Here is a 55,494-nt window from a genome sequence, read left to right as displayed (position 1 = left end):
TCACCGTCGCCCTGGGTGTGGGTGAGCGTGGAGCGCAGCACGGTGGCGCTGCGCACGCCGACGCTGCGCAGCAGTTCGGCGGTCTGCCCGTGATCGGCACGCGGCGACATCCACACGCCGTCGTACACGGCGGCGTAGCCGAGGAAGCGCAGGCGCCGGCGGATGACGTGGCGCAGGTCGCGCTGTTCGTCGGGGACGGAGAAGATCACGGTGGTCCACAGCCCGTCCCAGGGCCGGCCGGGGGTGCCGAACTCCATCATGCGCAACTGCGTCTGCTCCAGGACGCGGGCCGTGTCCTGCGTCATCCGGTAGTACGTGCGGCGCCCCCGCTTCTCCGCCTCCAGAACACCCCGCCGGGCGAGCCGCCCGATGGCCGCGCGGGCGCTGACCGGCGTGCTGCCGAAGTCGGAGAGCAGGGCCACCAGGGCGGCGGACGGCAGGGGTTCACGGGTGGCGGACCAGTGGTCGGTGAACAGGCCGAGGACGAGGTGCTGCGGGTTGGCACCGGTCTGGGACCTCGGCAGGTCGACGTCGGCGAGAATCTGCGCATTCATCGGCGTGAGCGTACGTGGCCTCACACCGCGGGTTCGACGAGGGTGTCGAAGAACGCGGCGCCGGCGTCGGGGATGCTCGGCTGCTCGAAGACGTTGACCGCGTACGAGACGAGGATCATCGAGAACAGCAGCCTCAACAGCCGCAGTTCGGGCTCCGGAAGCGCGTCGAGGTCGAGGGTGTCGAGATGGGCGATGGCGGCCTCGGCGCGCGGCGCTATGGCGTCGTAGAACACACCGAGTTCCGTCATGTCCTTGCTCAGGCGCATGTCGTAGCGCTCCTGCCGGGTGGGCAGCGCCCAGTCGACGACGTACGGCTCGAGCTCACGGAAGCCCTCGGGCAGGAGCGGCTGGGTCGCGGCGGTCATCGGGAGACCTCCTGGTGGGCGGCGACGGTGTCGCGGACGGTCTTGTGGAAGTGCCGGATGAGCAGTTCCTGGTCGCTGAGGTGGAACTCGCGGTTGGCGCGGGACTTGAGGCCGGAGTGGGTGGCCTCGATGGTGTTCACGTCCTGCATGGCGAACTCGATGGTGCTGTCGACGACGATTTCCTGCGCGAGCCGCTGCTGGGCGTTCTCGGGCGGCACGAAGTAGAGGTCGATGTCGTAGATGTGCGAGTCGACGCTCTCGGGCCAGTACGTGTACGTGATGTAGAAGCCGCGGGCCCAGATCTGCACGGAGAGGTTGGGGAAGAGCCAGAACTGGTCGTTGCCCCAGGAGCGGATGTCCCCCTTGTTCAGGAACTCGGGGAGCGGCCCGAGCTCGGGCACGTCGTCGGGGCCGAAAAGGCCGGCGCGGAAGAGGCGGTAGACCCACTTCTGGTCGTTCCGGGCCGGGCCGAGCGCGCCCGGCGCACGCGGCGGCAGCGGCGGCGGTCCCGGCACCGAGGTGAGCATGTGCGGGGTGAACAGGTCGTAGTGGTAGGAGTCGACGGGCGGCACCATCTTCTCGGCCTTGGCGACGTCCTTGTCGATGAACCGGGCGTGCACGTACGGCGGGTGGTACCACTCGCACACCGAGTCGACGGCGAGCTTCCAGTTGCCCTTGATGTGCGCGCGGAACCCGTAGCGCTGGGTCATCTTCTCGAAGGGATACTGCTCCAGCTCGAGAAGCCGGTCGCCGAGGTAGCTGCGCAGCGGCACCGGATCCTCGGCGAGATTGACGAACACGAACCCGGCGAACTCCTCGCAGTGCACCGGCGGCATCCGCAGCCGCTTCTTGTCGAGGTCGAAGAACTCCTGCTCGTTCGTGACATGGCTGACCTGCCCGTCGAGCCCGTAGCGCCAGCCGTGGTACTTGCAGTGGAACTGCCGGCACATCCCGGCGCTCTCCTCCTGCGGATGCTCCTGCCACACGACCTTGTTGCCCCGATGCGCGCAGACGTTGTGGAAGGCGTGCACCTGGCCGCCGGCGCCGCGGGTCACCACGATCGAGGCGAGGTTGCCCGGCAGCTCGCGGGTGAAGTAGGAGCCTCGGCGCGCCAGTTGCTCAGAGCGGCCGACGTAGAGCCAGGACCGCTGGAAGATCGCGGCGCGCTCAGCCTCGAAGAACTCGGGCGAGACGCAGTCCTCGTAGGAGACGGGTCCGGTGCCCAGCTCCGGGTAGTTCGGAGTGAACTTGCCCTTGCCGGTGGCCAGTCGTTCCTGAAGTTCCGTCATGGAGCGGTTCCTCTCGGTCACTTGTGCCGAACGCTCGTCATCACACCCTCATACTAGACAGTTAAATACACCAGGCGCCATACAACTGTCACCTATCGGCGGGAAGATAGCCGTAGGCGGCGTTGTCCACGTCCGCATCGACCTTGGCAAGGAAGACGAAGCTGACGACGAACGCGATCACCATGAGGCCCGCCAGGTCGATCGCGAGCCAGAGGAGGATGCCGGCCCACCGCCGATGGCTCCCCGCCCCATGGGAGCGGAATGCTCTTCCTCCGGATAACCGGTCGCGATAGGGAAGATTGCGTATTGATCCGCTGCAAGTGCCGTAGCTGCCGACCGATTGGCCGCAGTAGCCTTTTGTCCCCCGTTGACGGTTGATGCGACACGAGATATACCCCATGTCATTCCAACCGGACCAGCACAATGATCGGCTTCCCACCGAGCCATTGAGCCTCGGCGGGATTCCGAAGGAGACAGGTGTACTAACCCTGCAATCCAGTACCGCAAACAACGGGGGACGGATACATGCTGCGCATCACCGCCGACATCTTCTCGGGCCGTACCAATCCGGTCGCCGACGTCACCGACGAGACTGAAGTACGCGCGCTGCTCCGCGAGGTGGACGACAACCGAAGCCTGTTCATCAGTGACACGCCCGCCACGGGTGAGCTCGGGGTCCGAGGATTCTCGATCGAACCGCTCAATGACGAGATCGGAAGCGATTTCGGCGCCGAACCGAGGCTGTATCTGCCCGTCGGCCCACAGGCACGCGGTGGCCGTGCGGCCGAAATCGGCGAGCGACTCGTCACGTTGATGGAGCGTGGGCAGGCCGCCGCGTCTCGTGAGCCCGCACAGCCGCTGGACTCGGCCGTGCGCGACTACCTGATTCCGCAGCTGTCGTCCGCCACCCGGCTCAGCGTCGCGGACGGGAGCTCAGCGGCGGAGGCGGAGACTGAAGCGGAACACGAGCCGGAAGAGGTAACTCCGGCAGCCACCTGCACCATTGAGCTCGGAGCGTTCAACCCGGGATTCTGGAACAACGACTCGACCGTCCGGCTGAACAACAATTGCTACAACTACGCGAGCAACTGGCGAACCAATACGTTCGCTCAGCCGGGCCGTGGCTGCGGCAGCATGTACAAGGCCATCACAACTGCCGAAATGACGCGTGCGGCGTTGTGTGACGGAATGCACCGTAGGTACGACTGCTTCCCGGACTCCGAAAAGCCGCGCTATCTGGTCGCGTTGGTCATCGCACCCGGCGTCGACTTCCACTGGTACCGCAAGCAGAAGGAAGGGTTCTGGGGGCACAAGCCCGGGGGCACGGCCGCCCGGAACACGGACAACAGCAACAACGTCATATTCAACCCGGAGACCGCCAACCGTGGCCCGTACACGGTATTTTGCGGCTACTTCTACGGCTGCAATTCACAACGGCAAAGGATCAGGTAGCGGGTGAACGTCGAGATCGATCTGTACAGCGGGCGGCGGAATCCGGTGTTCGGCCTTCCTCCGGAAGCCGGCGAAGCGCTGGTGGCCCGGATCGCCGCCCTGCCACCGGCGCCTCCCGGGGCCGCTCCCCTCCAGGACCTCGGCTATCGAGGACTGCGCATCACTGGGGGCCCGGCGGCCGACTTCACCGAGATCGTCGTGTCCGGTGGAGTGGTCGTCGTCCGGGACCGCGGCGGCGCGGAGCGGCTGCTCCACGACGAGGGTCGCTCGGTGGAACGCGCGCTGGCCGATCTCGCCGCCGCCCGTGTGCACCCGGACGACATGACGCTGCTGCGCCGGGACCTGAACAGTTGAACGACTGAACGACTGAATGGCTGAACGGAGGACTTGACGCCATGTCATCACAGAGCGGAGACCCGACGACCGGGTCGGCCGACTTCTTCTCGCCTCTGGCCGATGCTCCCTCGACACAGGAGTGGGCGAGCGGCCAGGAGCAGGAGGAGGCCGCGGAACAGGCCGCCACCGAGCCCACCATGACCAGCGGCGCCGAACAGCAGCCGACGGAGGAAGCGGCGGCCGCCGTCCGGTTCCGCCCGGTGAGTGGCCGGTACCGCAGCAGCGGCGGCGGCTTCCAGCTCGAACTGCGCGTCGACGTCGACAGCACACGCAGCGGGTCCAAGGTCCTGCGCAGGGTCAGCGGGGACTTCTTCACCACCAGCGGTGGGACGACCGCGTACTTCGGGTCGTTCACCGTGCACAGCGCGACCGTCACGTGGTCCGCCACCAAGGTCGTCGTCAAGGGGCTCGGCAGCTACACCTGGCAGGCCGGGGCCCCGGTCGTGCAGGTCACCGTCCCGCGGCGTGCGGTCGGGCAGCCGCCGGCCGCCGCCACCGTTCAGTTCTTCACGGTGTCCGGTCAGGCCGGCGCGAGCTATCTGTGCCCGTACGTCTCCCCGTACTTCCGCGCCCTCACGTGGGAACAGGATTCGGTGACCGGAAAGATACCGTTCCTCTCCTACAACACCGGTTCGCTGCCGCAGCCACCGGGCAGTCCCGCCCGCGTGCTGAGTGTTCCCGGGGCGTACGCCGAGGCCGGTATCCAGCTCCTGGTGTCCGGTGCCGCGAATGTCGTCGCCGACAGCCCCATGGGGTGGAACGACTCCGAGCTGCACGGCGCCATGCAGACCAACTTCAGCCAGTGGCAGAACATCCCGCAGTGGAAGGTGTGGCTCTTCGTGGCCAGCGCCTACGAGGGCCTGGCGGGCGTGCGCGGCATCATGTTCGACGCCGCCGACTCCTTCCAGCGGCAGGGCTGCGCGGTCTTCTACGACCTGATCAAGGGCGCTGACGCCGCGTCGCAGCGCGCCCAGCTCCGCACCTACGTGCACGAGCTGGGGCACTCCTTCAACCTGCTGCACTCCTGGCAGAAGAACCTGGCCCGGCCGCCGGCCCCGCTCGGCCCCAAGGGCGGTTTCGGTGACCTGTCGTGGATGAACTATCCGCAGAACTACCAGTCGCCGTCCGGCCCGACCGGGACCGCCGCGTACTGGAGTGATTTCCCCTTCCAGTTCACCGACAACGAGCTGATCCATCTGCGGCACGGCTTCTACCGCAACGTCATCATGGGCGCCAACGCGTTCGGGATCGGCGCCGCCGACATCGAGCCCGAGCTCTTCGACGAGCCGCTCGCCGACGAGTCGGGGCTCCGCCTCGGTCTGCGGGGCGCCAAGAGTGGCTTCGCCTTCGGTGAACCGGTCGTCGTGGAACTGAAGTTGGAGACCACCGACCTGCGCGGACGCTCCACCCACGGGCATCTCCACCCGGACGACGAGCTCGTCAACATCGCCATCCGGCAGCCCTCCGGCCGCACCGTCCTGTACCGACCGCTGCGGCTGCGGTGCGTCGACCAGGACGAGACCGTGCGCCTGGACACCGACCGTCCGGCGATCTACGCCAGCGCCTACATCGGCTACGGCCGCGACGGGCACTACTTCCAGCAGCCGGGCACCTACCAGCTGCGCGCCTCCTACCAGGCCTCCGACGGGTCCCGGATCGTCTCGCCGGTGCTGCGCGTCACCGTCCGGCACCCCGTCACGGCCACCGACTCGGAGCTCGCCGAGCTGATGATGGGTGAGGAGCAGGGCAAACTGCTGGTGCTGCGTGGCTCCGACTCGCCGTCGCTGCGCTCCGGCAACGAGGCTCTGCAAGAGGTCATCGAGAGGCACGCCAACCACCCCTTCGCGGTGTACGCGCGCCTCGCGAAGGGACTCAACGCCGAGCACGAGTTCAAGAGCCTGAAGCCCAACAGGGCCGGGTTGACCGTGCGCGCCCCGGACACCAAGTCCGCGATCGAGCAGCTCACTCCGGTCGTGAAGGCCTCCCAGCAGGGCAAGGGTGTCGACAACCTCACCCTGAACCTGGCCACCCGCAGGCTCGCGCGTGCGTATGCCCGCCAGGGCGATCTGGAAGAGGCCGGCACCGTCCTCGACCACATGGTGCGGCACTTCGACACCTCGGCGTTCAACCCGCATGTCGTGGAGGCCGTGCGCGCGCAGGCGGACTCCACCAAGGCCAAGCTCATGGCCGACTTCGGTCCTGCCTGAGCCGTCGGCGCGGGCTGCTCACGGTTGTCGTCCGTTCGTGGGCCGCCCGCGCACACGCCTGTGGGACATGACGGAAGGAATCCGTCGTGCTCGATCTCGTACTGTCCGGCCCTGAGGGCCCGCAGCCCGTCGGCCGTTCCGCCCCGATCCGGATCCAGGTCCGGAACGTGGGCGCACAGGAAGTGTGGATCGCGGGGGTGCTCGACGGATCCGAGGACGGCCTGCGCTATCCGCACTACCTTCCGTCCGTCACCCTCGCCGACAGCGGGCGGACGGTCGCCGGGCCGGAGCAGGCCGAGGATCCGCTCGTCTGGCCCCTACGGGCGCAGGACCTCCAGCGCCTTGCACCAGGTGAGTCCTTCGACCCCACGGCAGGAGCGGGCTGTCTGCCCCTGCTGACGTTCACGAACTTCGCCCCACAGGCCCCTGGCCGCTACGGCTACGCGCTGACGCTCTCCACCGAGGCCCCGCGTGGCGAGGAGTGGCTGGGCGCCTTCGGGCTGCCGTCCGGCACGGAACGGAAGGTGCTCCTCGACCTGGTCGCGCAGGTGCCACGGGTCACCGTACGGGCACCTTTGCTGGTGGTGGAGTTCAGGCGCACCTGGGCGTAGCTGCGGAACGACTGCCGCATGTCCTCGGTCGCCTCACGTCCACGGCTCGTCGTCGTACGCCCGGTCCAGGGGCGCCATGCCGCCGCCGAACGGGAAGAACTCCTGCTGCGCGTACGTCTCACGACCGAGACCATGACCCAGTTCGTCGAGGAAGGCGCGTTTGAGGTTCTGGGTGAACAGCTGCCGGGTGTAGCGCAGGACCAGATACGGGCGCTTCGCGAGTTCGCGCGCCAACTCCCAGGCGCGGTCCAGGACCGCGTCCTTGGGGTGCACCTCGGCGACGGCGCCCCACTCCTTGGCCTCCTGTGCGCCGAGCTGCTTTCCGGTGAGCAGCAGGTAGCGGGCGCGGTTGTGGCCCACGAGGAAGGGCCAGATGACGTGCTGTCCGTCGCCGGGTACCTGGCCGCGCGGGAAGTGCGACACATCCTGGAAGTACGCGTCCTGCGAGGCCAGCACGATGTCACCCATGAGCGGAACCTCGGAGTGGATGTTGCAGGGCCCGTTGACCACACTGATCATCGGCACGTCCACGTCGAGCACGTTCCACATGAGGTTGCGGTTGTACCAGGCCTTCTCATCGAGCTTGCGCAGCCCGCGCACTCCCGGCATCGCGTCGTACATGGGTGTCTCGGGGAGTTCGCCGTTCGGGAGCCTCCCCCAGTCGGCGTTGTAGTTGGCGCCCGAACCGGTGTGGATGAGGACCTTGATCTCGCGGTCGCCGGCCACGTCGGCGAAGGCATCGGCCATGTCGTCGTGCGCCTTCCAGTCCCACACCAGGCTGTCGCCGTCGGTGTGGCACTGCATGAGCAGGATGCCTTCCTCGCTCAGCTCGAAGCGGTAGTTGCGGTAGCGGTCCTTGTACTCGGCGAAGCGTGCGCGCTTGACCACAGACCCTGCCCTCCCGTTCCCGTTCCCGTTCGTCGCGGTCGGGGCATGGCGCCCCAACTGCTGGACAGTTATCGTGAGTTGCGTGACAAGTGTGCAGCCATTCAGGTTCGCCGTCCAGGCGACGAAGGCAACATCCGCGAAGGAGTGGCGCGACACCGCGCGCTCCGTACAGGACCTCGGCTACAGCACCCTGTTCCTCGCCGACCACTACCTCGGACCAGGTCCGGCCCAGCGCGAAGCCCGTTACCCCGCCCAGCACTTGGCGCCGCTGACGGCACTGGCCACGGCCGCCGCCGTGACCGACACACTGCGCGTCGGCTGCCGGGTGTTCTGCGTCGACTATCACGTGCCGGGCGTCCTCGCGAAGGAGGCCGCGACGCTCGATCTGCTCTCCGACGGGCGCCTGGAGTTCGGCATCGGAGCCGGGTGGAGCGAGCCCGAATACCGGGCCATGGGACTGGAGTTCGCACCCGCGGGGCGGCGCGTGGACAAGCTCGTCGAGGTGGTCGCGCTGGTGAAGGCGCAGTGGAGCGGTGAGCCGCTGGAGCTGCGGGGCGAGCACGTGACCGCAGTCGACCACGCGGGGCTGCCGCTGCCGGCGCAGCGCCCGCATCCGCCTCTCATGATCGGGGGATCCCGGCGCCGCGTGCTGTCGTTCGCGGCACGCGAGGCGGACATCGTGAGTCTCGCGAACGTGCCGTTCGACGAACGCAACGAGGCGGGCCGAACACCCACCGAGGAGGCGGCACACCGCTACGGGACGGTCAGGGAAGCGGCGGGCGAACGCATCTCCCGTCTGGAGGTGGAGAGTTCACCGTTCTTCGCCCGGATCACCGATGATCCCGCGTCCGCGGCGGACCGGGTGGCACGGACGCTGGGGGTTCCCTCCGACGGGCTGCCCGACCACCCGAACGTACTCATCGGCACGCTCGACGAGGTGGTCGACCGTCTCCAGGAGCGACGCGAGCGCTTCGGGGCCAACTACATCACCGTGCAGCAGGGCGAGGCGGAGCGTTTCGCGCCCGTGGTCGCGCGGCTCACCGGGACCTGAGGAGGCACCGTGCCACACGGCCCGCTGCACGGCCTGCGCGTCATAGAGATCGCCACTCTCGCCGCGGGCCCCACCGTGGCGACGACGCTCGGTGAGTTCGGCGCGGAAGTCATCAAGGTCGAACAGCCCTGCTCCGGCGACCCCATGCGCACCTGGGGCGATCGCCGCGACGGCATCGGCCTGTTGTGGAAGAGCATCGCCCGGAACAAGCGGTTCACCACGCTCGACCTGCGTACGGGTGCGGGGCAGAGCCTCCTGCACCAGCTCCTGGAGGTGAGCGACGTCCTGGTGGCGGGCAACAGGCCTGGGGCGCTGGCCCGTTGGGGCTTGGACTACGACTCCGTCCACACGGCTCACCCACACCTCGTGATGGCCCACATCACCGGCTACGGGAGCGGCGGGCCGAAGAGCGACCGCCCCGGCTACGGCACCCTCGCCGAGGCCATGAGCGGATTCGCCCACCAGACCGGTCAGCCGGAGGGGCCTCCCACGCTGCCGCCGTTCATGCTCGCGGACGGGGTGGCCGGGCTTGCGGCGACGTACGCGGTGATGATGGCCCTCTACCACCGCGACGTACACGGGGCAGGAGGCCAGCTCGTCGACGTCAGCCTCATCGAACCGCTCACCCGCCTCCTGGAGACGGGAACCCTCGCCTACGACCAACTCGGCCTGGTGAAGGGCCGATCGGGCAACATGCTGCCGGCCAGCGCGCCGCGCAACACCTACCGCACCGCCGACGGGCGATGGCTGGCCGTCTCCAGCGCCTCGCCCAGCATCGCCGCGCGGGTGTTCCGCGCCATCGGGCGCGACGACATGGCACGCGACCCGGAACTCATCGACCCGGTGCGGCGCCAGGAGCGGGCGGTGGAGGTGGACGAGGCGGTCGCCGACTGGGTGGGGCGCCACACCCTCGACGAGGCCATGACCGTCTTCGAGGCGGCCGAGGCGGCGGCGACCGCCGTGTACGACGCGCCGGCGCTCCTTGCCGACGAACACCTGCGGGCCCGTGGGACCTTCGTGGGTGTCCCCGACCCGGACTTCGGCGAGGTCACGGTGCAGGCACCGGTGGCACGCCTGAGTGAGACACCGGGGCATGTCACCCACCTCGGCCGCGACCTGGGAGCGGACAATGAAGCCGTCTTCGGCGCACTGCTCGGTCTCTCCCCCGCCAAGCTCGACGAACTGCGCGCGGAAGGAATCATCTGATGGTCGCGTCCGCACACCGGCCCCGACGCAGCGAACTCGCCACCCCCGCGAGCAGCGAGCGGATGTGCGCCAAGGCCCCGGCATCGGGCGCCGACCTGGTCTTCCTTGACCTGGAAGACGCCTGCGCCCCGTCCGCCAAGGAGTCCGCGCGGTCCATCGCCGTGGCGGCACTCACCGGTCAGGACTGGGGCAGCACACTGCGCGCGGTCCGTATCAACGGCCTGGACACACCGTGGTGCCACGACGACCTGATCGAGGTCGTCACGGGCGCTCGGGGCGCGCTCGACGTCGTCATCGTTCCCAAGGTGCGCACCGCGCGCGACGTGTGGTGGGTCGACGTCCTCCTCACCCAACTCGAACGGAAGCTGGGCCTGGGCAGGCGGATCGCCCTTGAGGTGCTGATCGAGGAGGCGGAGGGCCTGGCGAACGCCCTGCCGATCGCCCGAGCCAGCACACGCCTGGAAGGCCTCATCTTCGGCGCGGGCGACCTGTCGGTGTCGTTGCGGGCCCGCGTGGACGGCAACTTCGACCCGCTCTCCCCCTACCCCGGCGACTTCTGGCACTACGCGCGCTCCCAGGTTCTCACCGCCGCCCGGGCCGCCGGCATCGCCGCGATCGACGCGCCGTTCCCGGCGTACGGCGAGCCGGACGCGTACCGCGAGTCCGCCCGGCAGGCGGCACTTCTCGGGTTCGACGGGAAGTGGGCGATCCACCCCTCTCAAGTGCCGTTGGCCAACGAGGAGTTCACCCCGTCCAAGGCTGAGGTCGCGTCAGCCGAGGACGTCATCGCACGCTACCGCGCCGCCGAGTCCGAGGGCACGGGAGCGATCGGCCACGACGGCCGCCTCATCGACGCGGCCCACGTCCTGCTGGCCACCAACGTGCTGGACAGAGCCGCCCAACAACCAACGGAGTCCTGATGCGCATAGCCAACGACCAGGTGGCCGTCATCACCGGCGGAGCCAGCGGCATCGGCTTTGGCCTCGCGGAGGCCCTCGCCGGGCGCGGGGTCCGTCTCGTCATCTCCGACGTACGTGAGGAGGGCCTGGCGAAGGCCGGGGCCGCGCTGGCGGAGGCCGGGGCCGAGGTGACAGCGGTGGTGGCGGACGTCAGCGACGAGGCGTCCGTGCGCGCGCTCGCCGACCGGACGAAGTCCGCGTACGGGCGGGTGGACCTGGTGTGCAACAACGCCGGGGTCGTGTCCCCCGCGGCGCCCCTGTGGGAACAGACCGCCCACACCTGGGAGTTGATGATCGGCGTGAAGGTGCTCGGCGTCGTCCACGGCGTCCGCGCGTTCGCTCCCCTGTTCATCGAGCACGGCACCGGCCATTTCATCAACACCGCGTCCTCCGGCGGCCTTGCCCCACTGCCCGACCGCACGCCGTACACCACGACCATGCACGCGGTGGTCGGCCTGACCGAGACACTCGACGCGGAACTGAAGCGGATCTCCCCCGCACTCGGCGCCACGGTCCTCTGCCCCGGCCTGGTCGACACACCCCTTGGCCAGAACTCCGAGACCCTGGGCGCAATCCGCCTGCCACCCGGCACCCCCAGCTCGATGCGCGCCGCCGCATCGGGCCGCGGCGGCATCCTGTCCCCGCGCGAGGTCGCGGAGTCGGCACTCGCGGCCGTGGAGGCAGGGCGGGTACATGTGGCACCGGGCGGGGGTGTGGTGGAGCGGGCGCGGGCTCGGGTGGCGGCACTGCTTACGGACATCGAGGAGGGTGGGCGGTGAGCCCGGTTCAGGGGTTGCGGACCGTGAGGCGCAACGTCGATCCGCGTGCGCCCACAGCCACCGTCACCCGCCCCGCCGGCACATCGGAGTCGATCTCCGGGTAGTCGTCGCTGGAGACGCGGAGCGCCAGCCGGTGACCAGCCGCGATCCGGTAGTGGGTCGGCCAGATGTGCACCGACAGGTCGTAGTGCGTGCCCGGTGTCACCGGGGCGAGTTCGGTGTGCCCGTGGCGGTGGCTCGCCTTGAGCCAACCGGCGGTGATCCTGGTGCGGGTGCCGTCGGGCGACACGTCGTACAGCACGGCGGCGATGTTGCCGTCCGAGGCGCTGAACGCGACCCGGACCGACAGGGTCGCGTCCCCGGCGAGCACCACGTCCCGCTTCAACTCGGCTGTACTGAAGAGCAATTGCTGACCGTCGCTCGGCGCACCGGTTCCCGTGTTGACCTCGAAGGCGGCGTCGCCAGTCGAGCCGTGAGCGGTCGCCAGCGAACCGTCCCGGCGAAGCGCCAGCGTCAGGGAGTGCCCGTCGTGCGGCGGCCACTGGTCGAATTGGTGCCAGCCGGTGCCCGCACCCGGGCCGGGGATCTCGTACGAGGTGATGCGCGCGGCCGGAAGGGGTGCGTGCCGGTCGCCGCCGAGCCAGCGGTCCCACCAGGCCAGGTACGCGCCGGGGCCGATGCCCGCGTACTGGGTCGCCGGGTCGCCGTGGTCCCAGGGGCCGGAGACGAGCCACACGTGCTCGGGCCGGGCGAGGAAGTTCTTGACCATGCCGTCGCGGTACCGGTCGTACCAGCCGTTGATTTCGAGAGTGGGGACGGTGAGCCGGTCCCAGCGGGTCATGACGCTGCGGCCGCGCCAGAAGTCGTCGTAGAGCGGGTGTGCGGCGTAGGTCTGGAGGGTGGCGGGGGCGGTGGACCATTGCCAGTCACGGATGCGCGGGGAGTAGATGCCGCCGCGGTAGATGGTGTTCTCGTACCAGTCGTGCAGGGCGTTGGTCGGGATGATCGCCTTGAGGTGCGGGGGCCGGTTCACCGCGACGAGGAGGCTGGTGTGTCCGCCGTAGCTGACGCCCATCTGACCGATGTCTGCTGTGCAGCCGGGGTGCCGGGCGAGCCATTCGATGGCGTCGTAGTTGTCGCGCTGTTCCTGCGGGCTGAAGGGGTCGACCGTGCCTGGTGACGCCCCGGATCCGCGGGCCTGGCAGACGAGCGCGTTGTAGCCGCGGCGGACGAAGTAGCCGGCCGCGTCGCCGAAGCCTTCGAGGTTGGCGGCGTAGGCGGTGAATTCGTAGACGATGCCGGGGAAACGGCCGGTCGCGGGCTTTCCGTCCGCGTCTGCGGGTCGGTACAGCTGGGCGGCGAGGTGGCTGCCGTCGCGCAGCGGCACCTTGACGTCCTCGCGTACGACGCCGTATCTCGCCGGTCTGTCGTACGAGAAGAAGGGGTCGGTGAGCGGGGCGGGGTTCGCCGCAGCGGCGTGTCCGGCCGGGCCGAGCGCCGCGGTCACGGCGCCGGCACCGGCGAGGGCAAGCAGCGTGCGGCGGCTCGGGGTGATCACCGTGGTCTCCATCGTCTCTATCGCCTTCATGGGCGGGGCTCCTTGCCGTGGGCTGTCAGGCGGATCGGACGGGCGGGGCGGGCAGAGGGAGTTGGGTGGAGAGGGTCACAGGGAGATCGCTCCCGTGACGAGCGCCGCCGCCGTCATCACCAGCGTCGTGCCGAACGCCCAGCGGAAGATGAAGCGCTGGTGTTCGCCGAGTTGGACGCCGCTCATGCTGACGAGGATGAAGGTGGAGGCGGTGAGCGGGCTGAGGGGGAAGCCGGTGGTCATCTGGCCGAGGATGGCGGCGCGGGCTATCTCCGCCTGGTCCGCGCCGAACCCGGACGCCGTGTGGGAGAGGACGGGCAGCACCCCGAAGTAGTAGGCGTCCGGGGTGAAGGCCAGGCTCAGCGGCATGCCGGTGACGGCGACGATCGGCGCGAGATGGCCGCCGAGGGAGTCGGGCACGACGGAGACGAGTGCCTCGGCCATCTCGGAGATCATCTTGGTGCCGGTGAGGACGCCGGTGAAGACACCCGCCGCGAAGATCATCGTGGTGACCAGGACCACGCTCTTGGCGTGCTTCTCCAGGAGCGCCTGCTGCTGTTCCCAGCGCGGGTGGTTGACCACGAGGGCGAGGGCGAAGGCGACCGCGAACAGCACGGGTAGCGGCATCACCTGTAGGACCAGGGCCACGATCAGGACGACGGTCAGCAGGGCGTTGAACACGGTGAGCGGAAGGGGCGGGCGGGTCACCGCGGGCATCAGCGGGGTGCCGGGTCCGTCACCGACGACGTGGGCTCCGGTCTCCTCCCGGTCCTCGCGCTGAGCGGGCACCGTGCCGAGGCGGCGGCGCTCCCGGCGCCCGATCCAGTACGCGGCGAGCAGCACCCACACGATCCCGCAGGCCATCGCGGGCAGCACCGGTGTGAAGACCTCCGAGCTGTCCAGCTTCAGCGCCGCCATGGCCCGCACCGTAGGCCCGCCCCACGGCACCATGTTCATCACGCCCGCGCCCAGACACACCACACCGGACAGCACGAGCGGGCTCATGCCCAGGCGCTTGTAGACGGGCAGCAGCGCGGAGACGGTGATGAGGAACGTCGACGCGCCGTCGCCGTCGAGTGACACGCACATGGTGAGGACGGCCGTGCCGACCGCGATCCGTGCCGGGTCGTTGCGGGCGAGGCGCAGGATGCCGTTGATGAGCGGGTCGAAGAGTCCGGCGTCGACCATCAACGTGAAGTACAGGACCGCGAAGGCGATCATGATGCCGGTGGGTGCCACCGTGTTGAGGCCTTCGAGGATCATGTCGCCCATGTCCCCGGCGAATCCGCCGACGAGGGCCGCGAGCACCGGTAGCAGCACCAGCGCCACCAGGACGGAGACCCGTTTGGTCATGGTGAGCACAAGGAACAGGCCGATCGTGGTAAATCCCAGCGCTGCCAGCATGGTTCTCGCTCACCTTCTCGATCGGCGTGTTCTCGCCGATGAGTGTCGGAGCGGCGGCGTATCGGCGTCCAGCATCAAACCGAGATCTATCCATGCGGTTACCGCATCAGTTTCCGTATCCATGGCGCCGACGGGCACGTAGGGTCCCTGGCCATGGACAGCACCCTGCGTCAACTCACGGCCTACGCCGCCGTGGCCCGCGCGGCCAGTTTCACGGCGGCCGCGACACACCTGCATGTCTCCCAGTCCTCGCTCAGCCGCGCGGTGGCCGATCTGGAGCGGCAGTTGGGGGCCCGGCTCCTGGAACGCGACACCCGCAACGTGGAGTTGACCGCGGCGGGCACCGAGGCGCTGCGCATAGCCGAGCAGATCGTGAACGCCCACCGCTCCGGCATGAAGGAGCTGGAGCGCTTCCTGCTCGGCGAGTCGGGCACGGTCGCCGTCGCCACCCTGCCGTCCGTCGCCGCGGTGCTGCTGCCGCAGGTGATCCTCGACTTCCGGCGGCAGCGGCCGCAGGTGGCGGTGCAGCTCATGGACGGTCTTGAGCAGTCCGTGCTGAGCCGGGTGCTGTCCGGGGACGCCGACTTCGCCATCACCACCGGGGAACCGTCCGGGCAGCTGGAGCACCGGCCGCTGGTGCGCGACCGGTTCGTGGCGGTGCTGCCGCAGGAGCATCCGCTGGCCGAGCGCGCCGAGGTCACGTGGGACGAGCTGGCCCGCGAGCCGTTCCTCGCGGTCGGCCCCGCCTCCAGCGTCCGCCGCCTCACCGATGCCGCGTTCGCCCAGATCGGCGCGGGCTCCGCGCCGGCCGCCGAGGCGGGCAATGTCGCCACTGTCGGCGGGCTCGTCGCGGCGGGTCTCGGGGTCACCGCGATGCCCGCGCTGGTCCTGCCGCTCCTGGGCACGGGTCCGTTCGTGCACCGGCCGCTGGTCGAGCCGACGGTCCATCGCCGCCTCGACATCGCCGTACGCGCCCGACGCCCGCTCCCCCTGGCGGCCGACCGGTTCCTGGAGACCTTGCAGGAGTTCCGCGCCCGGCGGCACGAACTGCCGCCCGGGGTCACGTGGGCCTGAGCCGGAGCCATTCCGGCTCGGGAGAGCAAGGGAACAGTGGTCGGCGTTACCGGCTGTTCCCGCCGACCACCCGCTATACGGCCGCGTGTTGGGCGTCGGTGGGGGCCTGGGTGTCGATGCCGTGCTGCTCGTCGTCGGGGCGTCCCTGTTTGGGCAGCAGGAAGGTGATCGCGAGGAATGCCACCAGCAGACATGCCTGGACGATCAGCGCGCGGTGAAATCCGCCGGTGAAGTCACCGGTCTTGGCCTGGGCGAAGAACACTGACCCGAAGATCGCGACCCCGATGGAGCCACCGACCGCCTGCACGGCCGACAGCACGCCGGAGGCGGAGCCGATCTCGTCGTCGCCGACCGCGGCGAGGATGAAGCTGAACAGGGCAGCGATCACCATGCCCGCTCCGATACCCGCCACCGTGATGCCGGGGGCGATGTCCCAGATCGAGAACGAGGCGGCGTCGAGGCCGTCCAGTTCGAACCACAGCACGGCCGCTCCGGCCAGCTGGACCAGCGGGCCGATCTGCAGCACCTTGCGGCCGATCTTGTCGGCGAGGAACGCACCGCTGACGGCGCCGCCGATCGCGGTGCCGACGGCGAGCGGCAGGTTGCCGAGACCCGCGTCTCCGGCGGTGAAGTGCCGGCCGATCTGGAGGAAGAGAGTGAGCACGAGCTGTGTGCCGATCAGGCCGCCGAAGAAGAGGGCGATGCCGCCGAGTCCGACAGTGTAGGCGGGTTTGCGCAGCAGGCCGGGGGTGATCAGTGGTTCCCGGTCCGCTGCGGCAGTGCGGCGCTGCTGCACGGCGAACAGGGCGAACCCGACCGCGGATGCGGCCATGCACAGCCAGGTCCACAGCGGCCAGCCGTCCTCCTGCCCCTGGTTGAGCGGCAGCACCAGCAGGGCACAGGAGACCGCGATCAGGGCCGCACCGGCCATGTCGACGCGCACCGTGCGGTCGCCCGGCTTCCTGGGCACGAACTTCGCGGCGACGATCAGTGCCGCGATGCCGATGGGCAGGTTGACCAGGAACACGGACCGCCAGCCCAGGCCGAAGAAGTCGCCCTCGATGAGGAACCCTCCGAGGACCGGGCCGATGATGCCGCCCAGGCCGAGGACGGGGCCGAAGATCGCGAAGACCTTGGTGAGTTCGGGCCCGGAGAAGTTCTCGCGCAGCAGGCCGAGGCCCTGAGGCAGCAGCATCGCGGCGGCGGTGCCCTGCAGCAGCCTGAAGACGATCAGTGCCGCGATGTTCGGCGCGACCGCGCAGAGCAGCGAGGTGGCGGTGAAGGCGGTCAGGCCGAGGAGGAACATGCGGCGGCGCCCGTAGCGGTCGCCGAGCCGGCCGCCGAGCACGAGCCCGGCTCCCATGGTGAGGGCGTAGCCGCCGATCACCCACTGCAGGCCGACGGAACTGGCACCGAGGGACTCCTCCAGGGCCGGTCCGGCGACGTTGACGATCGAGGCGTCCAGGAGATCCATGATCTCCGCGACGATCATCACGACCAGGATCAGCCACCGCCACCGGTGGGGCTCGATGATCTCGCCGGTGGTCGGGGACGGGTCACGCATGCTCAGTACCTCCATAGTGGAATAATTTCATGATGAAGGTAAAGTGGGGCCGGTAGGTTGTCAAAACCGCCACCGACGCGGAGCGCACGGCAGGCGAGAAGGGTGAAGGGCCTCCATGGACGAAGCGATGCCCGACGACGTCGCGGCGCAGCGCGAGCGGCTGATGGAAGGGCTGAGGGTCTACGGCAGCCACTACGCCGAGCTCAGCCGACGCTTCGCCGCCTGGCTGGGCCTCTACTCCACCGACGCGACCGCGGTCCTGGAGATCGCCGCCGCCGAGGAGCGCGGCACGCTGCTCTCACCGGCACGGCTGAGCGAGCGCATCTCCCTGTCCACGGGCGCCACCACCGCACTCCTGAACCGTCTCGAAGCGGCGGGGCACATCACCCGCACCCGCGAGCACTCCGACCGGCGCGTCGTCTCCCTGCGCAGCGGTGCGCACATCCAGGAACGGGCGGACGAATTCTTCGGCCCGCTCGCCCACCGCCTCGACGCCACGATGTCGCACTACCCGCCCGACCTCCTGGCACAGTTCGAGTCCTTCATGGCCGATCTGAACACCACCATGGACACCCACCTCGCGGAGCGGGTCACGCCCAAGCCGCAACTCATGCACAAAACGCAATGATTGATCGCCCTTTCATGCTGGACGCTCATGCCGACCGCTCGGCAGGCTGAGAGGTGCCGCAAACAAGCGCGTGAACCGGGGAGTTGGGGAGAACAGTGGTGACGTCGGTGTCGAACGAGGATCAGGGCCCTGGCCGCGGCGAGGGCCAGGGCCAGCTCAAGGGCCTCAAGGTGGTGGAGTTCGCGCACGTGGTGGCGGGTCCGCTTGCCGGTTCCATGCTCGCCGACCAGGGCGCCGACGTCGTACACGTGGAGCCGCCGGGGGCCGGTGACGCGGCGCGGGCGATGGGGCCGAAGAAGGACGGGCAGCCGCTCTGGTTCAAGGTCGCCGGGCGCAACAAGCGATCCGTGACGCTCGACCTCCACCAGGAGTCGGGGCGCGAGCTCGCCCAGCGCCTCGTCGCCTGGGCGGACGTCGTCATCGTCACACTGCGAAACGGCCGACTCCGCTCCTGGGGCCTGGACTGGGAGTCCGTGCACCGCGTCAACCCGAAGGCCGTACTGCTCCAGATCTCCGGTTTCGGCGCCACGTCGTCGCGCGCCGACGAACCGGGCTTCGGCAAGGTCGGCGAGGCCCGCAGCGGCGTCGTGCACCTGACCGGCTTCGCCGACACACCACCCGTGCACACCGGCTTCTCCCACGGTGACGCCGTGACCGGACTGATGGGCGCCTACGCCGTGCTGGCCGCCCTGCACCGCCGCGACAACGACCCGGACTTCGACGGCGAGTGGATCGACCTCGCCCTATTCGAGCCGCTGTTCCGCCTGGTCGAGTGGCAGGTGATCGTGCACGACCAGCTCGGTACGGTGCCGGAGCGCACCGGGAACCAGCTCGCGGTCGCACCGGCCGCCGTCATCAACACCTACCAGTCGCGGGACGACGAATGGATCACGGTGACATCGGCGACCCTGCGCTCGGTCCGCAACGTGGCCGTGCTGCTCGGCCACGACGAGGCCGACTTCGCCACCACGGAGCAGCAGTTCGCCGGGAGGGCCCAGCTCGACGAGGGCCTGCGGGCGTGGGTGGCCGAGCGCACGGCGGCCGAGTGCCTGGAGGCCTTCGCGCGCGCCGAGGTCGTCGCGTCACGGGTGTTCAGCGCCGCCGACATCGCCACGGATCCCGTGTACGCCGAGCGCGAGGACATCGTCACGGTCGACGACGCGGATCTCGGTCCCGTACGGATGCAGTCGGTCATCCCGCACTTCCGGCAGCGGCCGGGAGCGGTGTGGCGGACCGGGCCCGCACTCGGTCAGGACAACGCACTCGTCTACCGGGAGTGGCTCGGCCTGGGCGAGGAAGAACTCACGGATCTGGAGAAGCACGGTGTCGTCTGAGGTGTCGTCCGAGTTGTCGTCCGCCTCCTCTGCGCATGTGCACCGGCCCCCGCTGCGCTCCCTGCTGTTCGTGCCCGGCAACAAGACGACGGACTGGCTGCCCAAGGCCCACGCGGCCGGCGCCGATGCCGTCGTCCTCGACCTGGAGGACGCCGTGCCCGAGGCGGACCGGGCAGCGGCCGTGCGCCAGGTGACCGAGGCCCTCGCGGGGCGGGCCACCGACGCCTCCGGCCCGGCGCTGTTCGTCCGCGTCAGGCCGCTGGACGGCTGGACGGCGGCCGAGGAACTGCGCACGGTGTGCGGGGCGGGTCTCAGCGGGATCGTGCTGCCCAAGGTGTCGGGGCCCGACGATGTCCGGCTCGCCGACCGAATTCTCGCATGGTCCGAAGCCGAACACGGCCTGCCGCGCAGCCAGTTGGCCCTGGTGCCGCTCCTGGAGACGGCTGCCGCGCTCCGGGGCGCGTACGGCTGCGCCACTGCCGCCACCGGCCGTGTCGCGTACCTCGGCGCGATCACGGGAGCGGGCGGCGACGTCGAGCGTGCCGTGGGCTACCGCTGGAGTCCCGATGGACACGAGACGCACGCCCTGCGTGCCCGTGTGCTGCTCGACGTACGGGCGGCGGGAGCCCCGCACCCGGTGGCCGGGCTGTGGACGCGGATCGGCGACCTCGACGGCCTGCGCGCCTTCGCCGAGCAGAATCGCGCGCTCGGCTACACGGGCATGATGGCGATCCACCCGTCCCATGTCCCGGTCATCAACGAGGTGTTCGCCCCGACCTCCGGCGAACTCGCCCGCGCTGCACGGCTCATCGCCGCCATGGAGGAGGCCCAGGCGCACGGCGTGGGCGCGGTGACGTTCGAGGGCGAGATGGTCGACGAGGCGATGGCGGCGACGGCGCGGGCGCTGCTGGTCCGGCACGCCTGAGAACCCGCTCCCTTACGTCACCGCATCCCGCGCGCCAGGCTACGTAGCCATCCCCGCGTCCCACCGTCGACCTCATGGTCGTCCTGGATCGCGGACATACTCACGTAGTCGTCCGCGATCGCCTTGATGTCGCTCCCCGCGTCGGCGGACGTGTCGACGGCCCCGTAGCCCATCGTGTAGGTGCCGGGGCCGGCCGCCTCGCCGTTGTCCGGGGTGAAATCCGGGACGAGGAAGGCGCCGCCCTGGATGGTGGCGGGCCTCGTGCCCTGCGGGGTGGCAAGACGGGGGTCGCCCGTCGTCGGGTCCGTGGGGCCCTCGGCGAGCGGGTAGTTGATGTTGAGGCCTACGCCTCGGGGCATCAGACGGCCGTCGTGCCGTGCCCGTACCTCCAGTAGCTCGATCAAGTCAACGACGTACGAGGCCGCTGGGCGCGCCGCGAGCCGAGTGCCCTCCGGCCAGTCCGGCTGGGTCTCCAGGCTCATGGCGAGGGCGGGGACACCGAATTCGACGCCGGTCAGAGCCGCGTTCACGGTTCCGGAGTGGTTGACCAGGGCGCCGAAGTTAAAGCCGGGGTTGATGCCGGAGACGACCAGGTCGGGCTTGCCGTTCGGGAAGAGCTCGTCCATGCCGAAGTACACACTGTCGGAGGGTGAGCCGGGCGTCACGGTCCACACGTTCGCCTCGGGCTCGGCCACCTGGAGCTTCTGGCCCCGGTTCGACACGCGACCGCCCTGACCGCTCTGGTCGGTACCCGGGGCGGCCACGACCACGTGGTGTCCGGCGGCGCGCAGCGTGTCGCGCAGGGCGACGATGTACGGCGTGTTCGCGCCGCCCGCCCCGCGCCAGCCGTCGTCGTTGGTGAGCAGGATATTCAGGGGTCTTGATGCCTCGGCGCCGGGTTCGGGCGCCGCCCCCGCCGGGCCCATGACGAACACCGTGGCGGCGACCACGGCGGCACACACAGCCGCACGTACGGCACGTACGGAACGCTTCATCATCCGCGAGATCCCTTCATCAGGCCGGAGAGGATATGGGACAGTCGATGAGAATCCCATTTACGCACAGCGGTAAGGTGATTGACACCCACTCGGCGTACCCATAGCGTGATTCGGCGCGCAGGCCGCAGCCGAGCCGAGGAGGTTCCATGGGTTTCACGGGCGATGAGACATCCCCCGTACTGACCGTGACCGCCGAGAAGGACGTTCGCGTCGTCACGCTCAACCGACCCGATCAACTCAACGGCGTGTCCGCCGAGTTGCACCGCCGGCTCGCCGAAGTCTGGGACGAGATCGCCGCGGACGGTGACGCGCGAGCCGTGGTGCTCACTGGTGCCGGGCGGGCGTTCAGTGCCGGTGGGGACTTCGGGCATCTGCTGCGCCACACGAGCGACGCCGAGCTGCGTGAGCGTTCCATCCGACTCGACCGCGCGATCCAGACGGCGATGATCCGCTTCCCGCTTCCGGTGGTCGCCGCCGTCAACGGGCCTGCTGTGGGGCTCGGTTGCTCGCTCGCCCTCGGGTGCGATCTCGTACTGATGGCGGATGACGCGTATCTCGCCGACCCGCATGTGTCCGTCGGGCTCGTCGCCGGGGACGGCGGGGTCACGCTGTGGCCGCTGCTGACCAGCCTGTTGCGAGCCAAGGAGTATCTGTTCACCGGGGATCGCATTCCGGCCGAGAAAGCGGTCGAGTTCGGGCTCGCCAGCCGGGTCGTACCGGCCGCCGAACTCACCGACCAGGCCATGGCATTGGCGCACCGGCTGGCCGCCCAGCCTGCACAGGCGCTGCGCGCGACGAAGGCCGCGCTCGCCGTGGTGGTGGAGCAGATGACGCGCGGCGGCATGGAAGCCGCGCTGATGGCCGAGCAGGCCACCATGACCAGCCCCGACTATCTGCGCATCGTCAGCGCGCTCGCCGAGCGCGGCACAGAGGGTGCCGGGCGCGGCTCGTCCGGCGACCGGACGGAGTGAGCGGTGCAAGCGGAGGAGTTCCGGATGGTCCGCGAGGCGCTGGGCGCCTTCGTCGCCGACCATCGGTGCACGTCGGCCGAGCCGACGACGGCGCAGCGGGCCGCCGCACAGAAGGCGCTCGACGGGCTCGGGCTTGTCGAACTGCGGCGCAGCACACGGCCGTTGGCGACGGCCCAGGAGTGTGCGCTGCTCGCCGAGGACTTCGGCCGGCAGCCGATGACGGCCTCACTTCTGGGAACGGTACTGCTGGCGCCTGAAGTGCTGCGGCTCGTCGAGGCGGGCGGCGGGGACGTGTCGTACGAGGGCGCGCCCACCATCGCGCTCGGCCGCGATCTGCGGTTCGGCGGCGGCAGCGCCGGGGACTACCGCGCCTGGGACACCGAGGGGGCCGACAGCGCGCTGTACGTTGCCGCCGATGGGACCGTACGTTCCCTGGCACTCGGCGATGCGGCGCCCACCACCGACCTGCTGCGTCCCGTCCGCGTGGCCACCACAACGGCGCCACAGGTCGTCGGCCGGCTGGGCCGCGAGCACGTGTGTGCATGGCAGGCCTGGGCGCTGGTCATGGTCAGCAGTGAACTCGTGGGCGCGGCCGCCTCGTTCGTCGAGCAAGCTGCCTCCTATGCGCGCGACCGCGTGCAGTACGGGCGGCCCATCGGCTCCTACCAGGCGGTGCAGCACCTGCTCGCCGATGCCACGGTCGCCGTCGAGGCGTGTGCCAGCGCCACCCGGTACGCCGCCTGGTGTCTCGACCGCGCCGGTCCTGACGCGGCGCTGACCGCCGCCCGCGTCGCCAAGGCCGAGGTGGACGTGTCGGCCCTGGAGGCGGTGTACGCGGGGATGCAGGTGTTCGGTGGGGTCGCGCAGACGTGGGAGCACATCGCGCATCTGTATCTGCGCCGGGTGCGCGTCGGCGCCACGATGCTGACCGGTACGGCCGAGCTGCTGTCCGCGCTCGCCGTGCCGCACTCCCCTGATGCCACCGATCCCACGGAGGCGACGTGATCCACCAGGACCTGCCCCTGGACTTCGGCGACCCGTCGGACCTCACCCGGCTGCGCCGCGAACTGCGTGCCTGGCTCGCCGAGCACCCGCTGCCCGCGCGCCGCCCCGACGAGGAACCGGCCCGCTTCCTGCACCGCTGGCACCGCATGCTGCACTCCGGCGGCTGGGTCGGCCTCGACGTACCCGAGGAGTACGGCGGCCGTGGCCTGACCGCGCTGCACCAGGTTGCGGTGAGCGACGAACTGGGCGCCTCCCGGGCGCCCGGCGTGCCGCGTATCGGCTACCTCGCCCACGCGCTCCTGGAGTTCGCCTCGCACGAGCAGCGGGTCCGACTGCTTCCGCGCATGCTCGCCGGTGACGACGTGTGGTGCCAGGGCTTCAGCGAGCCAGGCGCAGGCTCCGACCTGGCAGGCATGGCGACGTACGCGCGCAGGAGCGAGGATGCGGACCACGATCGCGACCACTACACAGTCAACGGACAGAAGCTGTGGACCAGTTACGCCCAGCACTCCGACTACTGCCTCCTCCTCGCCCGCACCGACCGTGACGCCCCCACCCACAGCTCCATCACCGCGTTCGCGCTGCCGCTCGACCGGGCCGGGGTGACCGTGCGCCCCCTCAAGGCAGCGAACGGGGACGACGAGTTCTGCGAGCTGTTCCTCGACGACGTACGCATCGAGGCCGCCGAGCGGATCGGCGCGGAGGGCGACGGCTGGCGGCTCGCGATGACGACGGTGAACTACGAGCGCAATGCCCTCGACACCGGCCATCTCTCCAAGTACGGGCTGCTGTTGGCGCGACTGCGTCGCGAACTGCACGAGCGTGCGGGCGGAGTTCCCGACGGGCTCGTGTCCTCGGTGGGGCGGTGCGTCGTCGACTACCAAGTGCTCGTCGCGCACGCCCGGCGGCGCACCGCCGAACGCCTCGCGGGCGGCGCGGCCGGGCCCGAGTCGTCGATCGACAAGCTGCTGATGACGCGCGCCGAGCAGCGCCTGTACGAGACCGCTCTGCAGGCCCTGCCCGGTCAACTCACGGACGTGAACGGGGCGGTGTACGGCGAGTACCTGTACTCGCGCGCCGCATCCGTGTACGGCGGTACCTCCCAGATCCAGCGGAACATCATCGCCAAACGGCTGCTGCGGCTGCCATCGGCGTCGGATACTTCGTGAACGGAGCACACGATGCGCTACGACCTGGAGTATCTGAGCATCCCGAACGTCGTCCGCCGGGCCGCCGAAACGTACGGCGATGCGCTCGCGCTCGTCGACGGGGACATCCGGTGGAGCTTCCGCGAGTTGGAACAACAGATGGTCCAGGGCGTGCGTGCCGCGCTCGCCCTCGGCGTCTCCACCGGCGACCGGGTCGGCATCTGCGCCCCGAACCGCGCGGAGTGGATCGTGGCCGCACTTGCCGTGCAGGGCGCGGGCGGCATCGTCGTCCCCCTCAACACCCGCTTCAAGGCCGCCGAACTCGCTTTCATCCTGCGCAAGTCAGGAACGAAGGCACTGTTCGCGGCGCCGTTCCTCGACATCGACTACGTGGCGGAACTGCGACAGCACGAGCCCGAGTTGGACGCCCTGCGCACCACCGTTTCCCTGGCCGCCGAACGCGGAGACGCGGACTACTCATGGAACGAGTTCCTCGCCAAAGGAAAAGGCAAAGGCGAAGACTCCGCGCACGCATCCATCGACCGGATCACACCCGACACCGTCTCCGACATCATGTTCACCTCCGGCACCACCGGCCACCCCAAGGGCGTCGTCCTCACCCACGGGCAGTCCCTGCGTGCCTACGGGTGGATGGCGGAGCAGTACACCTTCCACACCGGCGACGTGTACCTCGTCGTGCCGCCGTTCTTCCACTGCTTCGGCTACAAGGCCGGCTGGCTCGCCTCATTCCTGCACGGCGTGACCGTCGCCCCGATGGCGATGTTCGACGCGGGGCGGGCCCTGGAAATCGTCGAGCAGGAGCGGGTGTCCATCATGCTGGGGCCTCCGACGATCTTCCAGGATCTGCTGGCCGCCCCGGACCGCGCCCGCCGCGACACCTCGTCCCTGCGGATCTCCATGACGGGCGGCACCACCATCCCCGAGCAGCTGATCCACGCGATGAAGGACGAGCTGTCGTTCGACATCGTGATGAGCGCGTACGGGCTCACCGAGGCCTCCGCCCTCGTCACCACCACCCGCCTCGGGGACAGCCCGGCGACCGTGGCCAGCGGCAACGGCCGGCGGATCCCCGACGTGGACGTACGGATCGCCGACGACGCCGGCAAGCCGGTCCCGGCCGGCGGGACGGGCGAGATCCAGGTCCGCGGGTACACCGTCACGAGCGGCTACTGGGACGAACCGGAGGCCACGTCTGCCGCGATCGGCGACGACGGATGGCTGCGCACCGGTGACATCGGCAGCCTGGACGACGAGGGCAATCTGGCGGTCGTCGACCGCAAGAAGGACATGTTCATCGTCGGGGGCTTCAACGCTTACCCGGCCGAAATCGAACGCCTGCTGCTCGACTACGGCCCGGTCGCCGAGGCCGCCGTCATCGGTGTGCCCGACGACCGCCTCGGTGAGGTCGGCTGCGCCTACCTGGTGCTCCGCCCCGGCGAGACGGCCACGGCCGCGGACGTCATCACCTGGTCACGCGCCAACATGGCCAACTTCAAGGTTCCGCGCGACGTCCGCTTCGTCGACCACCTGCCACGCAACGCCAGCCGCAAGGTCCTCAAGCACGAGCTGCGTGACATCTACGACGCGGGCGACGCATGACGGGCCCACTGACCGGTGTCACCGTCGTGTCGGTCGAGCAGGCGGTGTCGGCGCCGCTGTGCACGCGGGCCCTCGGCGACCTGGGCGCCCGCGTCATCAAGGTGGAGGCACCTGGCGGCGACTTCACCCGGTACTACGACGACGTGGTGCACGGCCTCGCCGCCCACTTCGTGTGGGTCAACCGGGGCAAGGAGTCCCTGACGCTCGACCTGAAGTCGGCCCACGGCGCACACGTCCTGCACCGGCTCCTCGACCGGGCCGACGTCTTCGTGTCGAACCTCGCGCCGGGCGCCGCTGCCAAACTGGGCATCTCCGCAAGCGATCTGACGGGGCGCCACCCCGATCTCATCACCATGGAGATCGACGGATACGGTCCCGGTGGCCCGCTCTCCCACAAGCGCGCGTACGACCTTCTCGTGCAGGCCGAGGCGGGGGCCTGCGCGATCACCGGGTTGCCCGGGCAACCGGCGAAGCCGGGGCCCCCGATGGCCGACGTGTGCACCGGCCTCTACGCGGCGCTGTCCATCACGGCGTTGCTCGCCGAGCGTGGACGCGGCGTCGGCTCTGGCTCCCCACCGGGGCCCACCTCCGTCTCGGTCAGCATGTTCGACACCATGACCGAGTTGATGGGCTACGCCCTGACGTACACCCGCCACACCGGCATCGACCAAGAGCCCGTGGGTATGGGCTCCCCCGCCGTCGCCCCCTACGGCGCGTACGACACCGCCGACGGCCACACCGTGGTCCTCGGCACGACCAACGACCGCGAGTGGCAGCGTTACGCCCGCGACCTCCTGGGGCGTCCGGACCTCGCCGACGATCCCGGTCTCGCCACCACCGCCGACCGGGTCGACGCCCGCGAACACCTCGACGCGGAGATCATCCGCTGGTGTGCCGCGCGGACTCTCCACCACATCCAGGCGGCGGCCGACGCAGCGGGTATCGGCAACGCCAAGCTCAACACGCCCCGCGAGGTCCTCGCCCACCCGCAACATGCCGCACGCGACCGCTGGCGCGAGATCGTCACACCGGGCGGACCGACGCTGGCACCGCTGCCGCCACCCGTGTTCGAGGGGCGCGGCGAGGCGCCCATGGGGGGCGTGCCGGCGCCGGGCGAACACACGGACGCGATCCTGCGCGAACTCGGCATCACTGGCGATGAGTTGACCTCCACCATGAAGGAGCGCGAACAGTGACACCCGACCGTCGTGAGGCCGTCATCGTGGAGGCCGTCCGCACCCCCGTCGGCAAGCGGAACGGCTCGCTCGCCGGCATCCACCCCACCGACCTGTCCGCGCACATCCTGACCGAGCTCGTCGCCCGCACCGGCATCGACCCCGCCGACGTCGAGGACGTGATCTGGGGCTGCGTAGGGCAGATCGGCGACCAGTCCGGGAACATCGGGCGCTACGCGGTGCTCGCCGCGGGCTGGCCGGAGACGGTTCCGGCGACGACGGTGAACCGGGCCTGCGGCTCCAGTCAGCAGGCCCTCGACTTCGCCGCGCAGGCCGTGCTGTCCGGCCAGTACGACATGGTGGTGGCGGGCGGAGTCGAGGCGATGAGCCGGGTGCCGCTCGGAGCCGCGCGGACGGACGGGGCGCCGTGGTCGCCGAGCGTCCTGGAGCGCTACGACCACTTCACCTTCAACCAGGGCGAGTCGGCGGAGAGGATCGCCCGCAAGTGGGGCTTCGAGCGGCAGCAGCTGGACGAATACGCTGCCCGCTCCCACGAGTTGGCGGCAGCGGCACAGGACGCGGGAGCCTTCGCTGCCCAGCTCGCCCCGCACCGCGACACCGCGCTCACCGCCGACGAGGGAGTCCGCCGCGGCACGACGCCCGACACACTCTCCCGCCTGAAGCCGTCCTTCGACCCGAGCGGCGTGATCCACGCGGGCAACGCCTCCCAGATCTCCGACGGCGCCGCCGCCCTCCTCGTCACCACACCGGAGCGGGCCCACGAACTCGGGCTCACCCCGCTGGTGCGCTACCGGGCTGGCGCGGTGACGGGCGCCGATCCGATCCTGATGCTGACCGGGCCGATCCCGGCGACCGTGCAGGTGCTGACCCGTGCCGAGCTCACCCTCTCCGACATCGGCGCCTACGAGGTCAACGAGGCCTTCGCGCCCGTGCCACTGGCGTGGCTCGCGGAGACCGGCGCCGATCCGGCCCGCCTCAACCCGCTGGGCGGCGCGATCGCGCTCGGCCACCCGCTCGGCGCGTCCGGCGCGGTCCTGATGACGCGACTGGTCCACCACATGCGGGACCGTGGCATCCGTTACGGCCTGCTGACGATGTGCGAGGGCGGCGGCACCGCCAACGCGACCGTCGTCGAACTCGCCGAATAGCACGAGGGGTTCTCAAGATGCGCCGCGACATCTACACCGCCGACCACGAGGCGTTCCGGGAACTGGTGCGGGACTTCGTCACCCGCGAGGTCGCTCCTTTCTATGAGGAGTGGGAGCGGGCCGGCCGGATGCCGCGCCGGATCTTCGAGCAGCTCGGGGACATCGGCGTGATGGGTCTGGCGATCCCCGAGGAGCATGGCGGCGCAGGCACCGACGACTACCGCTACAACGCCATCCTCCAGGAGGAGACCTCGCGCGCCCTCGTCACCCTGGGCACAGTGCGCACCCAACTCGACGTGATACTTCCCTACTTCCTCGCCTATGCGAACAAGGAGCAGCGCGAACGCTGGTTCCCCGCGCTCGCCGCGGGCCGCCTCCTCACGGCGATCGCCATGACGGAGCCCGGCACCGGCTCCGACCTCGCCGGCATCCGCACCACGGCGGTGCGCGACGGCGACGACTACGTCCTCAACGGGGCGAAGACGTTCATCACGGGTGGCCTGCTGGCCGATCTGGTGATCGTCGTGGCCCGTACGGCGACAGACCCGGACAACCGCCGGGCGGGTCTCACGCTCCTCGTGGTGGAGGACGGCATGCCCGGCTTCACGAAGGGCCGCGAGCTGGACAAGATCGGCATCCGCGTGCAGGACACGGTGGAGCTGGCCTTCGACGACGTACGCGTCCCGGTCGCGAACCGGCTCGGCGAGGAGGGCGAGGCGTTCTCCTACCTGGGCCGGAATCTTCCGCAGGAACGGATGACGGTCGCGGTCGGCTCGGTCGCCCAGTCCCGTGCGGCCCTCGGTACCACGCTGGCGTACGCGAGGGACCGCAAGGTCTTCGGGAGCGTACTGGCCTCGTTCCAGAACACGAAGTTCGAGCTCGCGGCGGTGTCCACGGAGGTGGAGGCGGCGCAGGCGATGCTCGACCGGGCGATCGTGGAGCTGGTGGAGGGCCGCCTCTCGGGCGCGGACGCGGCGCGGGTGAAGCTGTTCTGCACGGAGGTGCAGGCCCGCTGCGTGGACCGATGCCTTCAACTCTTCGGCGGTTACGGCTATATACGCGAGTACCCGATAGCCCGGTTGTACGCGGACGCGCGCATCACGCGGATCTACGCGGGTACCAGCGAGGTCATGAAGGTGATCATCGCTAAGTCGCTGAACCTGTAAGGGAGTTGACGAGTTGACGGACGACGACAACCAGGACTTCGGTGGCCGCAAGGGCGCCGCACTCGTCGCGGGCGGCACCGGCGGCATCGGCGCGGCGATCGTCCGCACGCTGGCCCGGCGCGGCAGCGCGGTGCTGTTCACGTACCGCGCGAGCGAGAAGTCCGCCGAGGCCCTCACCGCCGAACTCCGCGCGGAGGGCGCCCAGGTGGAGTCCGTGCGGGCGGATCTGACGGACGAGGACGAGGCGGCCGCGGCGATCCGCTCGGCGGTGGACCGGTTCGGCGCGCTGCACACGCTCGTCTACGCGGCGGGCCCGCACGTCCCGATGGTGCACCTGAGCCGGGTACCGCCGTCCCAGTACCGGCAACAGCTGCACGCCGACACCCTGGCCTTCTACAACCTGATCCACCCGGCACTCGACGCCCTGCGCGCGAGCGCCGGCAGCGTCGTCGCGGTCACCACCGCGGCCACCCAGCGCTACCCCGTCCGCGACGGCCTTTCCTCGGGCACGAAGGGCGCGGTGGAGGCGGTGGTCCGGGCGCTCGCGGCCGAGGAGGGCCGCTACGGGGTCCGCTTCAACTGCGTGGGCCCCGGCATGCTCACGGACGGCATCGCCGCCCGCCTCATCGAGGACGGCGAACTCGACGACGCCGCACTCCAGGTGACCCGCCGCAACATCCCCCTGCGCCGCTTCGGCAACGCCCAGGACATCGCGGAAGCGGTGACCTTCCTGGCGTCGGACCGGGCCGGGTTCATCACGGGGCAGCACCTGGCAGTGGACGGTGGCTACACCGTCTGAAACCCGGATGCGCTGCCCCGCACGCCACCCGCATACTCTCCGCATGCGCTCGCACTCCGTTCCAGCACCTGAGGACTCCGTCCCCGGCGGGCGCATGGTGTTCAGGCCACGACGTTTGGTGTGCGGCGGTTGCGGACTGTCCCGGACATGGGACCGGCGTTGTGTGAAGAACCGTGACGAGGTGCTACGGGCTGTCGGCCGGATCCATGCTCATGCGGGCGTCTGAAGCCTCCCGCGCGGTGGGCGCGGCCCGGTTCGTCTCGTCGCCGCTGGGGCTGATCGTCCACGACGTGATGGTTCTGCACAACTCGAACAAGCTCACCCTGCGGCTGCTGCCATGTGACGTGCTGGCCCGTGTCGCGCCGGTCGACGATCAGATCGCGGAGTTCGAGGTCGGGCTGGCGCAGCGGCTTGCCGAGGCCGGGTGTCCGGTGGCCGCGCTTGACCCTCGGGGGGAGGCGCGCGTCCACGAGCGGGATGGGTTCGTGGTCACGTTGTGGACCTACTACGAGTCCGTGGCAACCCACGACATGGCGCCGGACGACTACGCCCTCGCTCTCGCGCGGCTGCACTCCGGCATGCGCAAGGTCGATGCCGAGACTCCGCACTTCACAGAACGTGTCGCGCACGCGCAACGGCTGTTGGCGGATCGCGAACGCACCCCGGACCTCTCCGACGTGGACCGGGAGCTGCTCCGCGATGCGTTGCGACGGTCGGTGCGGACGATCGGCGAGCGCGGTGGCGGCGAGCAGTTGCTGCACGGTGAGCCGCATCCCGGCAACGTACTCGCCACCCGGTGCGGGCCGGTCTTCATCGACCTGGAGACCTGTTGTCGAGGACCCGTCGAGCTCGACCTCGCCCATGCGCCCGAGGACGTCGCCGTGCACTACCCGGGTGTCGATCAGGAGTTGCTGCGGGCGTGCCGGATCCTCGTGCTGGCCGTCGTCACGACCTGGCGCTGGGATCGGTACGACCAGTACCCGCGCGGTCGCGCCATGGGCCTGGACTGGCTCGGCCGGATCCGCGCGGCGCTCGGCTGATCACGGGCGCGGCGCTGCGACCTCCGTGCCGTCCACGGCAAGGCGTTCCCTCGACACGTCCGCTGTCGTCCGCTCCCCCAGCATCGACAGGTCGTAGGACTGCCGCGCCAGCCAGAACCGCAAGAAGCCGGTGAGCGAGTACCGCAGGTACACCGCGCCGCCCACCACCGCGCACACCACACCGGTGAGGCCGATGGCGAGCGCGTCGCGTTGGGCGAGCGGGTCGTCGGTGGCATGGGTGAGGGGGAAGGTGAGCACGCCCAGGACGAGGCCCACCAGGAGGAGCGCACCGCCCGCCCGCAGCCACAGGCCGTTGCGGGCGGTGGCCGGGTCGGGGATCTTGAGTGCGGCGAGGTCCCGGGCGAAGCGGTCGGAGCGGTCGGTGGTGTGGTCCGGCTGAGCTGTCATGCGGCGCTCCCGAGGTAGTAGGAGGACAGTTCGGCGTGCAGGGAGCTGTCGGGGTGTCCCTGCCATTGGACGCTGCCGCGTACGACGACGGCCGCGTGGTCGGCGATCTTGAGGACTGCGGTGGCGAACTGCTCGACCACGAGGACGGCCACACCCCTGCGGGCCAGCTCCGCGACGTGTTCGTACAGTTCGCCGACCACCATCGGCGCGAGGCCCATGGACAGTTCGTCCAGGAGGAGGACCGCGGGGTCGGTGGCGAGTCCCCGGGCCAGGGCGAGCATCTGCTGTTCCCCGCCCGAGAGGGTGCCGGCCGCCTGACGGTGTCGGTCGCCGAGGACCGGGAAGCGCTCGTACGCGATTTCCTCGATCTCCGGCAGGGCGCGGCCGGTGAAGGTCATCATGCGGAGGTTGTCGCGCACGGAGAGGTTGGGGAAGATGCCGCGGCCCTCGGGGATGAGGCAGACCCCGGCCCGGGCCAGATCGCGCGGGTGCGCCCCACTGACATCGCGGCCGCCGAGCAGCAGGCACCCCGCGCTGGGGCGGTGGGCGCCCGCCGCGATGTTGAGGGTGGTGGTCTTGCCGGCGCCGTTGGGACCGAGCAGCGCAACGACCTGGCCCGCCGTCACCTTGAGGTCGATGCCGTGCAGCACGGTGATGCGGTCGTAGGCGGCGCACACGCCGCGCAGTTCGAGCAAGGGGTCCATCGCCATCACCTTCATGCCTCTCCCAGGTAGGCGGCCAGGACCGTCTGGTCCTGCTGGATGTCGGCGGGCGGGCCGCAGGCGACGATCCTGCCGAGGTCGAGGACGTACACCTGGTCGCAGACGCTCATCACCAGGCCCATGTCGTGCTCGACGAGGACGACCGCGCAGCCCTCGGCGGCGACGTCGCGCAGCAGGGCGGCGAAGCGGCGGGTCTCGTCGGCGTCCTGTCCTGCGGCGGGTTCGTCGAGGAGGAGGACGCGGGGGCGGCCCGCGAGGGCCCGGCCGACCTCCAGGAGGCGGGCGGCGCCGGTGGGCAGCGCGTCGGCGGCGGTGTCGGCGTCGGCGGTGAGGCCGATGCGTTGCAGGATGCCGTCGGCGGTGCGGGCCGAATTCCGGCCGCGGGCGCCGAGTTCCGCGGCGACGAGCAGGTTGTCGCGGACGGTGAGGCGGCCGAAGAGTTCCAGGCGCTGGAAGGTGCGGGCCATGCCGCGCCGGGCGCGCTGGGCGGGGGTGGCGCGGGTGATGTCGTGCCCGTCGAGGGTGACCGTGCCTGACTGGGGCCTGCGCAGGCCGGAGACGACGTCGAAGAGCGTCGACTTTCCCGCGCCGTTGGGGCCGATGAGGCCCGTGATGCGGCCGGCCTCGGCCTCGAATCCTGCCTCGTCCAGGGCACGGTTGCCGCCGAAGACGACGGTGACTCCGTCAGTTCGTAGCGATGCCACGCGCGATCACCTCCCGGTCCTCGGGCCGCCAGGGGCGGCGTATCCCCCACCACTCGACGGGGTCGGGCGGCAGGTGTGGCCCGGACTGCCGTGCTGTGGCCCACATGCGCAGGGCCGTCGATGCCACGATCAGCGTGACGAGGAAGACCGCGCCGCCGACCTGGTCGGTTCCGTACAGGAGCCACAGCAGCCCGATGACCGCTCCGGTGACGGGGAACAGCACGCGGTCGCGCACCAGTGGCAGCCACTCGGCCCGCAGGCGAGGCACAATGCCGCCGGGGCTGTGCGCGAGGCCCATTCCGGCGAGGGCGATGAGGAGCGTCGACGCGTCGTGGGCCCAGTCGCCGAAGTGGCTGAGCAGTTGGGGCGGGGCGACGTAGGACAGGCCGGTGAACAGGCCGGTGCCGACCGCGCCGAGGCCCCCGATGACGGCGATCAGGAAGATGGGCAGATTCGCTACGAGGTTGAACTGCTCTGCGGTGACGGTGCGTTGGACCATCCCGTAGAGGGCTCCGCCCAGTCCGGCGAGCGCGGCGGACAGCGCGAACACGGCGACCTTCGCGCCGAGCGGCCTCCCGCCGAGCGTCGCGTAGGCGGCCTCGCTGTCGCGCAGCGCGATGAGCGCGCGCCCGAACCTGCCACGCCGCAGCCAGGCCACGGCGAGCGAGGCCAGCGCCAGCAACACGGCGGAGAACAGCAGGAGTTCACGCTCGGAGGTCAGCTGCCAGCCCAGCAGGTTCGGGCCGTGCACCTCGACCGACCCCTGGTCGAACAGGGCGATGCGGACGCCGAGGAGCTCGAAGGAGGGCAGCGTGAACACCCATCGGTCCAGCACCACCGCGAACGCCGCCGTGCCCAGGGCCAGATAGATGCCGGACAGGCGCAGCGCCGGTATCGCGATGAGCGCGCCGACCGCGGCCGCGACGAGCACCGCCACCGGGAGCGCCCACAACTGACCCTGCCCGCCCAGGTGTCCCCAGACGATCGCGCCGATCCCGGCGATACTCAGCTGGCACAGCGAGATCTGCCCCGCGTATCCGGCCAGCGGCACGTACGAGAGGGCGACGACACCGAGCGCGAACAGCGGCCCGTACGAGATGAGGCCCTCGCTGTCGAGGACGGTCGCCAGGAACACGGCGAACAGCAGCACGCACCCGGCGAAGACGAGCGTGCCGCGCACGGTCGGCAGCGGCACCTGCACGAGGCGGCGTTCACGGCCGCGCAGGCGCCGGTGTGGGAAGACGATCAGGGCGAGGAAGAGCAGCAGGGCGGGGGCGGCGAGGCGCAGGCCCGGCAGGTAGTCGTTCTGCGGCAGATACCCGGTGAGGAAGCTCTCCAGGCAGCCGACGACGAGCGCGCCGAGGAAAGTGAGCGGCAGACTGCGCAGGCGGCCGAAGACGGCGGCGGTGTACGCGGAGACGATGAGGAGAGAGAGCTGCTGGGCGTCGAGGGCGACGGTGGGTGCGATCAGGATGCCGCCGATGGCCGCGAGTTGGGTGCCGAGCACCCAGGCGAGCCGGGCGGCACGTTGTGGTGAGGCCCCGGTGAGTCCGGCGAGCGCGCGGTCGTCGACGCAGGCCCGCATCTCGGTGCCGGCGCGGGTGCGGCCGAGCAGGAACCACAGCCCCAGGGCGACGAGTACGGCGACCGCGAGGGTGAGTGCCTGGTGCCAGGTGATAGCGGCAGGCCCCAGGTCGATCGCCGGTGAGTCGGCGAAGAAGGGACGCAGCGGGCGGGCGGCGCTGGGGTCCCAGATCCAGCGGGCCATCGAGATGCAGCCGGTGAGCAGGGCCACGGCCATCACGAGCCGCTCCGCCTCGCCGAGCGACTGCACGGGACGCATCAGGACCCGCTCGACGAGCAGCCCGAAACCGGGTGCGAGGACGAGGAGTACGAAGGCCAGGGCGAGCGGCACCGGCCAGCCCCAGCCGAAGGCCAATTGCCAGTAGGCGAACGCGGAGAGCATGCCGGCCGCGCCGTGCGCGAAGTTGAAGACTCCCGCGGTCGTGTACGTCAGGACGAGGCCGCTGCCGACGATGGCGTAGATGGCGGCGGTGGTCAGTCCGACGACGCCGAAGGTGAGGAACTGTTCCACGAGTTTTCCTCCCCGGCCCTCTCCATTGGCTGGGCCTAGGGGTGGAAACTAGCTTCTCACTGTCGGAGAATCAACCATCCGGACATGAGATCGCACCTGTCCATTCGACATCCTCAACGAGGAAGGCAGGCACCCCGTTGACCACAAGCCACCCGACCCCCGACCCGCGTCGCAGGTATGACGACCTCGCCGACATCCAGCAGATGCTCGCCCGCTACGCCGTGGCGATGGCGCAGGGCGACACGGACCGTGTCCTGGCCGTCTTCACCCCGGACGGCAGCTACAGCGCGTTCGGCGACACCTATCCGCTCGACGACTTCCCCGAACTGATCGCGGCCGCCCCACAGGGCCTGTTCATGACGGGCACGCCGGTCGTGGAGTTCGCCGACGACGGCCAGAGCGCCACCGGCACCCAGCCCCTGTGCTTCGTGGAGCACTCACGGCACGACATGCGCATCGGCTACTACAACGACACCTACCGGCGCACCTCGGACGGCTGGCGGCTGCACACCCGCGCCATGACGTTCATCCGCCGCAGCGGCGCCCACGACTCGGGCCGCCCGCACGCCTTCGAGCGGACGCGGACGTGACCTCCATGGACACCGCCACGTTCCGTGCGGGGTTGCGTGCGTGGCTGGACGAGCACGACCTGGCCCCCGACCCGACGGCGGACTCCCTCGACGCGGATGTCGCACAACTGGGCCGAGTGCGACATGAATTGTGGGAGGCAGGCTGGATGCGGCACGGCTGGCCGAAGGCGGTGGGCGGGGTCGGCGGTCCGAGTGCGCTGCGGGCCGTGCTCGGCGAGGAGGTCGCCACCCGAGGCCTCGCCGAGCCAGGCCTGTACTCCATGGTCGAGGTCCTCGTGCCCACGCTGCTCTCGTACGCGCCGCCCGCGCTGGCCGCCGACATGGTGCCGCGATTGCTCGACGGCCGGGAACAGTGGTGCCAGGGCTTCTCCGAGCCGGGCTCCGGCAGCGATCTGGCGTCCCTGACAACGAAGGCCGTACGTGCCGAAGACGGCGACGGCTGGGTGATCAGGGGGCAGAAGGTGTGGACGAGCCTCGCCCAGTACGCGGCCCGCTGCGTGCTGCTCGCCCGGACCGGGCCCGACCCCGGGCACGCCGGCATCAGCGCGTTCTTCCTCGACATGGACTCGCCCGGCATCACCGTCAGGCCGCTGCGCACGATGCACGGCGTGGACGAGTTCGCGGAGGTGTTCCTCGACGACGTACGCGTGCCGGGTGACCGGATGCTCGGTGCGGTGGGCGACGGCTGGAAGCTGGCCATGGACCTGCTGCCGCACGAGCGCTCCACATGCTTCTGGCACCGGGTCGCCCACCTCTACACCCGCCTCGACCGGCTCGTCGACCAGATGTCGGCGCCGGAGGACGAGGCGGCGGCGCTCGGCGAGGCATATCTGACGCTGCACACGGTGCGCTGCCGCTCCCACGCCACGCAGGCACGGCTCGCGGCGGGCGGCCGGCTCGGCCCGGAGACCTCCGTCGACAAGATCCTCCTCGCCACCGCTGAGCAGCACCTCTACGACACGGCGCGGGACCTGCTGCCGGGAGCCGTGGAGCTGACGGATCCGGCCTGGCGCACCGAGTACCTCTACTCGCGGGCCGCCACCATCTACGGCGGCACCGGCGAGGTCCAGCGCAACATCGTGGCCCGACGGCTGCTCGACCTCGGCAAGGAGTGATCGTCAACGTGACCGGCACCATGGACGACAGCGAACGAGAACTGCTGGAAGAGGCCCTCCGCAAGACGATGACGGCGCCGGCGGACGAGCGAGGGCCGCTCGACGGCGCACTCACCGGCCTGGGCTGGCCCGAGATGCTCGCCGAGACCCCGGCCGACGCGATCCGCACCGTCTTCCGCCTCCTCGGCGAGACCGGCGCCCACGCACCGGTCCTCAACGACGTGCTGCTGCACGAAGCGGGAGCGCCACCGAGCGGCACGGTGCCGATGCCGTACGCGGGCGGACTGTGGGTGCGCTGGGAGCGGAACGCGGCCGAGACGGAGCCGGTCGGCATCGACCCGGACCTCCCAGTGCGGGTACTGCCCGAGCCCGGCGCCCCCGTGCCGCTCGCCCTCGGCCGTCAGGCCCTCGGCTGGTGGCTCGTCGGCACCGGACACGCGATGCTGACGCTGGCCCGCCAACACCTGCTGGACCGACACCAGTTCGGCCGCCCACTGGCAGCCTTCCAGGCCCTGCGGCACAAACTGGCCGAGACACTGGTGGCCCTGGAGGGCGCGGAGGCCACCCTGCTCGCCGCCGACGGCGACCTCAGCTCTCTCCTCGCCAAGGCGGCCTCCGGCCGGGCCGCTCTCACCTCCGCCCGCCACTGCCAGCAAACCCTCGGTGGCACCGGCTTCACGGCCGAACACGACCTCCACCGGCACGTGAAACGCGCCCTGGCCCTCGACGGGCTGCTCGGCAGCGCCCGCGAACTCACCCGCGAGGCAGGCCGATTGATTGCCACACGGGACAAGGCCCCCCGTCTCATACACCTGTAGGCACCTGGAGGAGCCCCGCATGACCGACCTATGGAACGACCTGCTCCACTGCCTCGTCCCCAAGCCCCTCGGGCAGGGCGTGTACGAGGCGCCCTCCCAACAGCTCGCGTACCACCGCCTGTTCGGCGGGCAGCTCCTCGCGCAGACCGCGCGCGTCGCCGAACTGACCTGCCCGGGCAAGGCCGTGAAGTCCCTGCACGTCCTGTTCCCGCGCGAGGGCAAGGGCGGGCAGCCCGTGCGCTACGAGACGGACTGCGTGCAGCAGGGCCGGACCTACGGGGCCGTGCAGATCCAGGCGCGGCAGGAGCACGGGGTCGTCGCCGTGGCAACGGTCAGCCTGCACACGTGGGAGGGCGGTCCTCAGCGGCAGACCATGGAGGCGGCGGGCGCACTGCCGGGCGAGGAGCGACGGATCGACCTGGAGCTGCTGCCGTGGGAGACCCGCGCCGCCACCGACCTGGACTCCTCCGACAGCGAGACACCCGCCTACGAGCTGTGGACGCGTACCCCGCCGGTGACCGCCGAGCTCGGCCCCGCACTACTCGCCTACGCCACCGACCTCACCCTCATCGGGACGGCGCTGCGCCCGGTCTCCGGTGTCACCCAGCACGACGCGGGCCGCGCCTTCGCCTCCGCCGTGACCTCGCACTCCCTCTGGTTCCACCAGCCGGTGCGCGCCGACACCTGGCTGCTGCTGCGCCAGCACAGCCCGCTCGCGGCGCACGGGCGCTGCCACGGTCGGGGCGATGTCCTCACGCAGCAGGGCGAGTTGGTGGCGTCGTACGCGCAGGACGCGCTGCTGCGGTTCGCGCCGCAGTAGCAAGGAGAGCGATCACCCGGCCTGCACGGAAGCGGGCCGGGTGTCCGGCGGTCTCTCCCCCGCCGGCTGAGCCCCCAGCAACAGCACCGTCATCGTCTCCCGCACGGTGTCCTGGTAGCGCTCGTCGTCGCTGTCGACCATCCACTGCTGCTGCATGCCCTCAAAGAGGGCCATCAGGGCGGTGGCCGCGGTGCGGGGTGTGAGGCCGCTGGGCAGGTGTTCGCCGAAGCGGCCGGTGAAGCCTTCGGTGAGCATGTCGATCAGTTCGCGGTAGCGCTCGCGGGCGAAGCCGCGGGCCGGCTCCTGGCCCGTGACCGCCTCCGCCATCACCACGCTGTGCACCTGCGCGAGGGACGGGATGCCCTGGTCGAAGGCGAGCGCCTCCGCGAGCCTGGACGGCATGTCCGGGTCGTTCCAGTCGGACCGCACATGCTGCCGGTTGAGGTCCTCGCGCAGACGCATCATGGCGAACAAGAGGCGCTTCTTGCTGGGGTAGTAGTGCAGCACGCCCTGCCGGGTCAGGCCCGCGCGCTCCGCGACGGCGTCGATGGACGCGCCCCGGTAGCCGCGCTCGGCGAACACCCCCAGCGCCGCCTCGAGTATCTCCTCATGCCGCGCCGAGGCCATGGGCCCACCCGCCCTCTCCGCTCTCCGTTGTCCGGTAGCGAACCGTTCGCGCTGCTCACCCTACGTACGGTCGGCGCGCTGCGGGAGAGGGCGGGAGCCCGCGATCAGCGGAGGTCGGCGCCGGTCACTTCACGTCGGACATCGACTTACCGACGTCGGCGAGCGTAGCGGGCTCGACGTACTTGCCCCGGTACTTCACGGCGGGCGCGTCACAGCGGTAGGAGCCCTTGTCCGGCTTGAAGTCGGCCGGCTTCCAGCCCTCGGGGGTCGCCTCGACGATGGAGTAGCACGTGTCGGGGGTCTGCAGCTTGGACAGGTCGAAGGGGGCCTGGATGCCGCCGGCCGTCCAGCCGGTGTTCTTCGTGGCGTTCTCGTGGACGCAGGTGCGGGTCAGTTCGGCGCAGTCGCGGGCCGAGGTGGCGAACAGCAGCCAGGAGGCGAAGGCGCGCAGCGACAGATAACTGACCTTCGCGTCGGGAGCGTACTTGGCGTACAGCTGTTTGATCTTGTCCGTGGTGGGCGACGACGTCTCCAGGGGCGCCGTGGCGAACAGTTCGGCGTAGTTGTGCTGGGTCTTCAGGGCGGACCCGGCGAGCTTCACGAAGGGGTCGCCGTAGGAGTTGCTGTTGGAGTCGATCCAGTCGGGCGCGTAGCCGAGGCTGGTCAGTGACTGTTCCAGCTTGGCGAGGGAGCTGAAGTCGCCCAGGAAGACGAGGCCCTTGACCTTCTTGTTCTTGATGGACTGGGCGTACGGGGTCCAGTCCGATACACCGGTCGCCGGGTACAGCTCGGTGTAGGAGACCTTGCCGCCGAGCTGGGCGATGGACTCCTTGAACTGCGCCGTCATCATCTTGGTGACCGGGCTGTCGCCGGAAATGATGCCGACACTCTTGGCGGACGACGGGTACTTCTCGTCGATCAGCCACTTGTAGAGGCCGGCGTACTGGAAGTAGTCCGCGTACGGTCCCGAGCCCACCACCTGAAGGTCGGAGCCGATGGCGGGCGGCAGGCTCGACTGGGCGGCGAAGTTGGGGAGCAGGCACTTGAGCCGGTCCTTGACGCCGAGCCCGTCGAGCGCGGCGGCCCCGCCGACCAGCGCGAAGTCCTCTTTGCAAGCCTGCTGCATGCGCTGGCGGACTTCGAGGAGCTTCGCGTCGTGGGTGACGGGAGTGAGCTTGCGGCCGTTGATCCCGCCATTGTCGTTGCACCAGGACGTGAACACCTTGGCGGCGTCGACGAAGTCGGGGGTCTTGTTGAAACCTACGTCCGTGAAGACCCCGGTCTTGATGTCCTTCGCCGTGACGCCCTGCGTGCTGCCGTCCTTGGTCTCGCCCTTGCCGCACACATCCTTGAGCGTCCCGAAGTCGGCACCGCCTGCGGCCGCGGCCGAGGCACTGGCCTTGGCGGGCTCCTTGTCCTCGGTGCCGGCGTTCTTCGAGTCCGAGCGGGTGGAGCATCCGGCCAGCAGCACCGCGAGCACGGTGACCACGCCGATGAGTAGCCTTCGCAACGGTCCTCCCCAGGGGGCGTACCTCGATTGCGGCGGAAACTACATTCTCTATTGAGGCGAAGCAACGTTCCGGACAGGAGAATCTTGTCCAGCATTCGTGCGGTGGGCGATTCGGTAGGGCGATGCCCCACGCTTTTCACGGACGCGGAGTATCGTTCTGCCATGAACGCCGTCCCCGCCGAACCCGCTCCGCCCGCCTGGCGTCAACGCGCCGTCGAGCGATCCACCCGTGCCGCCAAGCTCCGCGCCGAGGAGCGCATCCAGCGCTTCCTGGACGCCGCCCAGGAGTTGATGGGCGAGAAGGGCACCACCGACTTCACCGTGCAGGAGGTCGTCGAGCGCTCGAAGCAGTCGCTGCGCAGCTTCTACCAGCACTTCGACGGCAAGCACGAGCTGCTGCTCGCACTCTTCGAGGACGCCCTGTCGCGGTCCGCCGACGAGATCCGCACGGCGACCGCCGCCAAGAAGAAGCCGCTGGAGCGGCTGCGGGTCGCGGTGGACCTGCTTTACAAGAGCTCGCAGCCGCGCCCGAACCAGCAGAGCCCGCTGTTCACCGACTTCGCGATGCAGCTGCTCGCCACCCACCCCGCCCAAGTGGCCACCGCGCACGTGCCGTTGCTCGACGTGTTCACCGACCTCGTCGAGCAAGCCGTCGAGTCGGGCGACGCGCACGCCGCCAAGCCGCGCCGGGTCGCCGCGCTCGTGATGCAGACCGCGATGTTCACGGCGCAGACCCCCGGCGTCCCGACGGGCAGCAAGTCGACCCCCGTCTCCTCGAAGGAGGTCTGGGAGTTCTGCCTGGGCGGGCTGGCGGGAGCCGGCGGCAAGTAGTCCGGTCACAAGCGCCGCCCCTGCGGGCACGCTGGGGCGATGACCGAATTCCCTGTGCCCGGCGGCTTCATCAGTGCCGTCGTAAGGGTCGGGGACACGGTGCGCCGGGCCGCCTCCTCGGAGTTCACGCATGGCCTGTTGAGATGGCTCGAGGTACGGGGCTGGGATGGAGCGCCTCGCTATCACGCTACGACGACGAGGGCCGTGAGGTCCTCGACCTCCTGGACGGCCATGTCGCGTGGGAAGCACGACAGCCCGCGGCCGTGACCTCCGACGACTACGGGCTGCCCGACCGGCGCGAGCTCCCGGCGACGGTGCCGTGGCGGCAGGACCGCTGCCGGCGCGGCATCCGGGCCGGGGCTGACAGCGGCGATGGCGCGCCTGCGCATCTCTGTGCCAACGCACCGTCACTTATTGACAGTTGACGCACGCGGTCACACACTCATGGCGAAAGCGAAGACAGTTTCGCTATTGCGAAAGTCAGAGGTGGCCTCCACGGCCCGCGATCGACCGAATCCCACTCAACTCCGTGCCGCCACGAAGGAGAGATCCGATGAAGCTCGATCTTCTCTACGAGTTCCAGCCGAAGATCGGCCCCTCGGCCGAGCCGTTCCCGCTCGGGCAGAAGCGGGCCGAGCAGCAGACGTACGCCGAGGCGCTCGAAGAGATCAAGTTCGCCGACCGGCTCGGCTTCCAGACCGCGTGGGTGGTCGAGCACCACTTCCGCAAGGGCCGGTCCGCGTCCCCGTCCAACGAGACCATCCTCGGCGCGCTGTCCCAGGCCACCGAGAACATCCGGCTCGGCTTCGGCGTGGTCCTGCTCCCCTCCGGGTTCCAGCATCCGGTGCGCGTCGCCGAGAAGGTCGCCACCGTGGACGTACTCAGCGGCGGCCGCGTGGAGTGGGGCTCGGGCCGCTCGACACCCAACGAGCAGCTGGCGTTCAACGTCCCGGCGGACGACCGCTCCCGTGACATGTGGCGGGAGGCCTTCGAGTTCGTCATCGCCGCATGGACGAACGAGAAGCTCAAGTGGAAGTCCGAGACCATCGACTTCCCCGAGCGCTTCATCACCCCGCGCCCCTTCCAGGACCCGCACCCGCCGGCGTGGCTGGCCGCCGCCAGTTCCCAGTCCGCCTACAACGCAGGGAAGTTGGGCCTCGGGCTGCTGTCGTTCGCGCTGATGCAGCCGGTGGAGAAGATGGCCGAGCAGATCGCCGTGTACCGCGCGGGGCAGGCGGAGTGCGTCGAGCCACTGCCCCGGGCCACCAACGACCGGGTCGGCGCCTACACCCTGGTGCACTGCACGGACGACCCCGAGGAGGCCGCGCGCTACGGGCTGTGGGACTCGGTGAAGTGGTGGTACCAGAACCTCGCCGAGTTCACCCTCGAATGGGAGTTGGCGCATCTGCCGGAGGAGGAGAAGGAGCAGGCGTTCCCGCTGCTGCGGCCCACCATGCGGGGCGAGATCGACCTGGCGAAGTACACGGAGCAGGACATGATCATCGTAGGGACGCCGGAGGAGTGCCTGGAGAAGATCCTGCGGTACGAACAGGCCGGTGTCGACCAGCTGTTGTGCTATACGCAGTTCGGTTCGCTGCCGCACGAGAAGGTCATGCGCAGCCTCGAACTCCTCGGCACCCGCGTCATTCCGGAGCTGGAGCGGCGGGGCCACCGGGTCGACTACGAGGCCCTCTTCGGCGGATCCTGACCACAACCGAGGGCACTACGCGGGAAACCGGCCGCGCGTCTGCTTGGTGACCACGATGGCGCACGCCCGCACGCACTCGGCGACGCGCACGGTCTCCCCGCCGCTGAGACCGGGCGAGAATCCGGACGCCGTGATGGCGACGAGCACCCGCCCGTCGGCGTCGAAGACCGGCGCCGACGCCATGCCGAGGTCGTACTCCCCGTCGGGGTCGACGGACGGCAGGTCGTAGTCGTCGTCGAAGGACGCCGTCCAGGTCCACGCGTCCCGGTCCGCCGGCCGGTCCACAGCCCGGACGTCCTTCAGGGCCCGGTGGGCCGACGGCGCCAGGCCGAGCGCATAGCCGCGCTCGCGCACCGCCGTCAGCGCCAGCTCGACCCGGTCGCGAACCACCGCCTCCGGGGCGCGCGCCAGCCACGCCTCCACCTCTGGCGTAGGCGCCCACGCCATGAACACGAGGCCGAGCGGCGGCACGAGCGGCACCCTTTCACCCTCGCGGAAGCCGGGCCCGTACCGTGAACCCGTCCCACCCACGGCGACGGACACGATCTCGGTGGGCGTGCCCGCGCTCACCACCACGTCGGCGTCGAGTTCGGCGGCAAGCGGTCCGATGCGCTCGGCGGCGACCCGGATCGCCGGATGCTGCTCGCGGGCCGCCATGCCCGCGCTCACCAGGGCGGGGCCAAGACCGTAGGTCCGCCGCGCCGGGTGCCGCGTCAGATAGCCGCTCTCTTCAAGGACCGCGAGCACCGCGTGGGCGGAACCGAGGCTGCTCCCGGTGCGTCGCGCGATGTCGGAGATCGTGAACTGTTCGCCGCGGTGCGACACCAGCAGGTCGATGATCTTCAGCGCCTTCGCGGCGGCGGGCGCCGGTCGCGCCATCACGTCCTCCTCCGCAGATCGTGGCGGGCAGCCGCCAACGTACCGCACCTGTACGGAGTTTCGTCCTGCCGAAGAATTTTTCATGAAGGCGAACGACGCACACCACGAAGGGACCCTCGCCCATGACAGCCACCGATCCCAGCCCCGTGCCCCGCTATCCCGACCTCCTCCGGCTCGACAGGCGCAACCTCGTCGTCGTCGGCGCGGGCCAGGGCATGGGGCGGCAGACCAGCCACGCGCTCGCGCAGTGCGGCGCCCACGTGGTGTGCGTCGACATCGACAAGACGCGCGCCGAAGAGATCGCCGACGAGGTGGGCGGCGTGCCCTGGTGCGGCGACGTGACCCGCGAGCGCGAGGTGGAGCGTCTGGTCGCGGAGAGCACCGCCGCGCTCGGCGGCCCGCTGAGCGGCTTCGTCGACATCGTCGGCCTGGCGGAGTGGGTGGGCGCGCTCGATATGACGGAGGACACCTGGGACGCCCAGTTCGACATCTGTCTGCGGCACGCCTACCTGTTGGGACGGCACATCGGCCGGCACCTGGTCGACTCCGGCACGCAGGGCACCATGGTGTTCATCGCCTCGGTGCACGGTCTGACGGCGTCGGTGCGGCACGGAGCCTACGGGGCTGCCAAGGCCGGGCTCATCTCGTGGGTGCGCACCCTCGGCGACGAACTGGGCGGCCACGGGATCCGGGTGAACGCGATCGCGCCCGGGGCGATCCTCACCCCGCGCCTCATGGCCGCGAACCCGGGCGAGACACGGCGGAACACGACGTCGGACCTGATCCCGCTGGGGCGGATGGGCCTGCCCATGGACATCGCGTCAGCCGCACTGTTCCTGAGCTGCGGGCTCTCGGGCTACGTGACCGGGCAGACGGTCGTCGTCGACGGCGGCGTCACCATCAAAGACCCCTTCCCGCGCTCATGAGGCGCGACGGCACGCGGCCGGACGCCCCCACCGCATACACCTGGGAGCTGCCGCCGGTACGGAGGTCCACCCTGGCGACACCGCCCGAACTCGCCGAGCGCCGCGCGTCGATGGGCTCCCTGCCCCTGCCGACGCACCCCGGTGCGGACATCGCCGAGGTGCGGTACGGGGACGTGCCGTGTGTGGTGTGTACGCCGCCCCGGCCGCGCGGCACCGTCCTGTACCTCCACGGCGGTGGCTACCGGCTGGGGTCCATGGCACTGGTCACGGCGTTCGCGGCGCGGCTCGCCGTCGCGACGGGCGCCCGGGTGGTGGCCGCGGACTACCGGCTCGCGCCCGAGCACCCCTTCCCCGCGGCGCCGCACGACGCGGCGCGGGTGTATGAGCGGCTGCTGTCCGAGGCCGACATACCGCCCGTCGTGCTGGGCGACTCGGCGGGCGGTGGTCTGGCGGCGGCGCTCGTGGTGGCGTGCGCTGGGTCCGGCGTGGCCGTCCCGAGCAGGCTCGTGCTGCTGTCGGCATGGCTCGATCTGCGCTGTGCGGCGGGGAGTTACCGCTCGCGGGCCGCCACGGACCAGCTGTTCTCCCACGAGGCGGCCAGGCAGGCCGCGGACCAGTACCTTCAGGGGCATCCGGCGGACGATCCGCTGGCCTCTCCGCTCCTCGGCGACCTCTCCGCTTTCCCTCCCACGCTGCTGTGCGCGAGCACGGACGAGGTGCTGCTCGACGACTCCGTGGCGTTCGCCTCGGCGCTCGCCCGGGCCGGGGTGGCGACGTCCGCCTCGTACGTCCCCGGGGTGCCGCACGCGTGGCCGAGTGTCTTCCTGGATCTGCCGGCGTCGGTGGAGGCCCTCGACGTCGTCGCACGGTTCGTCAGCCCTCTGCTGGTGAAGGAGCCGTCATGACCAGCACCGGTCGGCTCACCGGAAAGGTCGCTCTCGTCACGGGCGCGGCGCGCGGTATCGGCGAGGCAACGGCCGCACGATTCGTGGCCGAGGGCGCGTCGGCGGTGCTCGCTCGCCGGGACGATGTCGGCCGACGGCGGCGGCGCTGGAGTTCGGCGCGCTGGGCATCCTCGTGAACTCGGTGCACCCCGGCGTCATCGCGACGCCATCGACGGTGGGCAACTCGCGGGTCCCTGGAGGGAGGAGTACGGGACCGCCGCGATCTGAATAGAGCGGGATTCTATTTCTACGAGAACGCCACTTCCCAAACTCAACAGCGTGCCTCTACCGTGGCAACGCCGGGTCGACTCGGACCGCGGCGAGCGGGAGGTGCTCGATGGGGAGCGAAGCGTTCGACGGCGTACGGGTGGTCGAGCTCGCCCAGTGGGTGTTCGTGCCGGTGGCCGGCGCCCTGCTGGCCGACTGGGGCGCGGACGTCATCCGCGTCGAGCGGCCGGAGGGCGATCCGTACCGGGGACTCGCGACCCAGCGGATCGGGACCGACGGCGGTGGTGTGAACCTCTCGGTGGCGCTCGCCAACCGCGGCAAGCGCTCCGTGACCCTCGACCTGCGCCGCGAGGAGGGGCGCTTGCTCCTCGACCAACTCCTCGCCACAGCCGACGTGTTCCTCACCAATCTGCGGCCCGGCGCCCTCGACCGCCTCGGGCTCGGAGCCGAGGAACTCGCGCGCCGCTTCCCCCGGCTCGTGTACGCGCGGGGTCACGGCTACGGAGTGCGCGGCCCGCATGCCGACCGGGCCGGGTACGACTCGTCCGCGTTCTGGGCACAGGGCGGGATGGCCCACGTGCTGACACCTCCGGAGCGGGAGTACCCGATCAGTCAGCGCGGGGCGATGGGTGACCGCAACGGCGCCATGGCGCTCGCGTTCGGGGTGGCCGGCGCGCTGCTGAAGCGCGAACGCACCGGCGAGGGCTCCGTGGTGGATGTGTCGCTGCTGGCCACCGCGATGTGGACGCTGTCCTCCGACGTGCTGTCCGCGCTCGCGGGCGGGGAGCCGCGCGGAGTGTCGGGGCGCGGTGGTTCGGTGAACCCGCTCGTGGGCTCGTACCGGACCAAGGACGGTCGCCACATCCAGCTGGTGTTTCTCCAAGGGGACCGATACTGGCGGGAGTTCTGCGCGCTCATCGGGCGTGCCGAGCTCGCCGACGATCCGCGCTTCGTCGATCTGCGGGCGCGCGGCGAGAACCGGGAGGCGTGTGTCGCCGAGCTGGAGGCCGAGTTCGCGCGGCGCACGTTCGAGGAGTGGAAGGGTCTCCTGGAGGGGATCGACGCACCTTGGGCGCCGGTCCAGGCCGTCGAGGAGTTGCTGACCGATCCGCAGGTGCTGGCCAATGACTACCTCGGCGAGGTGGAGCTGGAGGACGGCGGGTCGTATGCGATGCCGACCGTTCCGGTGCAGTTCGACGAACGGCCGCCGGCCCTGCGGCGGGCGCCCGAGCACGGCGAGCACACCGAGTCCGTACTCCTCGAACTCGGCTACGGCTGGCCGGAGATCGCCGAGTTGAAGGACACGGGGGCGATCGCGTGAGCGCGCCGCGCCCCGTGCCCGTACCGGACTCGCAGTCCGCCCCCTACTGGGAGGCGTCCGCGCGGCACACCCTCGCCCTCGCGCGCTGCGGCCGGTGTGCGGCCTTCGCCCTGCCGCCCGATGTGACGTGCCCGCACTGTCATGCGACCGACCCCGGCTTCGCGTACGAGCCGGTGAGCGGCCGGGGCACCGTGCGGTCCTGGACCGTGGTGCGGCAGTCGGCGCTGCCCGGTCTGGTGGGCGAGGTGCCGTTCGTCCTGGTGGATGTCGAACTCGATGAGCAGGCCGGGCTGCGGATGATCGGGCGGCTGCTGGACGGGCCCGACTCCCCGTTACGCGTGGGTGACCGGGTAAGGGCCGCCTTCGAGGACGTCACACCGAACGTCTCCGTACCCGCGTTCACGTTCGGTGGGGTGGCGTCGTGAGCGGGAGGTTCGCCGCCGGTGGGCAGGTCGCGATCGTCGGGTACGGGCACAGTGCCGTGCAGCGGCATGCCGAGCGGCCGCTGGGCACGCTCGCAGTCGAGACGGCCCGTGACGCGATCGCCGACGCGGGACTCACCGTGCAGGACATCGACGGGTTCGTCGGATCGGCGCTGTTCCCGAGCTCGGGAGGGCATGCCGCCGAGGACGGTGTCAGCACGGTCACCCCTGCGTGGCTCGCCGAGCACCTCGGCGCCCGGCCGTCCTACGTCGCCGGGTTCCAGGGCGTCGGGCAGCTTCCCGGTTCGGTGGCGATGGCGGTCAACGCGGTGGCGAGCGGCGCCGCCGACCACGTCCTCGTCCACCGCGCCCTGCACAACCCGCGCGCCCGCTACCACGACACAGCGGTGCGGGAGTTCGGCGGGGCACAGCAGTGGACGGCGCCGCAGGGCTTCTTCGGGCCGCTGCCGATGATCGGGCTCGCGTACAACGAGTACCTGCAGCGATACGGGGCGGGCCGGGAAGCGATGGCGGCGGTCCTCGTGGAGGCGCGCAAGAACGGGGCGCGGATCCCCTGGTCGTACTGGCACGGGCGGCCGCTGAGCGCCGAGGAGTACCTCGCGGCGCCGATGGTCAACGACCCGATCTCCCGCTACGACTGCGACATCCCGGTCGACGGCGTCGCGGCATTCGTCCTCACCTCCGCCGAGCGGGCCCGCGACCTGCCGCACGGGCCGGTGTACGTCGCCGGGTACGCGGGCAGCCCCCCGGGACCGCGCCGGCTTCCGCTGCACTGGCCGCTCGACGACATCATGGCCGGGGGCGCGGGGACGGCGCGGCGGCTGTGGGAGCACGCGGGCGTGAAGCCCGCCGACATCGATGTGCCGCAGCTGTACGACGGGTTCTCGCCGTTCGTGTACTTCTGGCTGGAGGCCCTGGGCTACTGCCCGGTCGGCGAGGCGCACCGCTTCGTCCTGGACGGCGGCATCGACAACGACACACCGGGCGGCCTGCCCGTACTCAGTGGCGGCGGCGCCCTCGGGGGCGGTCGTATGCACGGGGTGCCCCAAATGCTCGAGTGCTACTTGCAGTTGGCGGGGCGGGCCGGTGAACGGCAGCGCAGGCAGACCACGTTCGGGCTCGCCTGCCACTCCTCGCCCCACTACGGGGGCGCCGTGGTCTACAGCGCACTGCCCTGGTAACTCCCGCGCCCCCCATTGTTCGCCGCGCCGGTTCACGGTGCGAGAGAGGCGGAACCGTGCACGACATCATCGAGCAGCGGCGCTCGTACGTCGCCGGGAAGTGGGTCGACGGCGAGGAACACCTTGCCGTCGAGAACCCGGCCGACGCCTCGCACGTGACCGATGTGTCGGTGACACCGCTGCCCGAGATCGAGCGCGCGGCCGTCGAGGCGCGCGAGAGCTTCGAGCGCGGTGTGTGGGCCGATGTCCCCGCCACCGAGCGCGCTCGCATCCTGCACACCTTCCTCGATCACGTCGAGGCCTCGCGGGACGCGCTGGTCGCCACGATGGTCGCCGAGGCCGGGCAGCCGGCCGCGTTCGCCGAACGCGCCCAGCTGCAGGGCGGGTTGGCGGTGGCACGCGGAGCGATCGACCTGTATCTGGCGATGCCGCACGAGGCGGCGACGCCCGTGCCCGTCGACGAGCTGGTACGCGGCCGGGTCGCGCTCAGTGTGGAGCGGCACGAGCCGGTGGGCGTCGTCGTGGCGATCACGCCGTACAACGGGGCCATCGTGATGGCGCTGCAGAAGCTCGTCCCGGCGCTGATGGCGGGCAACTCCGTGGTCCTGCGGCCCAGCCCTCTGACCCCACTGTCGTCGTTGGTGTTCGGTGCGGCGGCGGACGCGGCCGGGCTGCCGCCGGGGGTGTTGAGCGTGGTGGTGGAGGGCGGCGCGGCCGGCGCCGAGCTGCTGACCGGCCACCCGGCCGTCGACATGGTGTCGTTCACCGGGTCCACGGCCGTGGGCCGCCGCATCCTCGCGCAGGCAGCGCCGACGGTGAAGCGTGTCGCACTCGAACTCGGCGGCAAGTCCGCGCAGATCTACCTCGACGACGCGGTGGGCCGGGCGTCGGCCGGGGCGGTCGCCGTTGTGGCGGCCACCGCGGGCCAGGCCTGTGTCGCCGCGACCCGCATGCTGGTGCCGCAGGAGAGGAAGGACGAGGTCCTGGAGGCGGTGAGCTCGGCGTACGCGCGGCTCGTCGTCGGCGACCCGACCGACCCGAGGACCACGCTCGGGCCCGTCATCAGCGCGCCCCAACTGGAGCGCTGCGAAAGGTTTGTGGCTCTCGCCACCGAGCACGGCGGCGCCGTGGTCAGCGGCGGCCGACGCCCCGAAGGGCTGCCGCCGGGGCACTACTTCGAGCCGACCGTCCTCGACCTGCCCGGCAACGACAACCCCGCCGCCCAGGAGGAGATCTTCGGCCCCGTCCTCGCCGTCCTCGGCTACCGCGACCTCGACGACGCCGTACGGATCGCCAACGACAGCCCCTACGGCCTGTCGGGCCAGGTCTACGGCGCCGACACCGCGGCCGCGACCGCGGTGGCCCGCCGGCTTCGCACCGGCGCGGTCAACGTCAACACCGCCGTCTTCAGCGCCTACGCCCCCGGCGGCGGCTACAAGCAGAGCGGCCTCGGCCGCGAGCGCGGAGCCGAGGGCATCCGTGCGTTCCAGGAGGTCAAGCACCTGGCGATCGGCGAACTCCACTGAGTACAAACCGAGTTGAAGGAGCACTCGTGTCATCCGTATCCACAGACCTCACCGCCCCCGACGTCACGGCAGACCGCTCGCTCGACTGGCTGATCTCCGTCGACGACCACATCCTCGAACCGCCCCACCTGTGGGTGGACCGCGTCCCGAAGGCCGACCGCGACCGGGCACCCCACATGGTGACGGACGACAACGGCCTGGACTGCTGGGTCTACGACGGCAAGCGGTTCCCCAGCTCAGGACTGAGCGCGGTGGTCGGCAAGTCGAAGGAGGAGTTCAGCCCCGAGCCACTCCCGTACAGCGAGATGCGGCCCGGCTGCTACGACCCGAAGGCCCGGATCGAGGACATGAACCAGGCCGGGATCCTCGCCTCACTGTGCTTCCCCACGGTCACCCGCTTCTGCGGGCAGCTGTTCATGGAGGCCAGTGACCGCGAGTTCGGGCTCGTATGCCTCAAGGCCTATAACGACTGGATGATCGAGGAGTGGTGTGCCGCCGCACCCGGCCGCTACATCCCGCTCGTCCTCATCCCGCTGTGGGACCCGGCGCTCGCCGCCAAGGAGCTGGAGCGCTGCGCCGCCAAGGGCGCCACCACGTTCGCGTTCTCCGAGAACCCGGCCCCGCTCGGCCTGCCCACCATCCATGACAAGGACCGCTACTGGGACCCGGTGATGGCCGCTGCCAACGACCTGGGGATGGTCGTGTCGATGCACGTCGGCTCGTCGTCCACGGTGCCGCAGATCGCGCCCGACGCCCCGTTCCTCGCCAACCTCGCCTGGGGCGCGACCCGTACCTCGGGGGCCATGCTGTCCTGGCTGTTCAGCGGCATGTTCCAACGCCATCCCAACCTGAAGATCGCGCTGTCGGAGGGCGAGATCGGCTGGATGCCGTACTTCCTGGAGCGCGCCGAGCAGGTCCTCGACACCCAGCGGCACTGGGTCAAGCGGGGCGTCAAGTTCAACGACCACGCCGGCAGCGACGCCGTCGACCTGGACACCCTCGACATCCGCGCCACGTTCCGCGAGCACGTCCACGGCTGCTTCATCGACGACGTGCACGGCATCGCCAGCATTGACGTCATCGGCGAGGACAACATCATGTGCGAGACGGACTATCCGCACTCGGACTCGACGTGGCCGAACTGCATCGACCTCGTCAAGCGCCGCGTCGCCCACCTGTCGCCCGACCAGCAGTACAAGATCCAGCGCGGCAACGCCGAGCGCCTCTACCGCTTCACCCCGGCGGAGCCCCCCGTTCTCACCGCGGCGAAGGCCTGAGGTGTCAGGACCGCAGGTGGTCGTCGACCGGGACCGGTGTCTCGGCACCGGCATCTGTGTCGTCTACGCCCCCGACACCTTCACCCACGACGAGGAGGCGAAGGCGGTGGTCGTCGGGCCGCCCGAACCACTGGACTCGGTACGGACGGCGATCGAGGGGTGTCCCACGCAGGCGTTGCGCCTGACGCCCGACCCGCTTGTCGAGGACGAGGAAGGACAGTGACCCGCATGTTGCTCGACAACAGGACCGCCCTCGTCACGGGCGCCGGATCCGGCGTCGGCGCGGCCTCCGCGCTGCGGTTCGCGCAGGAGGGCGCCCGCGTCGTCTGCGCCGACATCCGCGCCGACGCCGCGAAGGAGACCGTGCGTCGGATCGAGAGGGCCGGCGGTTCCGGCGCGGCCATCGCCTGCGACGTGTCCCGGGAGGAGGACGTGGTGGCCGCTGTCGCGGCGGCCGTCGAGCGCTTCGGCCGGCTCGACATCGTCTTCAACAACGCGGGCATCCCAACGCCCCGCCTTGGCGCCCAACTTGAGGACCACACGACCGAGGACTTCCAACGCCTGGTCGGCGTCAACTTCGCCGGTGTGTTCCACGGCTGCAAGCACGCCGTCCTCCAGTTCAAACGGCAGGGCGACGGCGGCGTCGTCCTCAACACCGGGTCGGTGGCCGGCCTGGTGGCCTGGGGCGGCTCCGTCTACGGGGCCACCAAGGGCGCCGTGCACCAGCTCACACGCGCGGTCGCGATCGAGGGCGCCCCGTTCGGGATCCGCGCCAACGCCATCGGCCCTGCCGGGATGCCGCTGACCAACTTCATGCCGGCCGGCGGGCTCGACACCTCGGACGCGGACGCACTGGAGCAGACGGTGCAGCGGGTCGCGGCGAGCCATCCGCTGGGGCGGGCCATCACCGCCGAGGACTGCGCCGAGGCCGCCGTCTTCCTGGTGTCCGACCGGGCCGCCAACCTCACAGGCGTCGTCCTGCCGGTCGACGGCGGATACGTGGCGAGGTGATGCCATGACCACGCCCGTGACTCTCGACCGCGACCGGGTCCGTGAGCTCTTCGACCTGCGCGGCGCCTATCTGGCGCAGGTAGGCGGCGGCTACCACGGCGACCCGTACCCGGCCTGGCACCGGCTCCGCGCCGAGGCCCCCCTGCACCCGGGAACCGTGCACGAACTCACCGGCTACGACGGCCCCGCGCACTTCCAGGGCCTGCCGTACCCGGACCGCCCGCACTTCTCCGCGTTCAGCTACGCGGCTTGCGACGAGGCGTACCGCAACGCGGAGGTGTTCGCCGCCTCGCCGACCCCGATCGACCCTCGTACCGGTGAACTCGCCGCGCAGAACAGCATGTTGTCGATGGGCGGCCCGCAGCACCGCCGTTACCGGGCCCTGGTGCAGCCGTCGTTCGTGCCCGGCAAGGCGCAGTGGTGGATCCGCAACTGGATCGAGCAGACGGTCCATCTTCTGATCGACTCCTTTGCCGCCGAGGGCCGCGCCGAACTCAACGTGGACTTCTGCGCCGCGATCCCGGTGCTCACCATCACCGGCAGTTTCGGGGTCTCGGTGGAGCGGGCCCTGGACATCCGGGCCGCGCTGCGCGATCCGCAGGCCATTGTCGAGATCCTCGCACCGGTCGTCGCGGCCCGCCGCGCGCACCCGCAGGACGACCTGATCAGTGTTCTCGTCGAGGCGGAGATGACCGACGAGGACGGTGTCGCGCACCACCTGTCCGACGCCGAGATCTACTCCTTCGCGGTACTGCTGCTCACGGCCGGCTCGGGCACCACCTGGAAGCAGATGGGCATCACGCTCACCGCGCTGCTCCAGCGCCCCGAGGTGCTTACCGCTGTGCGTGAGGACCGTGACCTGCTGCGGCCCGCCATCGAGGAGGCGCTGCGCTGGACACCGACCGACCCGATGTTCTCCCGGTACGTCACGCGCGACACCGACCTCCACGACGTGCACCTGCCGGAGGGCTCCGTCCTGCATCTGTGCATCGGCGCCGCCAACCGCGATCCGGCGCGCTGGGACCGCCCGGACGAGTTCGACATCACGCGCAAACTGCGCCCGTCGTTCGCGTTCGGTGGCGGCGCGCACGTCTGCCTCGGCATGCATGTGGCGCGCGCCGAGATGCGGGTCGGGATCGGGGCGCTGCTCGACCGGCTTCCGGGACTGCGGCTCGACCCGGACGCGGCGCCGCCGCGCTTCATCGGTCTCTACGAGCGGGGCGCAACCGAGATCCCGGTGGTGTTCCACGCCGCGACGGAAGGGAACGGACGTGAGTGAACCCGCCTACCAGAAACCCGACTTGGCGCTCGTCGGCGCCGAGCACGTGGCCCGCTACCGGGAGACCGACGGCGAGGTCGGCTACGAGTGGAACGGCGTCCCCGTCCTGCTGCTCACCACCACCGGACGCAGGACGGGCGAGCCCCGCACCAAGGCGCTGATCTTCGGCAGGGACGGCGAGGACTACCTGGTCGTCGCCTCGACCGGCGGGGCGCCGAAGCATCCCTCCTGGTACCTGAACCTGCTGGCACGCCCGGAGGCGGAGATCCAGGTCAAGGGTGACCACCTCCCGGTCGTCGCGCGCGCTGTCGACTCCGGCGCCGAACACGAGCGGCTGTGGCGAGCCGTCAACGGCTACTGGCCCAACTACGACACCTACCAGGCGCGCACCGACCGCCTCATCCCTGTCGTCGTGCTGACACCCACCACGGAATCGTAGGACGAGGACCACGTCACATGTCGAATCCGAACAGCACCACCTGGGCGGACCACGCGGCCGACCGGTCGCCCTCGGTGCGGCGGTCGCGGGCGCGCAGCGTCCAGCAGGCGCAGGCGATCACGCGGGCCGCGCACCGGCTCGTCCGGGAGAAGGGAAGCGCCTTTACGACCCAGGAGTTGACGCGCGAGTCCGGCGTCGCACTGCAGACCATCTACCGGCACTTCTCGAGCAAGGACCACATCCTGCTGGCCCTCGTCGAGGAGATCATCGCCGCGGAGGCGCTGCGCATGCAGGCGTCGGCGCGCGCCCTGCCCGACCCGGTGGCCCGGCTTCGCTTCTACATCGGCAGGACCCTCGACGCACTGCGCGGGGACGGCGACCGGACGGGGCCGCGGTTCATCACCGCGGAGCACTGGCGGCTGCATCAGCTGTTCCCCGACGAGATGGCCCGGATCGCGCAGCCCTTCGGTGACCTCGTCGAGCAGGAGCTGCGGGAGGCGGCCGAGCTGGGGCTGCTGCGGCCCAGGGACCCGGCGCACGACGCGTGGTTCGCCATGAAGCTGGTCACCTCCGTCTACCACCACTACGCGTTCGCGACCGCGCACGAGCCGGTCGAGGACATCGCCCGGCGGCTGTGGGGCTTTTGCCTCGCGGCGTTCGGCACTCCGACCGAGTCCGAGGAGGTGACACCGGGATGAGCGAAACCCCTGTCTTCGCCAAGGGCCGC

General features: G+C 70.4%; 57 protein-coding genes (2 of these 57 cut by a window edge). 41 read left to right on the top strand and 16 right to left on the bottom strand.

The annotated features are described in order from the left end of the window. The 4 genes from OKJ99_RS01545 to OKJ99_RS01530 form a co-directional block, all read right to left on the bottom strand. On the bottom strand, window positions 1-554 hold the 5' portion of the coding sequence (locus OKJ99_RS01545; protein ID WP_326013790.1) for a PaaX family transcriptional regulator. Its footprint begins 358 nt before the window's first position; only the first 554 of its 912 coding nucleotides appear in the window; it begins with the start codon at window positions 552-554; its stop codon lies off the left edge, out of view. 20 nt (window positions 555-574) lie between these two features. Beyond that, the gene (locus tag OKJ99_RS01540; protein WP_326013789.1) at window positions 575-919 is read right to left on the bottom strand and encodes a hypothetical protein; all 345 of its coding nucleotides are present in this window, start codon (window positions 917-919) and stop codon (window positions 575-577) included. Next, window positions 916-2,208: an aromatic ring-hydroxylating oxygenase subunit alpha gene (locus tag OKJ99_RS01535; RefSeq protein ID WP_326013788.1), complete on the bottom strand. Its 1,293-nt coding sequence runs from the start codon at window positions 2,206-2,208 to the stop codon at window positions 916-918. The genes OKJ99_RS01540 and OKJ99_RS01535 overlap by 4 nt, the downstream gene beginning before the upstream one ends. A gap of 88 nt (window positions 2,209-2,296) precedes the next feature. Beyond that, entirely contained in the window at window positions 2,297-2,608 is a 312-nt protein-coding gene (locus OKJ99_RS01530; protein ID WP_326013787.1) for a hypothetical protein, read from the bottom strand. A gap of 125 nt (window positions 2,609-2,733) precedes the next feature. On the opposite strand from OKJ99_RS01530, the gene OKJ99_RS01525 reads away from it, so the two are divergent. From OKJ99_RS01525 to OKJ99_RS01510, 4 genes are all read left to right on the top strand, one after another. Further along, complete coding sequence (locus OKJ99_RS01525) at window positions 2,734-3,660, top strand: hypothetical protein (protein ID WP_326013786.1); 927 nt, start codon at window positions 2,734-2,736, stop codon at window positions 3,658-3,660. Window positions 3,661-3,663: 3 nt separating this feature from the next. After that, window positions 3,664-4,014: a hypothetical protein gene (locus OKJ99_RS01520; RefSeq protein WP_326013784.1), complete on the top strand. Its 351-nt coding sequence runs from the start codon at window positions 3,664-3,666 to the stop codon at window positions 4,012-4,014. Window positions 4,015-4,055: 41 nt separating this feature from the next. Beyond that, on the top strand, window positions 4,056-6,263 hold the full coding sequence (locus tag OKJ99_RS01515) for a YfgM family protein (RefSeq protein ID WP_326013783.1): 2,208 nt from the start codon (window positions 4,056-4,058) through the stop codon (window positions 6,261-6,263). Between the two features lie 86 nt (window positions 6,264-6,349). Beyond that, window positions 6,350-6,874, top strand: a complete 525-nt coding sequence (locus tag OKJ99_RS01510; RefSeq protein ID WP_326013782.1) for a hypothetical protein — start codon at window positions 6,350-6,352, stop codon at window positions 6,872-6,874. 33 nt (window positions 6,875-6,907) lie between these two features. Here the strand turns inward: OKJ99_RS01510 and OKJ99_RS01505 are convergent, their stop codons facing one another. Then, window positions 6,908-7,762, bottom strand: coding sequence for an enoyl-CoA hydratase/isomerase family protein (locus tag OKJ99_RS01505; protein WP_326013781.1), 855 nt, complete (start codon window positions 7,760-7,762; stop codon window positions 6,908-6,910). 82 nt (window positions 7,763-7,844) lie between these two features. Between OKJ99_RS01505 and OKJ99_RS01500 the strand changes: the two genes are divergently transcribed. The 4 genes from OKJ99_RS01500 to OKJ99_RS01485 are packed head-to-tail and all read left to right on the top strand — an operon-like array spanning window position 7,845 to window position 11,757. Next, the gene (locus tag OKJ99_RS01500; protein ID WP_326013780.1) at window positions 7,845-8,813 is read left to right on the top strand and encodes a TIGR03621 family F420-dependent LLM class oxidoreductase; all 969 of its coding nucleotides are present in this window, start codon (window positions 7,845-7,847) and stop codon (window positions 8,811-8,813) included. Between the two features lie 9 nt (window positions 8,814-8,822). After that, the gene (locus tag OKJ99_RS01495) at window positions 8,823-10,019 is read left to right on the top strand and encodes a CaiB/BaiF CoA transferase family protein (RefSeq protein ID WP_326013779.1); all 1,197 of its coding nucleotides are present in this window, start codon (window positions 8,823-8,825) and stop codon (window positions 10,017-10,019) included. After that, window positions 10,019-10,939: an HpcH/HpaI aldolase/citrate lyase family protein gene (locus OKJ99_RS01490; protein ID WP_326013778.1), complete on the top strand. Its 921-nt coding sequence runs from the start codon at window positions 10,019-10,021 to the stop codon at window positions 10,937-10,939. Before OKJ99_RS01495 ends, OKJ99_RS01490 begins: the two co-directional genes overlap by 1 nt. Beyond that, window positions 10,939-11,757 (top strand): SDR family NAD(P)-dependent oxidoreductase, encoded by an 819-nt coding sequence (locus OKJ99_RS01485; protein ID WP_326013777.1) that lies wholly within the window; start codon window positions 10,939-10,941, stop codon window positions 11,755-11,757. Before OKJ99_RS01490 ends, OKJ99_RS01485 begins: the two co-directional genes overlap by 1 nt. 7 nt (window positions 11,758-11,764) lie before the next feature. On the opposite strand, the gene OKJ99_RS01480 is transcribed toward OKJ99_RS01485, so the two are convergent. Together OKJ99_RS01480 and OKJ99_RS01475 are read right to left on the bottom strand one after the other, a co-directional pair. Continuing rightward, window positions 11,765-13,345, bottom strand: a complete 1,581-nt coding sequence (locus OKJ99_RS01480) for a CocE/NonD family hydrolase (RefSeq protein ID WP_326013776.1) — start codon at window positions 13,343-13,345, stop codon at window positions 11,765-11,767. Between the two features lie 75 nt (window positions 13,346-13,420). Continuing rightward, a complete protein-coding gene (locus OKJ99_RS01475; RefSeq protein WP_326013775.1) occupies window positions 13,421-14,749 on the bottom strand; it encodes a CitMHS family transporter in 1,329 nt (442 codons plus the stop codon). Window positions 14,750-14,902: 153 nt separating this feature from the next. Here OKJ99_RS01475 and OKJ99_RS01470 point away from each other — a divergent pair, with 153 nt between their 5' ends. After that, the gene (locus OKJ99_RS01470) at window positions 14,903-15,823 is read left to right on the top strand and encodes a LysR family transcriptional regulator (RefSeq protein ID WP_326013774.1); all 921 of its coding nucleotides are present in this window, start codon (window positions 14,903-14,905) and stop codon (window positions 15,821-15,823) included. A 73-nt stretch (window positions 15,824-15,896) separates the two neighbouring features. Here OKJ99_RS01470 and OKJ99_RS01465 read toward each other — a convergent pair whose 3' ends face one another. Next, complete coding sequence (locus tag OKJ99_RS01465; protein WP_326013773.1) at window positions 15,897-17,387, bottom strand: MFS transporter; 1,491 nt, start codon at window positions 17,385-17,387, stop codon at window positions 15,897-15,899. 115 nt (window positions 17,388-17,502) lie between these two features. Between OKJ99_RS01465 and OKJ99_RS01460 the strand changes: the two genes are divergently transcribed. The 3 genes from OKJ99_RS01460 to OKJ99_RS01450 all read left to right on the top strand — a co-directional run bounded on the left by OKJ99_RS01460 (window position 17,503) and on the right by OKJ99_RS01450 (window position 20,274). Further along, entirely contained in the window at window positions 17,503-18,015 is a 513-nt protein-coding gene (locus tag OKJ99_RS01460; RefSeq protein WP_326013772.1) for a MarR family winged helix-turn-helix transcriptional regulator, read from the top strand. Between the two features lie 107 nt (window positions 18,016-18,122). Beyond that, window positions 18,123-19,349 carry a CaiB/BaiF CoA transferase family protein gene (locus tag OKJ99_RS01455; protein ID WP_326013771.1) on the top strand — a complete coding sequence of 409 codons (1,227 nt, stop codon included), beginning with the start codon at window positions 18,123-18,125 and terminating at the stop codon, window positions 19,347-19,349. Further along, window positions 19,339-20,274 carry an HpcH/HpaI aldolase/citrate lyase family protein gene (locus OKJ99_RS01450; protein ID WP_326013770.1) on the top strand — a complete coding sequence of 312 codons (936 nt, stop codon included), beginning with the start codon at window positions 19,339-19,341 and terminating at the stop codon, window positions 20,272-20,274. The genes OKJ99_RS01455 and OKJ99_RS01450 overlap by 11 nt, the downstream gene beginning before the upstream one ends. Before the next feature lie 17 nt (window positions 20,275-20,291). Here OKJ99_RS01450 and surE read toward each other — a convergent pair whose 3' ends face one another. Then, complete coding sequence (gene surE, locus OKJ99_RS01445; RefSeq protein WP_326013768.1) at window positions 20,292-21,269, bottom strand: 5'/3'-nucleotidase SurE; 978 nt, start codon at window positions 21,267-21,269, stop codon at window positions 20,292-20,294. Between the two features lie 149 nt (window positions 21,270-21,418). Here surE and OKJ99_RS01440 point away from each other — a divergent pair, with 149 nt between their 5' ends. The 9 genes from OKJ99_RS01440 to OKJ99_RS01400 all read left to right on the top strand — a co-directional run bounded on the left by OKJ99_RS01440 (window position 21,419) and on the right by OKJ99_RS01400 (window position 31,365). Beyond that, the gene (locus OKJ99_RS01440) at window positions 21,419-22,243 is read left to right on the top strand and encodes an enoyl-CoA hydratase/isomerase family protein (protein WP_326013767.1); all 825 of its coding nucleotides are present in this window, start codon (window positions 21,419-21,421) and stop codon (window positions 22,241-22,243) included. A gap of 3 nt (window positions 22,244-22,246) precedes the next feature. Further along, on the top strand, window positions 22,247-23,248 hold the full coding sequence (locus OKJ99_RS01435) for an acyl-CoA dehydrogenase family protein (protein ID WP_326013766.1): 1,002 nt from the start codon (window positions 22,247-22,249) through the stop codon (window positions 23,246-23,248). Beyond that, a complete protein-coding gene (locus OKJ99_RS01430; RefSeq protein ID WP_326013765.1) occupies window positions 23,245-24,417 on the top strand; it encodes an acyl-CoA dehydrogenase family protein in 1,173 nt (390 codons plus the stop codon). The genes OKJ99_RS01435 and OKJ99_RS01430 overlap by 4 nt, the downstream gene beginning before the upstream one ends. 12 nt (window positions 24,418-24,429) lie before the next feature. Next, window positions 24,430-26,016 carry an AMP-binding protein gene (locus tag OKJ99_RS01425; protein WP_326013764.1) on the top strand — a complete coding sequence of 529 codons (1,587 nt, stop codon included), beginning with the start codon at window positions 24,430-24,432 and terminating at the stop codon, window positions 26,014-26,016. Continuing rightward, window positions 26,013-27,212 carry a CaiB/BaiF CoA transferase family protein gene (locus tag OKJ99_RS01420; RefSeq protein WP_326013763.1) on the top strand — a complete coding sequence of 400 codons (1,200 nt, stop codon included), beginning with the start codon at window positions 26,013-26,015 and terminating at the stop codon, window positions 27,210-27,212. The genes OKJ99_RS01425 and OKJ99_RS01420 overlap by 4 nt, the downstream gene beginning before the upstream one ends. Further along, the gene (locus OKJ99_RS01415) at window positions 27,209-28,360 is read left to right on the top strand and encodes a thiolase family protein (RefSeq protein ID WP_326013762.1); all 1,152 of its coding nucleotides are present in this window, start codon (window positions 27,209-27,211) and stop codon (window positions 28,358-28,360) included. Before OKJ99_RS01420 ends, OKJ99_RS01415 begins: the two co-directional genes overlap by 4 nt. Before the next feature lie 17 nt (window positions 28,361-28,377). Continuing rightward, a complete protein-coding gene (locus OKJ99_RS01410; protein WP_326013761.1) occupies window positions 28,378-29,526 on the top strand; it encodes an acyl-CoA dehydrogenase family protein in 1,149 nt (382 codons plus the stop codon). A gap of 13 nt (window positions 29,527-29,539) precedes the next feature. Further along, the gene (locus OKJ99_RS01405; protein ID WP_326013760.1) at window positions 29,540-30,325 is read left to right on the top strand and encodes an SDR family NAD(P)-dependent oxidoreductase; all 786 of its coding nucleotides are present in this window, start codon (window positions 29,540-29,542) and stop codon (window positions 30,323-30,325) included. A 212-nt stretch (window positions 30,326-30,537) separates the two neighbouring features. Then, the gene (locus OKJ99_RS01400; protein ID WP_326013759.1) at window positions 30,538-31,365 is read left to right on the top strand and encodes a phosphotransferase enzyme family protein; all 828 of its coding nucleotides are present in this window, start codon (window positions 30,538-30,540) and stop codon (window positions 31,363-31,365) included. Here OKJ99_RS01400 and OKJ99_RS01395 read toward each other — a convergent pair whose 3' ends face one another. The 4 genes from OKJ99_RS01395 to OKJ99_RS01380 are packed head-to-tail and all read right to left on the bottom strand — an operon-like array spanning window position 31,366 to window position 35,294. Further along, complete coding sequence (locus OKJ99_RS01395; RefSeq protein WP_326013758.1) at window positions 31,366-31,773, bottom strand: hypothetical protein; 408 nt, start codon at window positions 31,771-31,773, stop codon at window positions 31,366-31,368. Continuing rightward, window positions 31,770-32,477, bottom strand: coding sequence for an ABC transporter ATP-binding protein (locus tag OKJ99_RS01390; RefSeq protein WP_326013757.1), 708 nt, complete (start codon window positions 32,475-32,477; stop codon window positions 31,770-31,772). Before OKJ99_RS01390 ends, OKJ99_RS01395 begins: the two co-directional genes overlap by 4 nt. A gap of 11 nt (window positions 32,478-32,488) precedes the next feature. Then, window positions 32,489-33,199 carry an ABC transporter ATP-binding protein gene (locus OKJ99_RS01385; protein ID WP_326013756.1) on the bottom strand — a complete coding sequence of 237 codons (711 nt, stop codon included), beginning with the start codon at window positions 33,197-33,199 and terminating at the stop codon, window positions 32,489-32,491. Next, window positions 33,180-35,294, bottom strand: coding sequence for a branched-chain amino acid ABC transporter permease (locus OKJ99_RS01380; protein ID WP_326013755.1), 2,115 nt, complete (start codon window positions 35,292-35,294; stop codon window positions 33,180-33,182). The genes OKJ99_RS01385 and OKJ99_RS01380 overlap by 20 nt, the downstream gene beginning before the upstream one ends. 137 nt (window positions 35,295-35,431) lie before the next feature. Between OKJ99_RS01380 and OKJ99_RS01375 the strand changes: the two genes are divergently transcribed. Genes OKJ99_RS01375 through OKJ99_RS01360 form a run of 4 tightly spaced genes read left to right on the top strand, consistent with a single transcriptional unit; the run spans window position 35,432 to window position 38,637 of the window. Further along, on the top strand, window positions 35,432-35,884 hold the full coding sequence (locus OKJ99_RS01375) for a nuclear transport factor 2 family protein (RefSeq protein ID WP_326013754.1): 453 nt from the start codon (window positions 35,432-35,434) through the stop codon (window positions 35,882-35,884). 5 nt (window positions 35,885-35,889) lie between these two features. After that, complete coding sequence (locus OKJ99_RS01370) at window positions 35,890-36,999, top strand: acyl-CoA dehydrogenase family protein (RefSeq protein WP_326013833.1); 1,110 nt, start codon at window positions 35,890-35,892, stop codon at window positions 36,997-36,999. Window positions 37,000-37,007: 8 nt separating this feature from the next. Next, complete coding sequence (locus OKJ99_RS01365; protein WP_326013753.1) at window positions 37,008-37,817, top strand: acyl-CoA dehydrogenase family protein; 810 nt, start codon at window positions 37,008-37,010, stop codon at window positions 37,815-37,817. Window positions 37,818-37,836: 19 nt separating this feature from the next. Then, complete coding sequence (locus OKJ99_RS01360) at window positions 37,837-38,637, top strand: acyl-CoA thioesterase (RefSeq protein ID WP_326013752.1); 801 nt, start codon at window positions 37,837-37,839, stop codon at window positions 38,635-38,637. 12 nt (window positions 38,638-38,649) lie between these two features. Here OKJ99_RS01360 and OKJ99_RS01355 read toward each other — a convergent pair whose 3' ends face one another. Beyond that, the gene (locus OKJ99_RS01355) at window positions 38,650-39,264 is read right to left on the bottom strand and encodes a TetR/AcrR family transcriptional regulator (RefSeq protein WP_326013751.1); all 615 of its coding nucleotides are present in this window, start codon (window positions 39,262-39,264) and stop codon (window positions 38,650-38,652) included. Between the two features lie 124 nt (window positions 39,265-39,388). Next, a complete protein-coding gene (locus OKJ99_RS01350; RefSeq protein ID WP_326013749.1) occupies window positions 39,389-40,774 on the bottom strand; it encodes an ABC transporter substrate-binding protein in 1,386 nt (461 codons plus the stop codon). 162 nt (window positions 40,775-40,936) lie between these two features. Between OKJ99_RS01350 and OKJ99_RS01345 the strand changes: the two genes are divergently transcribed. Together OKJ99_RS01345 and OKJ99_RS01340 are read left to right on the top strand one after the other, a co-directional pair. Beyond that, the gene (locus OKJ99_RS01345; protein ID WP_326013748.1) at window positions 40,937-41,605 is read left to right on the top strand and encodes a TetR/AcrR family transcriptional regulator; all 669 of its coding nucleotides are present in this window, start codon (window positions 40,937-40,939) and stop codon (window positions 41,603-41,605) included. 553 nt (window positions 41,606-42,158) lie between these two features. Then, the gene (locus tag OKJ99_RS01340) at window positions 42,159-43,313 is read left to right on the top strand and encodes an LLM class flavin-dependent oxidoreductase (RefSeq protein WP_326013747.1); all 1,155 of its coding nucleotides are present in this window, start codon (window positions 42,159-42,161) and stop codon (window positions 43,311-43,313) included. Between the two features lie 15 nt (window positions 43,314-43,328). On the opposite strand, the gene OKJ99_RS01335 is transcribed toward OKJ99_RS01340, so the two are convergent. Beyond that, window positions 43,329-44,192, bottom strand: a complete 864-nt coding sequence (locus OKJ99_RS01335; RefSeq protein ID WP_326013746.1) for an IclR family transcriptional regulator — start codon at window positions 44,190-44,192, stop codon at window positions 43,329-43,331. Window positions 44,193-44,314: 122 nt separating this feature from the next. Between OKJ99_RS01335 and OKJ99_RS01330 the strand changes: the two genes are divergently transcribed. From OKJ99_RS01330 to OKJ99_RS01265, 14 genes are all read left to right on the top strand, one after another. Beyond that, window positions 44,315-45,118 (top strand): SDR family NAD(P)-dependent oxidoreductase, encoded by an 804-nt coding sequence (locus OKJ99_RS01330; RefSeq protein WP_326013745.1) that lies wholly within the window; start codon window positions 44,315-44,317, stop codon window positions 45,116-45,118. Next, window positions 45,115-46,023 (top strand): alpha/beta hydrolase, encoded by a 909-nt coding sequence (locus OKJ99_RS01325; protein ID WP_326013744.1) that lies wholly within the window; start codon window positions 45,115-45,117, stop codon window positions 46,021-46,023. The genes OKJ99_RS01330 and OKJ99_RS01325 overlap by 4 nt, the downstream gene beginning before the upstream one ends. Further along, window positions 46,020-46,199, top strand: a complete 180-nt coding sequence (locus OKJ99_RS01320) for an SDR family NAD(P)-dependent oxidoreductase (protein ID WP_326013743.1) — start codon at window positions 46,020-46,022, stop codon at window positions 46,197-46,199. The genes OKJ99_RS01325 and OKJ99_RS01320 overlap by 4 nt, the downstream gene beginning before the upstream one ends. A 200-nt stretch (window positions 46,200-46,399) precedes the next feature. Further along, the gene (locus OKJ99_RS01315) at window positions 46,400-47,611 is read left to right on the top strand and encodes a CaiB/BaiF CoA transferase family protein (protein ID WP_326013742.1); all 1,212 of its coding nucleotides are present in this window, start codon (window positions 46,400-46,402) and stop codon (window positions 47,609-47,611) included. Next, on the top strand, window positions 47,608-48,036 hold the full coding sequence (locus tag OKJ99_RS01310; protein ID WP_326013741.1) for a Zn-ribbon domain-containing OB-fold protein: 429 nt from the start codon (window positions 47,608-47,610) through the stop codon (window positions 48,034-48,036). The genes OKJ99_RS01315 and OKJ99_RS01310 overlap by 4 nt, the downstream gene beginning before the upstream one ends. Next, a complete protein-coding gene (locus OKJ99_RS01305) occupies window positions 48,033-49,235 on the top strand; it encodes a thiolase family protein (RefSeq protein WP_326013740.1) in 1,203 nt (400 codons plus the stop codon). Before OKJ99_RS01310 ends, OKJ99_RS01305 begins: the two co-directional genes overlap by 4 nt. Before the next feature lie 56 nt (window positions 49,236-49,291). After that, window positions 49,292-50,761, top strand: a complete 1,470-nt coding sequence (locus OKJ99_RS01300) for an aldehyde dehydrogenase family protein (protein ID WP_326013739.1) — start codon at window positions 49,292-49,294, stop codon at window positions 50,759-50,761. 26 nt (window positions 50,762-50,787) lie between these two features. Next, the gene (locus OKJ99_RS01295; RefSeq protein WP_326013738.1) at window positions 50,788-52,038 is read left to right on the top strand and encodes an amidohydrolase family protein; all 1,251 of its coding nucleotides are present in this window, start codon (window positions 50,788-50,790) and stop codon (window positions 52,036-52,038) included. A 1-nt stretch (window position 52,039) separates the two neighbouring features. Next, entirely contained in the window at window positions 52,040-52,261 is a 222-nt protein-coding gene (locus OKJ99_RS01290) for a ferredoxin (RefSeq protein WP_326013737.1), read from the top strand. A gap of 5 nt (window positions 52,262-52,266) precedes the next feature. Continuing rightward, window positions 52,267-53,049: an SDR family NAD(P)-dependent oxidoreductase gene (locus OKJ99_RS01285; protein ID WP_326013736.1), complete on the top strand. Its 783-nt coding sequence runs from the start codon at window positions 52,267-52,269 to the stop codon at window positions 53,047-53,049. Window positions 53,050-53,053: 4 nt separating this feature from the next. Beyond that, complete coding sequence (locus tag OKJ99_RS01280) at window positions 53,054-54,328, top strand: cytochrome P450 (RefSeq protein ID WP_326013735.1); 1,275 nt, start codon at window positions 53,054-53,056, stop codon at window positions 54,326-54,328. Beyond that, the gene (locus OKJ99_RS01275) at window positions 54,321-54,767 is read left to right on the top strand and encodes a nitroreductase family deazaflavin-dependent oxidoreductase (RefSeq protein ID WP_326013733.1); all 447 of its coding nucleotides are present in this window, start codon (window positions 54,321-54,323) and stop codon (window positions 54,765-54,767) included. Before OKJ99_RS01280 ends, OKJ99_RS01275 begins: the two co-directional genes overlap by 8 nt. 17 nt (window positions 54,768-54,784) lie before the next feature. Then, a complete protein-coding gene (locus OKJ99_RS01270; RefSeq protein ID WP_326013732.1) occupies window positions 54,785-55,465 on the top strand; it encodes a TetR/AcrR family transcriptional regulator in 681 nt (226 codons plus the stop codon). Beyond that, window positions 55,462-55,494, top strand: the beginning of a protein-coding gene (locus OKJ99_RS01265; protein ID WP_326013731.1) for a phosphotransferase family protein. It continues 1,047 nt past the right edge of the window; 33 of the gene's 1,080 nt are visible here — the first part of the coding sequence; the start codon lies at window positions 55,462-55,464; its stop codon lies off the right edge, out of view. The genes OKJ99_RS01270 and OKJ99_RS01265 overlap by 4 nt, the downstream gene beginning before the upstream one ends.

This window comes from Streptomyces endophyticus (genome assembly GCF_035798155.1).
Lineage (GTDB): Bacteria > Actinomycetota > Actinomycetes > Streptomycetales > Streptomycetaceae > Streptomyces > Streptomyces endophyticus.
Note: the sequence above shows the minus strand (reverse complement) of the source record. Positions and strands in the feature narration are given on the sequence as shown.

Excerpts from the sequence above, each read along its gene's own strand:
- OKJ99_RS01540 (WP_326013789.1), bottom strand. The coding sequence starts at position 919 with ATGACCGCCGCGACCCAGCCGCTCCTGCCCGAGGGCTTCCGTGAGCTC.
- OKJ99_RS01535 (WP_326013788.1), bottom strand. The coding sequence starts at position 2,208 with ATGACGGAACTTCAGGAACGACTGGCCACCGGCAAGGGCAAGTTCACT.
- OKJ99_RS01530 (WP_326013787.1), bottom strand. The coding sequence starts at position 2,608 with ATGGGGTATATCTCGTGTCGCATCAACCGTCAACGGGGGACAAAAGGC.
- OKJ99_RS01525 (WP_326013786.1), top strand. The coding sequence starts at position 2,734 with ATGCTGCGCATCACCGCCGACATCTTCTCGGGCCGTACCAATCCGGTC.
- OKJ99_RS01515 (WP_326013783.1), top strand. The coding sequence starts at position 4,056 with ATGTCATCACAGAGCGGAGACCCGACGACCGGGTCGGCCGACTTCTTC.
- OKJ99_RS01490 (WP_326013778.1), top strand. The coding sequence starts at position 10,019 with ATGGTCGCGTCCGCACACCGGCCCCGACGCAGCGAACTCGCCACCCCC.
- OKJ99_RS01485 (WP_326013777.1), top strand. The coding sequence starts at position 10,939 with ATGCGCATAGCCAACGACCAGGTGGCCGTCATCACCGGCGGAGCCAGC.
- OKJ99_RS01480 (WP_326013776.1), bottom strand. The coding sequence starts at position 13,345 with ATGAAGGCGATAGAGACGATGGAGACCACGGTGATCACCCCGAGCCGC.
- OKJ99_RS01475 (WP_326013775.1), bottom strand. The coding sequence starts at position 14,749 with ATGCTGGCAGCGCTGGGATTTACCACGATCGGCCTGTTCCTTGTGCTC.
- OKJ99_RS01470 (WP_326013774.1), top strand. The coding sequence starts at position 14,903 with ATGGACAGCACCCTGCGTCAACTCACGGCCTACGCCGCCGTGGCCCGC.
- OKJ99_RS01465 (WP_326013773.1), bottom strand. The coding sequence starts at position 17,387 with ATGCGTGACCCGTCCCCGACCACCGGCGAGATCATCGAGCCCCACCGG.
- OKJ99_RS01460 (WP_326013772.1), top strand. The coding sequence starts at position 17,503 with ATGGACGAAGCGATGCCCGACGACGTCGCGGCGCAGCGCGAGCGGCTG.
- surE (WP_326013768.1), bottom strand. The coding sequence starts at position 21,269 with ATGAAGCGTTCCGTACGTGCCGTACGTGCGGCTGTGTGTGCCGCCGTG.
- OKJ99_RS01440 (WP_326013767.1), top strand. The coding sequence starts at position 21,419 with ATGGGTTTCACGGGCGATGAGACATCCCCCGTACTGACCGTGACCGCC.
- OKJ99_RS01425 (WP_326013764.1), top strand. The coding sequence starts at position 24,430 with ATGCGCTACGACCTGGAGTATCTGAGCATCCCGAACGTCGTCCGCCGG.
- OKJ99_RS01420 (WP_326013763.1), top strand. The coding sequence starts at position 26,013 with ATGACGGGCCCACTGACCGGTGTCACCGTCGTGTCGGTCGAGCAGGCG.
- OKJ99_RS01410 (WP_326013761.1), top strand. The coding sequence starts at position 28,378 with ATGCGCCGCGACATCTACACCGCCGACCACGAGGCGTTCCGGGAACTG.
- OKJ99_RS01400 (WP_326013759.1), top strand. The coding sequence starts at position 30,538 with ATGCGGGCGTCTGAAGCCTCCCGCGCGGTGGGCGCGGCCCGGTTCGTC.
- OKJ99_RS01395 (WP_326013758.1), bottom strand. The coding sequence starts at position 31,773 with ATGACAGCTCAGCCGGACCACACCACCGACCGCTCCGACCGCTTCGCC.
- OKJ99_RS01390 (WP_326013757.1), bottom strand. The coding sequence starts at position 32,477 with ATGGACCCCTTGCTCGAACTGCGCGGCGTGTGCGCCGCCTACGACCGC.
- OKJ99_RS01370 (WP_326013833.1), top strand. The coding sequence starts at position 35,890 with ATGGACACCGCCACGTTCCGTGCGGGGTTGCGTGCGTGGCTGGACGAG.
- OKJ99_RS01360 (WP_326013752.1), top strand. The coding sequence starts at position 37,837 with ATGACCGACCTATGGAACGACCTGCTCCACTGCCTCGTCCCCAAGCCC.
- OKJ99_RS01355 (WP_326013751.1), bottom strand. The coding sequence starts at position 39,264 with ATGGCCTCGGCGCGGCATGAGGAGATACTCGAGGCGGCGCTGGGGGTG.
- OKJ99_RS01345 (WP_326013748.1), top strand. The coding sequence starts at position 40,937 with ATGAACGCCGTCCCCGCCGAACCCGCTCCGCCCGCCTGGCGTCAACGC.
- OKJ99_RS01340 (WP_326013747.1), top strand. The coding sequence starts at position 42,159 with ATGAAGCTCGATCTTCTCTACGAGTTCCAGCCGAAGATCGGCCCCTCG.
- OKJ99_RS01335 (WP_326013746.1), bottom strand. The coding sequence starts at position 44,192 with ATGGCGCGACCGGCGCCCGCCGCCGCGAAGGCGCTGAAGATCATCGAC.
- OKJ99_RS01330 (WP_326013745.1), top strand. The coding sequence starts at position 44,315 with ATGACAGCCACCGATCCCAGCCCCGTGCCCCGCTATCCCGACCTCCTC.
- OKJ99_RS01325 (WP_326013744.1), top strand. The coding sequence starts at position 45,115 with ATGAGGCGCGACGGCACGCGGCCGGACGCCCCCACCGCATACACCTGG.
- OKJ99_RS01320 (WP_326013743.1), top strand. The coding sequence starts at position 46,020 with ATGACCAGCACCGGTCGGCTCACCGGAAAGGTCGCTCTCGTCACGGGC.
- OKJ99_RS01315 (WP_326013742.1), top strand. The coding sequence starts at position 46,400 with ATGGGGAGCGAAGCGTTCGACGGCGTACGGGTGGTCGAGCTCGCCCAG.
- OKJ99_RS01285 (WP_326013736.1), top strand. The coding sequence starts at position 52,267 with ATGTTGCTCGACAACAGGACCGCCCTCGTCACGGGCGCCGGATCCGGC.
- OKJ99_RS01280 (WP_326013735.1), top strand. The coding sequence starts at position 53,054 with ATGACCACGCCCGTGACTCTCGACCGCGACCGGGTCCGTGAGCTCTTC.
- OKJ99_RS01270 (WP_326013732.1), top strand. The coding sequence starts at position 54,785 with ATGTCGAATCCGAACAGCACCACCTGGGCGGACCACGCGGCCGACCGG.